Genomic DNA, 57,671 nt, shown 5'->3' on the forward strand with positions numbered 1-57,671 from the left:
CCCCCCCCGCGCCCGCCCCCCGCGCCCCCCCACCGCGGGGCCGGGCCCCCGCGGCGCGGCCCCCCCCCCCGCCCCCCCCCGCCCGCCCACATCACCGGCGGGCGGGCCGGCGGCTACGGCTTGCGGAGCACCCGCAGCAGCCAGACGGTCCGCGACGGGAGCTCGATCGGGCCCGGGGCCACGACGGCCGGGGCCGGCGTCGCGCCCGTCGGGTACTCGGTGGAGACGACGAACTCGTAGCCGTCGCTCCACGGTGCCCCCGGCAGGTGCACCGTCCGCGGCTCGGGACCGGCGTTGAGCCACACGAGGTAGGACTCGTCCTGCACCGGCCGGCCGTGGTCGTCGCGGTGGCGGATGCCGCGCCCGTCGAGGTACATGCCGATGGTCTGCAGGCCGGTGTCGAACCAGTCGGCGGTGGTCAGCTGGCCGCCGTCGGGGGCGAACCAGGCCAGGTCGCGGGTGCCGCCGGTGCCGGGGATCTCGTGCCCGTCGAAGAACGCCTCCTGGCGCAGCACCGGCGACGCGCGCCGCACCGCGACCAGCCGCGAGACGAACTCCCGCAGGTCGCCGTCGACGTCGGACCAGTCCAGCCAGGAGAGCTCGTTGTCCTGGCAGTAGGCGTTGTTGTTGCCCCGCTGGGTGCGGCCCAGCTCGTCGCCGGCGGTGATCATCGGCACGCCCGTGGACAGCAGCAGCGTCGCCAGCAGGTTGCGCACCTGGCGCCCGCGCAGCCCGGTGACCGCCGGGTCGTCGGTGGGTCCCTCGACGCCGCAGTTCCAGTTCCGGTTGTGGCCCTCGCCGTCCCGGTTGTCCTCGCCGTTGGCCTCGTTGCGCTTGTGCTCGTAGGTGACCAGGTCGCGCAGGGTGTAGCCGTCGTGGGCGGTGACGAAGTTGACGCTGGCGAACGGCCGGCGCCCGTCGGAGCGGTACAGGTCCGAGGAGCCGGTCAGCCGGTAGGCCAGGTCCCGGACGCCGACCTGCGCGCCGGACCAGACGTCGCGCACGGTGTCGCGGTAGAGCCCGTTCCACTCGGTCCACAGCGGCGGGAAGTTCCCCACCTGGTAGCCGCCCTCGCCGACGTCCCACGGCTCGGCGATCAGCTTGACCGAGCTGACCACCGGGTCCTGGTGGACGACGTCGAAGAACGCCGACAGCCGGTCGACGTCGTGCATCGAGCGGGCCAGCGCCGCGGCGAGGTCGAAGCGGAACCCGTCGACGTGCATCTCGGTCACCCAGTAGCGCAGCGAGTCCATGAGCAGCGCCAGCACCTGCGGCCGCCGCACGTCCAAGGTGTTCCCGCAGCCGGTGTAGTCGGTGTACCGGGCGGGGTTGGCCCCGTCGAGCCGGTAGTAGCCGCGGTTGTCGATGCCCTTGAACGACAGCGTGGGCCCGGCGTGGTCGCCCTCGGCGGTGTGGTTGTAGACGACGTCGAGGACCACCTCGATGCCGGCGGCGTGCAGAGCCTTGACCATCGCCTTGAACTCGGTGACCTGCCCGCCGCCGGACCCGGTGGAGCTGTAGGCGGCGTGCGGGGCGAAGTAGCCCAGCGTGTTGTAGCCCCAGTAGTTGGTCAGTCCGCGCCGCAGCAGGTGCGGCTCGCTGACGAAGTGGTGCACCGGCAGCAGCTCGACGGCGGTGACGCCGAGGGACTGCAGGTGCTCGACGAACGCCGGGTGGGCCAGCCCCGCGTAGGTGCCGCGCAGCGCCGGGGGGACGTCGGGGTGGCGCATCGTCGCCCCCCGCACGTGCACCTCGTAGATGACGGTGTCCGACCAGCGGGTGCCCGGCCGCCGGTCGCCGTCCCACGGGAACGGGTCGTGGACGACGACGCCGCGCGGCACGAAGGGCGCCGAGTCGGTGGTGTCGGGGACGGGGGAGTCGACGGCGTCCCCGGGGTAGCCGAACAGCGCCGGGTCCAGGGTCAGCTCGCCGTCCACGGCGCGGGCGTAGGGGTCCAGCAGCAGCTTCGCCGGGTCGTGCCGCAGACCGGAACCCGGGTCGTAGGCGCCGTGCACCCGGAAGCCGTAGCGCTGGCCCGGGCCGACGCCGGCCACCCGGCCGTGCCAGACCTGGTGGGTGGTCTCCGCCAGGCGGTGGCGGTGCTCGGTGCCGTCGGGGTCGAACAGGCACAGGTCCACCGCCTGCGCCCCGGCCGACCAGAGCGCGAAGTTGGTCCCGGTGCCGTCCCAGTGCGCCCCGAGGGGGGCGGGGGACCCCGGCCACACCTCGAGGTCGTCGCCTGCGGTGCGCCTGCCGTCGTCCGCCACAGGTCGATCCTGCCAACCCCGGCCACCGGAGGGGTTGGTTGGATGGGGTCGTGTCGAGTCCCGCCCCGTCCGAGCCGGTCGTCGAGATCCGCGGGGTCGACGTGGTGCGGGGGCAGGCGCACCTGCTGCGCGGCGTCGACTGGACCGTCCGGTCCGACGAGCGCTGGGTGCTGCTGGGCCCCAACGGCGCCGGCAAGACGACCCTGCTGCAGTTGGTGTCCGCGCACATGCACCCCACCCGCGGGGAGGTGCGGCTGCTGGGGGAGACCCTCGGCGCCGTCGACGTCTTCGAGCTGCGGCCGCGGATCGGGCTGACCAGCGCCGCGCTCGCGCAGCGGATCGGGCACGCCGAGCGGACCGGGGACGTCGTCGTCTCCGCCGGCTACGCCGTGGTCGGCCGCTGGCGGGAGCGCTACGACATCGCCGACCTGACCCGCGCCGCGGTGCTCATGCGCCAGTGGGGCGTGGAGGGCCTGGCGACACGCCCGTTCGGCACCCTCAGCGAGGGCGAGCGCAAGCGGGTGCAGATCGCCCGCGCGCTGATGCCCGACCCGGAGCTGCTGCTGCTCGACGAGCCGGGGGCCGGGCTCGACCTCGCCGGCCGGGAGGACCTGGTCGCCCGCCTGTCGGACCTCGCCGGCTACCTCTACGCGCCGGCGCAGGTGCTGGTCACCCACCACGTCGAGGAGATCCCGCCGAACTACACCCACGGGCTGCTGCTGCGCGGCGGCGAGGTCGTCGACGCCGGGCCGCTGGAGCAGGTGGTGACCGCGGCCGGGCTGTCGGAGACCTTCGGCGTGCCGTTGCGGCTGGACCGCGCCGACGGCCGCTTCGCCGCCCGCCGCGCCTGAACCCGCTCCCGGCCGGGCCCGCCGCCGCGGCGCCGAGGCCGGGAACGGGCGCCGTTAGGGTTCGGGGGACGACGTCGTCCACCCCCGCGAGAGGTCCCGCATGAGCGAGCCGGAGTTCGTGACGCTGCAGGTCGAGGACGGGGTGGGCACGATCCGCCTCGACCGGCCGAAGATGAACGCGATCAACGAGCAGGTGCACCGCGAGGTGCGGATCGCGGCGATGGAGGCCGCCGCCCGTGAGGACGTGCGCGCCGTCGTCGTCTACGGCGGCGAGCGGGTCTTCGCCGCCGGCGCGGACATCGCGGCGATGGCCGACCTCGACGCCCGCGGGATGACCGCCTGGGGCCGGGAGCTGACCGAGTCCTTCACCGCGGTCCAGCGCATCCCGAAGCCGGTGATCGCCGCGGTCACCGGCTACGCCCTGGGCGGTGGCTACGAGCTCGCCCTGTGCGCCGACTTCCGGGTGATGGGGGCGAGCGCCAAGGTCGGGCTGCCCGAGATCACCCTCGGGATCATCCCGGGCGCCGGCGGCACCCAGCGGCTGGCGCGGCTGGTCGGGCCGGCCCGGGCCAAGGACCTGGTGTTCACCGGCCGGCACGTCGGCGCCGAGGAGGCCCTCGAGATCGGCCTGGCCGACGCGGTCGTGCCCGACGACGAGGTGTACGCGACCGCGCTGGCGATGGCCCGCCGGTTCGCGGCCGGCCCGACGCTGGCGCTCGCGGCCGCCAAGCAGGCGATCGAGGAGGGCCTGGACATGGCGCTGCCGCAGGGGCTGGCCCTGGAGACCCGGGTCTTCGCCGCGCTGTTCGGCACCGAGGACCAGCGTGCCGGCATGCGCTCGTTCCTCGAGAAGGGGCCCGGCAAGGCCACCTTCACCGGCCGGTAGTTCTCCGGCTGTTCGCCGGGTCGTCGCCGTTCCGGGTCTCGGGACGACCCGGCGTCTGCCACCATCCCGGAGGCCCACGGCCGCGCATCCCGCGGGCCGTCCGGCGCCCCAGACCTGGAGGAGAACCAGTGCGACGCAGCACCTCGACGACCGTGGCCCTGCTCACGGCCGGCCTCACCCTCGCCGCCTGCGGCGGTGGGGACGACGGGGGAGGCAACGGGGGGAGCGGTGGCAGCGACGCGGCCGAGGCGACCTCGCTGTCGGACTTCGGCTCGATGGACGACCTCGTCGCGGCGGCGCAGGAGGAGGGCGAGCTCAACGTCATCGCCCTGCCGCCGGACTGGGCCAACTACGGCGAGATCATCTCGACGTTCGAGGAGAAGTACGGCATCACCGTCAACAGCGCGTCGCCCGACGGGTCCAGCCAGGACGAGATCAACGCCGTCGACAGCCAGCGCGGCCAGGACCGGGCCCCCGACGTCCTCGACCTCGGCACCGCCTTCGCCCGGCAGGCGCAGGCCCAGGACCTGCTGGCCCCCTACCAGGTGCAGACCTGGGTCGACATCCCCGAGGGCCAGAAGGACCCGGAGGGGCACTGGTACAACGACTACGGCGGCTACATCTCGATCGGCTGCAACGCCTCGATCGTGACCGAGTGCCCGCAGACGATGCAGGACCTGCTCGACCCCCGGTACGCCGGGCAGGTCGCGCTCAACGGCAACCCGACCCAGGCCGCCGCGGCCTTCGGCGGGGTCTGGGCGGCGGCCCTGGCCTCCGGCGGCGACCTGGACGACATCGGCCCGGGCATCGACTTCTTCGGTGAGCTCAAGGACGCCGGGAACTTCAACCCGGTCGAGAGCACCCCGGCCACCATCGAGAGCGGCGAGACGCCCATCGTCCTGGACTGGGACTACCTCAACGCCTCCTACACCGAGCACCTGGCCGAGATCGGCACCGAGTGGCAGGTGGCGGTCCCCTCCGACGGCCTGTTCGGCGGGTACTACAGCCAGGCCGTGAGCGCCTACGCCCCGCACCCGGCGGCGGCCCGCCTCTGGCAGGAGTTCCTCTTCAGCGACGAGGGCCAGAACCTGTACCTGGCCGGCGGCGCCCGCCCGGCCCGGATGGCGGCGATGGAGGAGGCCGGGACGATCGACCCCGACGGGCTCGCCGCGCTCCCGCCGGTGCAGGGGGACGCCGAGTTCCCCAGCCAGGAGCAGGAGAGCGCGGCCAAGGAGGTCGTGACCACCCGCTGGAACGAGGAGATCTCGGGCTGAGCACCACCCTCGACACCCCCGCCGCGCCGGCCCCCCGCACCCGTGGGGGCCGGCGCGCCGGCGTCCTCAGCGCGCTCGGCACGCTGCCGTTCTTCCTCTACGTGGCGGTGTTCCTGCTGCTGCCCTTCGGCGTGCTCGCCGTCGAGGCCTTCCGGGTCACCGACCCGGTGACCTTCGACGAGAGCTGGTCGACCGACAACCTCGGCCGGATCACCGAGGGCGCCTACGGCCGCTCCTACCTCGGCAGCCTGCAGCTGTCGGCGGTCACCGCCGTGCTGGGCGCCGTCCTCGGCCTCGCGCTCGCCATGGCGATCCTGCGCTCCCGCCGCGCCCGGTTCCTGCGCCGCCTCGTGCTGACCGCCTCCGGGGTGCTGGCCAACTTCGGCGGCGTCCCGCTCGCCTTCGCCTTCCTGGCCACGATCGGCAACGCGGGCGTGGTGACGCCGCTGATCACCGACGTCCTCGGCTTCGACGACTTCAGCCTGACCTCCATGGCCGGGCTCGGGGTCGTCTACCTCTACTTCCTCATCCCGCTGATGGTGCTGACCATCGTCCCGGCGGTCGAGGCCCTGCGCCCGCAGTGGCGGGAGGCGGCCGACAACCTCGGCGCCAGCGGCTGGCAGTACTGGCGGCACGTCGGCGGACCGGTGCTGGCCCCGCCGGTGCTGGGCGCCACGATGCTGCTGTTCGCGTCGGCGTTCTCCGCGTACGCGACCGCCAAGGCGCTGGTCGGCAGCAGCGTCCCGCTGGTCACCCTGCAGATCGCCGACTCGCTGTCCAGCAACGTCGTCGTCGGCGCGGAGAACCTCGGCAAGGCCCTGGCGCTGGGCATGGTCGTGCTCATCGGCCTGGTGATGGTCTTCTACGCGTGGGTCCAGCGCCGTGCGCAGCGGTGGCTGGGATGACGGCGATGACGACCGGGATCACCGGGTCCGGCGGGGTGGCCCCCGAGACGCCGGTCCGCCGGGACCGCCGGCGGGGGAGCGGCTGGGTGCGCCGGCTGGTCCTCGCGCTGCTGGGCCTCTACTTCGTCGTCCCCCTGGGCGCCTCGATCTGGTACACGATCCGGGACCGCCGCGAGGGCGGGGTCACGCTCGAGCCGTACACGCGGATCCCCGGCGCGGAGGGCTTCGCCGAGACCTTCGGCCGCTCGCTGGTGCTCGCGGCGCTGACGGTGCTCGTCGTGCTCGTGCTGGTCGTGCCGCTGGTCGTCCTGGTGGACCTGCGGCTGCCCCGGCTGCGGACGACGGTCGAGGTCATCACGCTGCTGCCGCTGGTGCTGCCGCCGATCGCGCTCGTCGTCGGCGTCCGCAGCGTGCTGGCCTGGGCTCCCGACTACTTCCTGGGCACCCCGCTGGCCGAGTTCGTGTTCGCGCTCCAGGAGCCCGAGCTGCCCTGGATCCTCGTCCTCGTCTACGTGGTGCTGGCCCTGCCGTTCGTCTACCGGGCGCTCGACGCCGGTGTCCGCGGGGCGGGGCTGCGCACGCTGACCGAGGCCGCCCGCAACCTCGGCGCGTCCTGGCCGCGGGTGATGCTGTGGGTGGTGCTGCCCGCGCTGCGCACCTCGCTGCTCAACGCCGCCTTCCTCGCCGTGGCCCTCGTGCTCGGCGAGTTCACCGTCGCCAACATCCTGGGCTTCGAGACCTTCCCGACGTGGATCGTCAAGGCCTCCGGGGCGGAGCCGCAGCTGTCGGTCGCCGTCTCGGTGCTCTCGCTGCTGCTCACCTGGGCGCTGCTGCTGCTGATCTCCGCGCTGGACCGCCGGCGCCGGGGGGAGGACCCCGCATGACCGCCGTCCCGTCCACCCCGCCGTCCACCCCGCCGGCCCCCGATGCCGAGGCCCCGCCCGCGCCCGGTGCGGCCGCGGAGCTGCGGCAGCGGCCCGGCGTCGCCGTCCGCCTGGAGGGCCTGACCCGCCGCTACGGCTCCGTGCTGGCCCTCGACGGGCTCGACCTCGACATCGCCGGCGGCGAGTTCCTCGCCCTGCTGGGCCCCTCCGGCTGCGGCAAGACGACGGCGCTGCGCGCGATCGCCGGCTTCGAGCGGCCCGACACCGGCCGGGTGCTGCTCGGCGGCGAGGACGTCACCGCCGTCCCGGCCAGCAAGCGGGACATGGGCATGGTCTTCCAGGCCTACAGCCTCTTCCCGACCATGACCGCCGCCGACAACGTCGCCTTCGGGCTGCGGGTGCGCGGGCGCGGCAGCAAGGCCGAGCGGCGGCGGCGCGCGGAGGAGCTGCTGGAGCTGGTCGGTCTCGCCGACCGCGCCGGCCGCTACGCCCACCAGCTGTCCGGCGGCCAGCAGCAGCGCGTCGCGCTGGCCCGCGCGCTCGCCGTCGAGCCGCGGGTGCTCCTGCTGGACGAGCCGCTGTCGGCGCTGGACGCCCAGGTGCGCGTGCAGCTGCGGGAGGAGATCCGCCGGCTCCAGCTGGAGCTGGGCATCACGACCGTGTTCGTCACCCACGACCAGGCGGAGGCCCTGTCGGTGGCCGACCGGGTCGGCGTCATGCGGGCCGGCCGGCTGGAGCAGGTCGCCTCGCCCGACGAGCTCTACGAGCGGCCGGCGACCGCGTTCGTCGCCCAGTTCGTCGGCACGATGAACCGCATCCCGGCGGTGCTCGGCGACGGCGACGTCGAGTTCCTCGGGGTCCGCCGCGAGATCCTCGGCGCCGCCCCCGAGCCCGGGCCGGCCGTCGCCCTCGTCCGGCCGGAGGGCCTGTTGGTGGAGGCGGACCCCCGCGGGGTGGGCCGCGTGGTCACCCGCACCTTCTCCGGCGCGACGACCCGCCTGGCCGTCGCGCTGCCCGACGGGCTCGAGGTCCAGGTCGACGTCGCCAGCGCCGACAGCCAGCAGCTGACGCCCGGGACGCCGGTGACCGTCGTGCCCGCGGAGCGCCCGGCGCTGGTCGCCGCCGCCGAACCCGGCACCCAGCCGGTGGGGCCGTGAGCGCCGTCCTCAGGCGGTGAGGGCGAACACGCGGACGGTGGCCGTCGCCAGGTCGGTGACGTAGGCCCGGCTGCCGTCGGGGGAGACGCCGACGCTGGTCGGGTCCTCCCCGGCCTGCAGGGTCGCCGTCACGGCCAGGGTGTCGGCGGTGACCACGGACACCGTGTTGCCGTCGACGTTCGCCGTGTAGAACCGGCGGCCGTCCGGCGCCCACGTGACGTCCTGCGGTCGCAGGCCGACCGGCCCGGTGGCCACCACCTGGGCGGTGGCCGTGTCCACGACCCGGACGTCACTGCTGTCGTAGGAGACGACCGCGACGCGGGTGCCGTCCGGCGACAGCGCGACGCTGTGCGGGGAGTCGCCGGCCGGGAGGCTGGTCAGCACTCGGCCGCCGTCGGTGAGGTCCAGGACGGCCAGGACGTCGGACTCGTGATCGGCCGTGTACGCGCGGGTGCCGTCCTCGCTGACGGCGATCCAGTGCGGGTTCGCCGGCACCTCGTACGAGTCGACCTCCGTGGCGGTCGCGGTGTCCAGGACCTCGACCCGCCCCTCGTTGTGCAGCGGGATGTAGAGCAGGCTCCCGTCGGGCGAGGTCGCCGGTGCGAACGGACGCTCTCCGACCGCGGCCTGGCCGACGACCTCGTTGCTGGCCGTGTCGACGAACACCACCTGGTTGGTCGTGTAGTCGTCGTTATAGACGGTGATGTAGGCGCGGTCGCCGCTCGGCGAGAAGGTGACGTACCGCGGGGGACCGGCCGCGATCGGGATCACCGAGCTCACCTGCAGAGACGTCAGGTCGAGCACCGAGACCACGCCCTCGGTGCCGTGGGCGATGTAGGCGTACCGCCCGTTGGGGGCCACCGCGAGGTACCCGGGCCGGGGTGGGACCGAGACGGGTGCACCCACGGCGGTGGGCACGGCGATGCTGGCCAGCGGGGCGGGTGGCGGTGGCGCCGACGGGGTCGGGGTCGGTTCGCCTGCCTGCGCGGTGGGGGACTCGTCGTCGCGCGGCCACAGCCACACCGTGAGCAGCGCGGCGACCAGCAGGAGGACACCGAGGGCCGCGCCGACGACGCGCCGCCGACCGCGCCGGCGCGGCGTCCTCGACGGGTGCAGGACCGCCGCGGGGGTGGGTGGTAGGGCGGCCGCAGGACGGGGGAGAGGTCCGGCCGCGGGCGACCGGGACAGAGCGGCCGCCGGCGTCGGCGGCAGGGACGCGGCGGCCGTCGGCGGCACGGGCAGGGGATCGACGGAACGGTGCCCGCCGTCGTGGGAGGTCAGACCCAGCCGGAAGGGCATTCCCGCCGGTGTCGGCGGAGGCGTCGGGCCGGGCGCCGTCACCGGCGCCCGCGGTGCCGGGGGTGCGTCGTCCAGCGCGGCGCGGGCCGCGGCGATGAGCTGACCGGGAGTGGCGTAGCGGTCGTCGGGGCGCTTGGCCATGCCGCGCGCCACGACCTCGTCGAGGGCGGCCGGCAACCCGCGGCCCAGTTCGCTGGGCCGCGGCGGGTCGGTGTAGAGGTGCGCGTAGAGCAGTGCCGGGAGGTCCTCGCCGCGGAAGGGGCGCTGGGCGGTGAGGGACTCGGCGAGCACGCAGGCGAGGGAGTACACGTCCACCCGGCCGTCCAGCGGCTGGTTGGTGAAGCGTTCCGGCGCCATGTAGTCCAGCGTCCCGACGGTCGCACCGGTCACGGTCAGGGACGTGCTGGTGCTGCCGACCGAGCGGGCGATGCCGAAGTCCACGACGTAGACGAAGTCGCTCACGGTGACCAGGACGTTGCTCGGCTTGATGTCACGGTGCACCAGGCCGTCGTCGTGGGCGGCCTGCAGGGCGTCGGCGACCTGCGCCAGCAGGGACACGGCCCTGGGCGCGGGCAGCGCGCCCTCCTCCTTGAGGATCTGACCCAGGTCGCGACCGTCGACCAGGCGCATGTCGATGAACAGGTGGCCGTCGATCTCGCCGTAGTCGTGGATCGGGATGACGTGCGGCTCGCGGAGGCGGGCGGCGACGTGGGACTCGCGGCGGAACCGGCCGACGAAGTCCCGGTCGCCCTCGAGCATCTCCGGGAGGACCTTCAGGGCGACCCACCGGTCGCGGCGGGTGTCGCGGGCGCGCCAGACCTCGCCCATGCCGCCCACGCCCAGGAGTTCCTCGAGCTCGTACGGTCCGAACTGACGCGAGGTCATCGGCACTCCCCCGTCCGGGCCGGCGGCGGCCCGCGTGGGGCGCACTGTAGGACCGCTCACCGTCGGGGGGAAGGCGCTCCGACCCGCGGTGGCGCGTGGGCGACGATGGGGTGGTGAGCGCCGTCCTCCCCGACCTCGACCGTTCCGACCCCGCCGGCCGGGCGTGGGTGGACCGGGCCGTCGCCGCGGTCGAGGCCGACGCCCACCGCAGCGCCGACACCCACCTGTTGACCTACCCGCTGCCGGCGGAGTGGGGCATCGACCTGTACCTCAAGGACGAGTCGACGCACCCGACCGGCAGCCTCAAGCACCGGCTGGCGCGGTCGCTGTTCCTGTACGGCCTGTGCTCGGGGCAGATCACCGAGGGGACGCCGGTGGTGGAGGCCTCCAGCGGCTCGACCGCGGTCAGCGAGGCGTGGTTCGCCCGCATGCTGGGCCTGCCGTTCACCGCCGTCATGCCCGCCTCCACCAGCGCGGAGAAGGTGGCGCTCATCGAGTTCCACGGCGGCCGCTGCCACTTCGTGGAGCACGCCCGGGACATGTACGACGAGGCCCGCCGGCTGGCAGCCGAGTGCGGCGGGCACTACCTGGACCAGTTCACCTTCGCCGAGCGGGCCACCGACTGGCGGGGCAACAACAACATCGCCGAGTCGGTGTTCGAGCAACTGGCGCTGGAGCGACACCCCGTGCCCGAGTGGGTGGTCGTCGGCGCCGGCACCGGCGGCACCAGCGCGACCATCGGCCGGTACCTGCGCTACCGGCGCCACCGGACCCGGCTGGCCGTCGTGGACCCGGAGAACTCGGCGTTCCTGCCCGGCTGGGTCGCCGGCGACCCCGGGACGACGACCGGTGCGCCGTCACGCATCGAGGGCATCGGGCGGCCGCGCGTCGAGCCGTCGTTCGTCCCCACGATCGTCGACCGGATGATCGGCGTCCCCGACGCGGCCTCGCTGGCGGCGATGCGGCACCTGGCCGAGGCGACCGGCCGCCGGGCCGGCGGCTCCACCGGCACCAACCTCTGGGGCGCGTTCACGCTCGTCGCCGAGATGCTCCGGCAGGGCGTGCGCGGCAGCGTCGTGACGCTGCTGTGCGACGGCGGGGAGCGCTACGCGCACACCTACTACTCGGACGACTGGGTGGCCGCGCAGGGGCTGGACCTGCGTCCGCACGCCGCGAGGCTGCGCCGTTTCGCCGAGACGGGGGAGTGGGAGTAGGTCAGGTGACCGGGTTCACCGGCACCGCCGTCCCCGCCTCCCGGACGTCGAAGTAACCTCCAGAGTCGGAGCCAGGCGGGCCGTCGGGCTCGCGTCCCCTGACGTTCTCGGAGGTAGGTCTGGCGATGAACATCGTCGTTCTGGTCAAGCAGGTCCCCGACTCCGGCACCCAGCGCTCGCTGGACCCGTCGGACAACACCGTCGCGCGTGCCGGTGCGGACAACGTCGTCAACGAGATCGACGAGTACGCCATCGAGGAGGCGCTGACGGTCAAGGAGGCGCAGGGCGGCGAGGTCACGGTGCTCACCGTCGGCCCGGCCAGCGCCACCGACGCCATCCGCAAGGCGCTGTCCATGGGCGCCGACAAGGCGGTGCACGTCGTCGACGACGCCATCCACGGCTCCTGCGCCATCCAGACCTCGGCGATCCTCGCCGCGGCGCTGCAGCAGATGGAGTACGACCTCGTCCTCACCGGCGCCACCTCGACCGACGGCCAGGTGGCGGTCATGCCGGCCCTGCTCGCCGAGCGCCTCGGCATCCCGCAGGTGTCGGGCGCCCAGAAGCTCACGGTCGAGGGCTCGACGGTCAAGGTGAACCGGCAGACCGACGGCGGCTACTGGGCCCTGGAGGCCCAGCTGCCGGCGATCGTGTCCACCTGGGACACCATCAACGAGCCGCGCTACCCCTCGTTCAAGGGGATCATGGCCGCGAAGAAGAAGCCGGTCGAGACCAAGTCGCTGGCCGACCTCGGCATCGACCCCTCGACGGTCGGTCTGGCCAGCGCCACCAGCGAGGTCGTCGACTTCGCCGGCCGCCCGCCCAAGGGCGTGGGCGTGAAGGTCAACGACGAAGGCGACGGCGCCCAGAAGTTCGTCGACTACCTCGCCAGCCAGAAGATCGTCTGACCCGGATCGACGCGGAAGAGGAGACAGAGCAGACATGGCAGAGGTCCTGGTCCTTGCCGAGCTCAACCCCACCGGTGACGGTGTGCGGAAGACGACCCTGGAGGCGCTGACCGCCGCCCGCCCGCTGGGCGAGGTGTCGGCCGTCGTCATCGGCGCCCCCGGCGTCGCCGCCGCCGTCCGCGACCGGCTCGCCGAGTACGGCGCGGCCACGGTCTACGTCGCCGAGAGCCCCGAGGTCGACGAGTACCTCGTCGCCCCCAAGGCCGAGGTGCTGGCCCAGCTGGTGAGCGAGAAGTCGCCCGCCGCCGTGGTCATCCCGTCCTCCCCGGAGGGCCGGGAGATCGCCGCCCGCGTGGCCCTCAAGACGGGCAGCGGCTTCCTGACCGACGTCACGGAGATCACCGCCGACGGCACGGCGACCCAGCTGGCCTTCGCCGGCCAGGTCATCGTCCACTCGCGGGTCAAGGTCGGCACCCCGATCTACACCCTGCGCGGCAACTCCGTCGCCCCCGAGCCGGCCCCGGCCGCGGGCACGGAGCAGCAGGTCACCGTCGCGGTGTCCGACGCCGCCAAGCAGACCCGGGTGCTCGACCGCGTGGTCGAGCAGAAGTCCTCCCGTCCCGAGCTCACCGAGGCCGCGATCGTGGTCTCCGGTGGCCGCGGCGTCGCCTCGGCGGAGAACTTCTCGATCATCGAGGCCCTGGCCGACTCCCTCGGTGCCGCCGTCGGTGCCTCCCGCGCCGCGGTGGACTCGGGCTTCTACCCGCACAGCTTCCAGGTCGGTCAGACCGGCAAGACGGTGTCGCCGCAGCTCTACGTCGCGGTCGGCATCTCCGGCGCCATCCAGCACCGGGCCGGCATGCAGACCTCGAAGAACATCGTGGCCATCAACAAGGACCCCGAGGCCCCGATCTTCGAGCTGGCGGACTTCGGCGTGGTCGGCGACCTGAACGTCGTCGTGCCGCAGGCCACCGAGCAGATCACCGCGCGCAAGTAGCGCGAGGGCGCGGCCCGGCGGACAGCCGGGCCGCGCCGTGCACGTCGCCGACCGGGCGCCGGTCCCCGCACGGGGGGCCGGCGCCCGCGGCGTGTCCGGGCAGGACGGTCGGATCGGGAAGCGGGAGCGGGGGAGCGGGGTTGGCCCAGGACGTGGACGGCGGCGGCATCTTCGGGCGGCAGCACCGCCTGCACACCACGGGCCTGCTCCTGCTGGTCACCCTCGTCGCCTTCGAGGCGATCGCCGTGGGGACGGCGATGCCCACCGCCGTCGCCGAGCTCGACGGGCTCGCCTGGTACGGGTGGCCGTTCTCCGCCTTCCTCGTGGCCTCGGTGGTCGGCATGGTCCTCGGCGGCGACGCGGGGGACCGCCGCGGCCCGCGCACCCCGCTGCTGTGCGGTGTGCTGCTGTTCGCCGGCGGCCTGCTCCTCGCCGGTCTCGCCGGGTCGATGGCCGCCCTGGTCGCCGGCCGGCTCGTGCAGGGCCTCGGGTCCGGGCTCATCACGGTCTCGCTGTACGTCGTCGCCGGCCAGGCCTATCCCGCGCCCCTGCGGCCGGCCCTGTTCGGCGCCTTCGCCACCGCCTGGGTGGTCCCCGCGCTGGTCGGCCCGCTCGTCGCGGGCCTGGCCACCGAGCACGTGTCCTGGCGGCTGGCCTTCCTCGGCCTGCTGCCGCTGCTGTTCGTCGGGCTGCTGCTGATGCTGCCGGTGCTGCGGGCGCTGCCGGTGGCCGCCGGCGCCGCCGTCGACCGCTCGCGCCGCTGGTGGGCGGCCCTGGCCGGGGTCGGCATCGCCGCCCTGCAGTACGCCGGGCAGCGGATGGACGCCGTCGCCGTCCCCGTCGCGGTGGCCGGGGCGGCGGCCCTCGTGCTGGGGCTGCGCCCGCTGCTGCCGCCGGGCACGGCCCGCGCCGGCCGCGGGCTGCCCACCGTCGTCGCCTCCCGCGGGCTGCTGGCCGGGGCGTTCTTCGGCGTCGACGCGCTGCTGCCGCTCGCCCTCACCCAGCTGCACGGGTACTCCCCGGCGGCGGCCGGCATCCCGCTCACCGCCGGCAGCCTGGGCTGGGCGCTCGCCTCCTTCCTGCAGGGCCGCGCGCCCGGCCTGTCCCGCACCCGGCTGCTGCGGGCCGGCTTCCTGCTGCTGGCGCTCGGCGTCGCCGGGACCGTGCTGGTCGCCGTCCCCTCCGTCGCCGGCTGGGCGGTCTACGTGACCTGGTCGGTCGCCGGGTTCGGCATGGGCCTGGGCATGCCCAGCCTCGGGGTCCTGCTGTTCGAGCAGTCGCCCGAGCACCGGCGGGGCTCGGACTCCGCCGCCCTGCAGATCTCCGACGTCACGGCCTCGGCGCTGAGCGTGGGCGTGGTCGGGGTCCTCGTCGCGGCCGCCACGGCCGGCACGCTGCCCCTGGCGGGCGCGGTGGCGACGGCGGTGGCGCTGCTGACCCTGGTCGCGGCCACCGGTGCGCTCGTCGCCCCGCGCGCGGGCGGGGACCCGGGCCGCCCGGCGGCCCCGGCCGCCGCGACTACCCTGAGGCCGTCATGACGTACATGGACCACGCGGCGACCACCCCGGTGCACCCCGAGGTCCTGGCTGCGATGACCGAGCAGCTGGGCAGGGTGGGCAACGCCTCGTCGCTGCACGCGAGCGGCCGCGCGGCCCGGCGCACCGCCGAGCAGGCCCGCGAGCGGCTGGCCGCGGCCCTGGGCGCGCGGCCCTCGGAGGTCCTGTTCACCGGCGGCGGCACCGAGAGCGACAACCTCGCCGTGAAGGGCCTGTACTGGGCCCGCCACGAGGCCGACCCGCAGCGCCGCCGCATCGTCACCAGCCCGATCGAGCACCACGCCGTGCTCGACAGCGTCGAGTGGCTCGCCAAGCACGAGGGCGCGGAGATCACCTGGCTGTCGGTGGAGCCCACCGGCCGGGTGACCCCCGAGGCGCTGCGCGCGGCGCTGGGGGACGGCGCCGACGTCGCGCTGGCCAGCGTGATGTGGGCCAACAACGAGATCGGCACGGTGAGCGACCTGACCGCGCTGGCCGCCGTCGCGCACGAGGTCGGCGTCCCGCTGCACACCGACGCCGTCCAGGCCGTGGGGCAGGTGCCGGTCGACTTCGGGGCCAGCGGCGTGGACGCGCTCACCATGACCGGGCACAAGCTCGGCGGCCCGATGGGCGCGGGCGCGCTGGTGCTGCGCCGCGACGCCTCCTGCATGCCGCTGCTGCACGGCGGCGGGCAGGAGCGCGACGTGCGCTCGGGCACCCTCGACGTCGCCGCCATCGTCGGTCTCGCCACGGCGGCCGAGCTCGCCGTCGGCGGCCGCGAGGAGCGCGCCGAGCGGCTCGCCGCGCTGCGCGACCGGCTGGTCGCGGGCGTCGTCCGCCAGGTGCCCGACGCGCAGCTCAACGGCGCCCCGCTGGACGACGAACTGGCCGGCGGCCCCGGCCGGCTGCCCGGCAACGCGCACCTGTCCTTCCCCGGCGCCGAGGGCGACGCGCTGCTGATGCTGCTCGACGCCCGCGGGGTGGAGTGCTCCACCGGCTCGGCGTGCAGCGCCGGGGTGGCGCGGCCCAGCCACGTGCTGCTGGGCGTCGGCGCGGAGCCGGACCGGGCCCGCAGCTCGCTGCGCTTCTCGCTGGGCACGACGTCCTCCGACGCCGACGTCGACGCGGTCCTCGAGGTCATCGCGCCGGTCGTGGAGCGGGCCCGCCGGGCGGGCCTGAGCCGCCCGTGAGGGTGCTCGCCGCGATGAGCGGTGGCGTGGACTCCGCGGTCGCCGCGGCCCTGGCGGTCGACGCCGGCCACGACGTCACCGGCGTCCACCTCGCGCTCTCGCCGGACCGGCAGACCCTGCGCAGCGGCGCCCGCGGCTGCTGCAGCGTCGAGGACGCCCACGACGCCCGCCGGGTGGCCGACGAGCTGGGCATCCCGTTCTACGTGTGGGACCTCGCCGAGCGCTTCACCGCCGACGTCGTCGAGGACTTCGTCGCCGAGTACGCCGCCGGGCGCACCCCGAACCCCTGCCTGCGCTGCAACGAGCGCATCAAGTTCAGCGCCGTGCTCGACCGCGCCCGCGCCCTCGGCTTCGACGCGGTGGTGACCGGTCACCACGCCCGGCTCGACGGCGGGCAGCTGCGCCGGTCGGTCGACGCCGCCAAGGACCAGTCCTACGTGCTCGCCGTGCTCACCGCCGACCAGCTGGCCGGCGCGGTGTTCCCGCTCGGCGCGATGACCAAGGACCGCGTGCGGGAGATCGCCGCCGAGCGCGGGTTCGCCGTCGCCACCAAGGCCGACTCGCACGACATCTGCTTCATCCCCGACGGCGACACCCGGGGCTTCCTGGCCCGGCGGCTGGGGGAACAGCCCGGCCCGCTGGTGGACGCGGCCACCGGCGCGGTCGTCGGCGAGCACACCGGCGCGTACGGCTTCACCGTCGGGCAGCGCCGTGGCCTCGGGGTCAGCGTCGGCGACCAGCGGCCCCGGTACGTGCTCGGCATCGAGCCGGTCAGCCGCACGGTCACGATCGGCACCGCCGACCTCGCCGGGGTCACCGAGGTCCGCACCGGCCCGCCGACCTGGACCGCCGCGGCGCCGGCGCTGCCGCTGCGCGCCCAGGTGCAGCTGCGCGCCCACGGCGCGCCGGTCGGGTGCACCGTCTCCGGTGCCGGGGACGGCGGCCTGGTGATCGCCCTGGACGACGAGCAGCGGGGCGTGGCGCCCGGGCAGTCGGCGGTCCTGTACCGGCCCGACCCCGACCGCGGGGACCTCGTGCTCGGGCAGGCGACGGTCGGCGGCTGACCGGCGGCGACCGGCCTCCCCGCGGGTCCCGGGACACCGCCGAGACGCCGGTCAGGGGCGGACTACCGTCGCCGGCGTGGCCTCCCCGACCGATCCGCAGCAGGACGTGCCGGCCCCCCTCCCCGCGTGGGGCGGCGCGACCGGCGTCGGGTCGCTGCCGGGCAGCGACCCGGTCGAGGCACTGCGCGTGGTGCTCGGCGAGCTGCCCGAGCTGCCGCACCTGCCCGAGCTGCCCGGCCGCGGCGCGGGCGCGGACCTGCTGGGCCGCAGCGCCGCGCTGCTGGTGGACCTGGCGGTCGACCTGACCCCGGCCGGCTGGCGGCTGGTGCCCCGCGGCGGGATCGACCAGCGCCGGGCCCGCGAGTTCCTCGCCCGCGACCTGGACGCGCTGCACGAGGTGGCCGCTGGCCACACCGGGGCGTTCAAGGTGCAGGCGGCCGGCCCGTGGACGCTCGCCGCCGGCCTGGAGCGGACGCGCGGTGACCGGGCCGTCGTCGACGCCGGCGCCCGGCGGGACCTCGGCCAGTCGCTGGCCGAGGGCGTCGCCGCGCACGTCGCCGAGGTGTCCGCGCGGGTGCCGGGGGCGCGCGTCGTCGTCCAGCTCGACGAGCCGGGTGTGCCCGCCGTCCTGCAGGGGGCGCTGCCGACGGCGAGCGGTTTCGGCAAGCTGCCTGCGGTCGAGGCGAGCGTCGTCGAGCAGGAGCTCGCCGCCGTCGTGGCCGCGCTGCCGGGGCCGGTCGTCGTGCACTGCTGCGCCGACCGGGCGCCGCTGCAGCTGTTCCGCGCGGCCGGGGCCGCCGCGGTCTCCCTCGACTCCGGGCTGGTGCCGGACCTCGACGCCGTCGGCACGGCCGTCGACGCCGGGCTGCACCTGGTCCTCGGGGTGGTCCCGGGCACCGACGCCGTCCTGCCCACCCCGAAGGCGACGGCGTCCCGGCTGCGGGCGTGGTGGAACGAGCTCGGCTTCGCCCCCGACGACCTGGCGGCGGCGGTCACGCTGTCGCCGTCCTGCGGGCTTGCGGGCGCCTCGCCGGCCTACGCGCGGGCGGCGATGACCCACGTGCGCGAGGCGTCCCGGTACCTGCAGCCGGAGTGACCCGCCCGCGGTCGTCCTCGCCGCGGGCCCCCGGTGGTCGCCCGCCCGTCAGCCGGCCCGCTCACCCCGCCGGCCCGTCGGCCCGCCCGGAAGCGCATCAGGGCGGCTTCCGGTCCTGCGATGACCGCCGCGATGCGCATCCGGGCGCGCTCGGTGCGGCGAGTGCCCCGCTTGCCATCCCGCCCGCCCGCCCGCCCGCCCGCCCGCTCGCCCGCTCGCCCGCTCGCCGCTCGCCCCGCCGGCCCGTCAGCCCGCCCGGATGCGTATCGGGGTTGCTTCCCGACCTGCGATGACCGCCGCGATGCGCATGCGGGTGCACGCGGTGCTCGTGGCGGGTGGAGCGTCGTACCCGGCGGTTACCGTTCGAGGGTGAGCACGGACGCCGAGGCCGACGCCCCCCAGGACAGCGCCCTCCAGGACAGCGCCCTCCAGGACACCGCCCCGCAGGTCGCCGCCACCGTCGACCGTGAGGACCTCACCGAGGTCCCCGACGAGGCGCGCACGCGTCACCGGGACCTCGCCGAGGAGCTCGACCGCTACGCGTTCGCCTACTACGTGCAGGACGCGCCGCTGGTCAGCGACGGCCAGTACGACGAGCTGATGGGGGAGCTCAGGGGCATCGAGGCGGCGCACCCGGCGCTCGTCACCCCCGAGTCGCCCAGCCAGAAGGTCAACGGCGGGTTCACGGCCACGTTCGCGCCGGTGCAGCACCTGGAGCGGATGCAGAGCCTGGACAACGTGTTCAGCAGCGACGAGCTGTCGGCGTGGGCGGCACGGGTGGAGCGCGACGCCGGCAGCGGCGTGAGCTGGCTGTGCGAGCTGAAGATCGACGGCCTGGCGGTCGCGCTGCTGTACGAGCAGGGGCGGCTGGTCCGGGCGGCCACCCGCGGCGACGGCACCACCGGCGAGGACGTCACGGCCAACGTGCGCACGATGCCCGACGTCCCCCAGCAGCTGACCGGCGACGACGTCCCCGACCGGCTCGAGGTGCGCGGCGAGATCTACTTCCCCGTCGCCGGCTTCGCCGAGGTCAACGCCGGGCTGGTGGAGGCGGGGAAGGCCCCGTTCGCCAACCCGCGCAACGCGGCGGCGGGCTCGCTGCGGCAGAAGGACCCGCGGGTCACCGCGTCCCGGCCGCTGCGGCTGATCGTGCACGGCCTCGGCGCGCACGAGGGCTGGCAGCCCGAGCGCCAGTCGCAGGCCTACGTGCGGCTGCGCGAGCTGGGCCTGCCCACCAGCGAGCGGTTCGAGGTGGTGGACGACCTCGAGGGGGTGTGGGCCTACGTCGAGCGGTACCGCGAGCAGCGGCACTCCGTCGAGCACGAGATCGACGGCGTGGTGGTCAAGGTCGACCAGGTGGCGCTGCAGCGCCGGCTGGGCTCGACCTCCCGCGCGCCGCGGTGGGCGATCGCGTTCAAGTACCCGCCCGAGGAGGCCACCACCAGGCTCCTCGACATCCGGGTGAACGTGGGTCGCACCGGCCGGGTGACGCCGTTCGCGTACATGGAGCCGGTGAAGGTCGCCGGGTCCACCGTGCAGCTGGCGACGCTGCACAACGCCGCCGAGGTCGTGCGCAAGGGCGTGCTGATCGGGGACACTGTCGTGATCCGCAAGGCCGGCGACGTCATCCCCGAGGTGCTCGGCCCGGTCGTGGCGGCGCGCACCGGCGAGGAGCGCGCGTTCGAGATGCCGACGCACTGTCCCGAGTGCGGCACCGAGCTGCGGCCGGAGAAGGAGGGCGACGCCGACATCCGCTGCCCGAACGCCCGCTCCTGCCCGGCGCAGCTGCGCGAGCGCGTCTTCCACGTCGCCGGCCGCGGCGCGTTCGACATCGAGAACCTCGGCTACGAGGCGTCGGTCTCGCTGCTGCAGAGCGGACTACTCACCGACGAGGGTGACCTGTTCTCCCTCGACGAGGAGCGGCTGCAGCGGTCGGAGTTCTACACCCGCAAGGACGGCACCCTCTCGGCCAACGGGCGCAAGCTCCTGGCGAACCTGCAGACGCGCAGGGACGTGCCGCTGTGGCGGGTGCTCGTGGCGCTGTCGATCCGGCACGTCGGCCCGACCGCCGCCCAGGCGCTGGCGCGCGACTTCCGTTCCCTGGACCGCATCGCCGAGGCCTCGGAGGAGGAGCTCGCCGCAGCCGACGGCGTGGGCCCGACGATCGCCCGGTCGGTGCGCGACTGGTTCGGCGTCGACTGGCACCGCGGGGTGGTCGAGAAGTGGCGCGCCGCCGGGGTGCGGATGGCCGACGAGGGGGAGGACGCCGGCCCGGGCCCGCTGACCGGCGTGACCGTGGTGGTCACCGGCTCGCTGCGTGACCTCAGCCGGGACCAGGCGATCGCCGCGATCCAGGAGCGCGGCGGCAAGGTCACCGGCTCGGTCAGCAAGAAGACCGGCTTCGTCGTGGTCGGCGCCGACCCCGGGAGCAAGTACGACAAGGCAGTGCAGGTCAAGGCGCCGATCCTGGACGACGACGGGTTCCGGGTGCTGCTCGACGAGGGGCCCGACGCCGCCCGGGCGGTGGCCACGATCGGTGACGGGAGCGAGCCCGCCGAGCAGCCCGCTGCCGGGGAGCCTGCTGCCGGAGAGCCCGCTGCCGAGGAGCCTGCTGCCGGGGAGGACGCCGCCGAGCAGCCCCCCGCCGAGCAGCCCCCCGCCGGGGAGCAGCCCGCGGGGGAGCCGCCGTCGGCCTGAGCGGGGGACTCCGGCGGTCAGCAGTCGAACACCGACCAGCACAGGTCGTTGCGCAGCCGCTGGTCGTCCAGCACGAGTGCGCGGATCGGCGCGGGCAGCCGGTCGCGCTGCCAGCGGCACTCGGCCCGCCCCGCGGCCTCCGCCTCCTCGCGCGGCGCCGCCGCCCGCACGGCCTTGATGGCGTAGGCGGCCGCACCCAGCTCGTGCGCGGCCACGTGCGCCACCACGGCCGCCTGTCCCGCCGCGTAGGCGGCGTGCCGCGCCGCTCCCCGCAGGTCCCGGGCCGCGCCCATCGCGTGGCCCCCGGCGGCGCGGGTCCGCATCATCCCGAGCTCACCGCGCACCCACGCCCGGACGCTCTCCAGGGCCTCCCGCGGCCGCGCGTCCCCGGGACGGGCGGCCTCGAACAGCCCGAGGACGTGCTCGGCGCACTCCGCGGCCCACAGCGCCAGCAGGTGGTGGTCGGGGTCGGTGAGCGTGCCGCCGCGGCGCACCGTCACGAACCGCGGGTCGCGCACCGGCGGCAGGATCACGGCCGGCCCGCGACGGCGCCCGGTCGCCCGGCTACGGCTGGACCGGCGGCAGGTGGGCCACCGTCGCGGCGATGCCGGCCAGGTGCACCAGGCGCAGCAGCTCCGACCGGCGGAAGGCCGGCCCGCCCGACCGCCCGATGACGACCGCGGTCCGCGGCGAGCCGAACGGGGTGGCCATCATCTCGATGGCCATCTCCCGCCACCGCTCGGGCAGCCAGTCGTCCTCGCTGGGCAGCAGCCGCGGCGCCTCGAGCGGCAGCCACGGCGGCGCCATCCCCTCGAAGCCCGGTGCCGCGTCGGAGGCGGCCGCCACCTCGCAGGCGCCGTCCCCGGCGACGAGCACCGCGGCCCACCCGCTGGTGAACACGCGCGGCAGCTCGGCGGCCAGCAGCTTGACCGCGGTGCCCTCCGCGGCCCGCGACAACGCCTCCAGCAGCTCCAGCTCCCGGTGGGTGTCCAGCGCGCCGGGATAGGGGCGCAGCGACTCGACCTGCACGCCCTCGACGGAGCGGGCGGCGGTGATGAGGCTGTCGGGCAGCCGGTCGGGCGGGAGGTCGACGATGATGTCGTCGACGGCGACCCCGCCGCCGCGCTCCAGGACGTCGAGCGACACGATGTCGATCCCGGCGGTGCCGAGCGCGGTGGCGACGGCGCCGAGGGTGCCGGGCCGGTCGGGGACGACCAGCCGCAGGAGATAGGACACGGGTGCCTCCGCGGGCGATCAACGGGCGCGGGTCGATCGTCGTCGATCGGCGGACGCCGGTCAGCTTCCCCCATCGCCCCCCGGCCGGTCGAGCGTCGCGTCCGCGGCGTCCGCCACGCCGGAGCCCCCGCAGGTCGGCACGTACAGTGGCGGGGTTGGTACCCCGGTCCCGCACGTCCCCGCACCGCACCGGTCGGGCCGGCGGCGGGACGGCGCAGGAGTGGAGTCCCGCCACAGCATGAGCACGCCGTCACCGCACGAGGCCCTCGGGCGCGAGGACATCGCGCACCTGGCCCGGCTGTCCCGCCTCGCCCTGACCGAGGAGGAGCTGGACCGCTTCGCCGGCCAGCTCGGCGCGGTCCTCGACGCGGTCGCCCAGGTCGGCCGCGCCGACGTGGCCGACGTCGACCCGACCACGCACGCCGTGCCGCTGACCAACGTGCTCCGGGCGGACGCCGCCACCCCGAGCCTGCCGCGTGACGTCGTCCTCGCCGCCGCCCCCGCGGCGGAGGACGACCGCTTCCGGGTGCCCCGCATCCTGGGTGAGGAGTGACCATGGCCGAGCTGACCGACCTCGACGCCGCCGAGCTCGGCCGCCGGCTGGGCGCCGGTGAGGTGTCCTCGGTCGAGGTGACCCGTGCCTACCTCGACCGGATCGCCGCCGAGGACGGCGCCGTGGGCGCCTACCTGCACGTCGAGGGGGAGGCCGCGCTGCAGCGGGCCGCCGCCCTCGACGCCGCCCGCGCCGCCGGCGAGGACCTGGGGCCGCTGGCCGGCCTGCCGGTCGCGCTCAAGGACGTGTTCGTCACCGAGGGCGTGCCGACCACCAGCGGCTCGAAGATCCTCGAGGGCTGGCGGCCGCCGTACGACGCCACGGTCACCCAGCGCCTCAAGGACGCCGGCACGGTGCTGCTGGGCAAGACCAACATGGACGAGTTCGCCATGGGCAGCTCGACCGAGAACTCCGCCTACCGCGTGACCCGCAACCCGTGGGACCTCGCCCGCATCCCCGGCGGGTCCTCCGGCGGGTCGTCGGCGGCCGTCGCCGGCGGGCTCGCCCCGTGGGCGCTGGGCACCGACACCGGCGGCTCGATCCGCCAGCCGGCCGCCGTCACCGGCCTGGTCGGGCACAAGCCCACCTACGGCTCGGTGTCGCGCTTCGGCCTCATCGCCTTCTCCTCCAGCCTGGACCAGGCCGGCCCGATGGCCCGCACGGTGCTGGACGCCGCGGTGCTGCACGAGGCGATCGGCGGCCACGACCCGCGCGACTCCACGAGCATCGACGCCCCGCTGCCGCCGCTGGCCGAGTGCGCCCGCCGCGGCGCCGCCGGCGACCTGAAGGGCCTGCGGGTCGGCGTCGTCCGGGAGCTGGGCGGCGAGGGCCACACCGACGGCTACGAGGAGGGCGTCCTCGCCCGCGTGGCCGAGGCGGTGCAGCTGATCGAGGGGATGGGCGCGGAGGTCCGCGAGGTCTCCTGCCCGAGCTTCGACCTGGCGCTGCCGGCGTACTACCTGATCGCCCCCAGCGAGGCGTCGTCCAACCTGGCCCGGTTCGAGGGCATGCGCTTCGGCATCCGGGTGGCCGACGACGGCGAGCACGACCTCGACGAGGTCATGTCGCTGACCCGCGAGCAGGGCTTCGGCCCCGAGGTGAAGCGGCGCATCATCCTCGGCACCTACGCGCTGTCGGCCGGCTACTACGACGCCTACTACGGGCAGGCGCAGAAGGTCCGCACGCTCATCTCGCGCGACTTCAGCGCCGCCTTCGACGACGTCGACGTGCTGGTCAGCCCGACGACGCCGAGCGTGGCCTTCCCGCTGGGCAGCCGCGTGGAGGACCCGCTGGCCATGTACGCCGCCGACCTGTGCACGCTGCCGGCCAGCCTCGCCGGTCTGCCGGCCACCTCGGTGCCGTGCGGGCTGTCCGACGGGCTGCCGGTCGGCCTGCAGATCATGGCGCCGGCGCTGGCCGACGACCGCTGCTACGCGCTGGCCGCGGCCGTGGAGGCCGCTCTCGACGGCGCCCGCGGGCACCGGCTGCTCGCCGAGCTCCCGACCGCGGGCGGTGCGGCGTGAACGGCCCGCTCAAGGCGGCCTGGGCGCTGACCGCCTTCGTCGTCCTCGCCGGGGCCGTGCTGTGGCTGGTCACCGGCAAGGCCGTCTTCGCCGTCTTCATCGTCCTGGGCCTGCTCACCGGGATCGGCGCCTGGGTCACCGGCCGGTCCCTGCCGAAGGAGGACACGACCTCGTGACCACCACCCCCGACCGCCTCGTCGAGTTCGACGAGGTGCTGACCCGGTACGAGCCGGTCATCGGCCTGGAGACCCACGTCGAGCTGGGCACCGAGTCGAAGATGTTCTGCGGCTGCGCGACCACCTTCGGCGCCGAGCCCAACACCCAGACCTGCCCCGTCTGCCTGGGCCTGCCCGGCTCGCTGCCGGTGGCCAACGCCGCGGCGGTCGAGCACACCATCCGCATCGGCCTCGCGCTGGGCTGCCGGATCGCCGGCTGGTCGCGGTTCGCCCGGAAGAACTACTTCTACCCGGACATCCCCAAGGGCTTCCAGACCAGCCAGTACGACGAGCCGCTGTGCACCGCCGGCCACCTCGACGTCGAGGTGGACGGGCAGACGTACCGCGTCGAGATCGAGCGGGTGCACCTGGAGGAGGACACCGGCAAGAACCTGCACGTCGGTGGCGCCACCGGGCGCATCCACGGCGCCGACCACTCGCTGGTCGACTTCAACCGCGCCGGCATCCCGCTCGTGGAGATCGTCACCCGCCCCATCCCCGGTGCCGGCGCGAAGGCGCCCGAGGTCGCGCGCGCCTACGTCACCGAGCTGCGCGAGATCGTCCAGGCGCTGGGCGCCTCCGACGTCCGGATGGAGCAGGGCAGCCTGCGCTGCGACGTGAACACCTCGCTGGCGCCGATCGGCAGCCTGGAGTGGGGCACGCGCACCGAGACCAAGAACGTCAACTCGCTGCGCTCGGTGGAGCGGGCCGTGCGGTTCGAGATGCGCCGGCAGGCCGCGGTGCTCGACGACGGCGGCCGCGTGCTGCAGGAGACCCGGCACTTCCACGAGGACACCGGCAGCACCTCGCCGGGCCGGAGCAAGGAGGAGGCCACCGACTACCGGTACTTCCCCGAGCCCGACCTCGTGCCCCTGGCCCCCGACGCCGAGTGGGTGGAGAAGCTGGCCGCCGAGCTGCCCGAGCTCCCGGCCGCCCGGCGCGCCCGCCTCCAGGAGGAGTGGGGCCTGTCGGCCACCGAGATGGCCTGGCTGGTCAACGCGGACGCGCTGGGCCTGGTCGCCGACACCGTCGCCGCGGGCGCCACGCCGGCCGACGCCCGCAAGTGGTGGCTCGGCGAGCTCGCCCGCCGCGCCAACGACGCCGGCGTGGAGCTGACCGGGCTCGCGGTCACCCCGCAGCAGGTCGCGGAGCTGACCACGCTGGTCGCCGAGGGCACGATCAACGACCAGCTGGCGCGGCAGACCCTCGACGGGGTGCTCGCCGGCGAGGGCGACCCGCGGCAGGTCGTCGAGGCCCGCGGGCTGGCCGTGATGGGGGAGTCCGACGAGCTGGTCGCGGCCGTGGAGGCGGCGATCGCCGGGGCGCCCGACGTGGTGGAGAAGGTCCGCGGCGGCAAGGTGGCGGCCCTGGGGGCGCTGGTCGGTGCGGTCATGAAGGCCACCCGCGGCAAGGCCGACGCCGCCACCGTGCGCCGCATGCTCGAGGAGCGCGTCGTCGGCAGCTGAACGCCGGCACCGCGGTCCGCCCGGACCGCGGTGTCAGAGCGGGGAGTCCTCGCCGCCGGCGCCCGGCGGCAGTACGCGCAGCACCTTGTCGTCGCCGTCGCCGGGGGTGCCGATGCCGTCCCGGTTGGACGTCGTGATCCACAGGGCGCCGGTCTGCGGCTCCAGGACGACGGTCCGCAGCCGGCCGTACCGGTCCAGGAGCAGCTCCTCCGGGTCGTCCACCGGCGCCCCGGTGCCGTCGAGGGTGACGGAGTAGACCCGCCGGCCCTCCAGGGCGCCCAGGTGCACGGTCGGCCCGGCGACCGCGCACCCGGCGAGGCCGCCCGCGGCGCCGTCGACCTCCTGCACCGGCGGCGTGGCCCCCGCGCCGGGGGTCGGGAAGCCGGCGTCGCCACCGGCCACCACCTCGGTGAGCTCGTCGGCCCGGTCACCGGCGTCGTCGGTGGCGTAGAGGGTCTCGTCGCCGGACAGGCACAGGGCGGTCACGTCGCTGAAGCCGCTGCTGAACACGGGGCCGCCGTCGACCGGCTGGCCGAACACGTCCACCCGCAGCACCTTGCCGGCCAGCGAGGCCGGGTCCTGGGCCAGCGCCGGGTTCCCGGTGTCGCCGGTGCCCACGTACAGCGAGCCGTCGACGCCGAACAGCAGCGCCCCGCCGTTGTGCACCTCGCCCCGCGGGATGCCGGTGAGCACCGGGTTCGGCGTGCCGCCGAGCGGGAAGCGCACGACCCGGTTGTCGGTGGCGGTGGACAGGTAGGCGTAGACCAGCCCGTCCTCGTCGTAGGTCGGGGAGAGCGCCAGGCCGTACAGCCCGCCGTCGCCGGCGGTGTCGACGCCGGGCACGACCATCACCTCGCGGGCCGGGGACCGGTCGGCGAACACCTGCAGGACGCGGCCGGTCTCCCGCTCGGCGACCAGCGCCGACCCGTCGGGCAGCAGGACCAGGCCGGTGGGCACCGTCAGGCCGGAGGCCACCACGTTCGGGTCGTCGGCCGGGTCGCCGGGCTCACCGGAGGGCGGGGCGGGCGGCGGCGCCGGTGCCTGCCCCTCGGTGGGCGGGGCGACCTGCGGCGGCGCCCCCTCGGGCAGCGGCCGCCACTCGCCGGTGGGCTCGTAGCCCCCGCCGTCGTCCGAGCAGCCGGCGACGACCGCGGTCAGCAGCAGCGCGCACGCCAGCCGGGACGCCCGTCGCCCGCGCTCCCGCCTCACCCTGCCGACAGTACGTGCGCCGGCCCCGGGAGCGGGGGGGACGCGGGGTGGCGTGCGGGTCAGCGGCGCGGCGGGGCCGGGACGTCCAGGCGCCCGCCGGACAGGGCGGCCAGCCGCGGGAGGTCGCGCGCCCGCAGGACCGGCAGCCGCACCTCCGTGCCGTGGGTCGTGACCAGCGACAGGGCGCCGCGGTCGCCGACGCGGATGCCGGCCAGCTCGGTCCACGGCACGTGCCGGGAGCCGACGAGGGAGCGGACGGTCACGCCGTCGTCGCCGACGTCGACCCCGACCCGCAGCACCCACGCGGCGGCGGCCAGCGGGATGAGCAGCACGAACACGCCCCACCAGGCGGCGGCGGCCAGGGGCAGCGCGCAGACGAACAGCACGAGGACGGGGAGCAGCGCGGTGCGGCTCATGCGCATGCGGGCGGGGGCGGCCACGCCCGCCATGGTCCCAGATCCGCTCAGGCGGCCAGCCGGCGCAGCCGCTCCCCGGTCCCGCTGCCGGGCACGGCGGTGTAGACGACCAGCTGCACGCCGGGGGCGTCGGCCGGGGTGAGCTGGTGGTGCTCCAGCAGCAGGCTGCCGACGACGGGGTGCTCGAAGCGCCGCTCGCCCGCGCTGAACCGGTCGACGTCGCGGCTGGCCCAACCGGTGCGGAAGTGCTCGCTGGCCTGCTCCAGGCGGGCGACCAGCGCGACGACCTCCGGGTCGCTGAGCCGGGCCCCGGCCTCGGCGCGGAACTGGGTGAGGAAGCGGCGGCTGTCGGTCTCCCAGTCCCCGAGCAGGGCGCGGACCGCCGGGTCGGTGAACACCAGCCACAGCAGGTTGCGGTCGGCCGGGTCCGCGGTGGCGACGCCGGGGTAGAGGCGGGCGTAGGCGGCGTTCCAGCCGACGATCGCCCAGCTGGCGGTGATCGCGTAGGCGGGGGAGGGGTCGAGGGCGTCCAGCAGCCGCTGCAGGTGGGCGGGCAGCCCGCCGGGCTGCGACGACGGGGCCGGCGTGCCGTGGCCGGTCAGCCGCAGCACGTACTCGTGCTCGGCCGCCGACAGCCGCAGCGTGCGGGCCAGCGCGTCGACCACCTGCCGGGAGGGGTTGATGTCGCGGCCCTGCTCCAGCCACGTGTACCAGGTGTGGCTGACCCCCGACAGCAGCGCGACCTCCTCGCGGCGCAGCCCGGGCCGGCGGCGGGTGCCCCCGGGAGGCAGGCCCGCGGTCGTCGGGTCCACCTGCTGCCGGCGGGAGCGGAGGAACGCGCCGAGCTCGCGGCGGGCGGGGCTGGGCACGGACGTCCTCGCAGGGCCTCGGGTGGTGGTGTCAGTACCAGTATCACCGCTGTCTCGGCAGGTCCCGGACGGGCGCCTACCCTCTCCCCGTGACCACGGTCGAGGAACCCTCTGCAGCCACCGTCGACGTCAAGCCCCGCAGCCGCGAGGTGACCGACGGCATCACCAAGGCGCCGGCCCGCGCCATGCTGCGCGCCGTCGGCATGGGCGACGACGACTGGGACAAGCCGCAGATCGGCGTCGCCTCGTCCTGGAACGAGATCACCCCCTGCAACCTCTCGCTGGACCGGCTGGCCAAGCGGGCCAAGGAGGGCGTGCACGCCGCCGGCGGTTACCCGCTGGAGTTCGGCACCATCTCCGTCTCCGACGGCATCTCCATGGGCCACGAGGGCATGCGCGCCTCGCTGGTCTCCCGCGAGGTCATCGCCGACTCGGTCGAGACCGTCATGTTCGCCGAGCGCCTCGACGGCTCGGTGCTGCTGGCCGGCTGCGACAAGTCGCTGCCCGGGATGCTCATGGCCGCCGCCCGGCTGGACCTGGCCGCCGTGTTCCTCTACTCGGGCTCGACGCTGCCCGGGAAGCTCGGGGACAAGGACCTCACGCTCATCGACGTCTTCGAAGGCGTCGGCGCCTGCGCCGCGGGCAGGATCAGCCGCGACGAGCTCACCGCCATCGAGAAGGCCGCCTGCCCGGGCATGGGCTCCTGCGGCGGCATGTACACCGCCAACACCATGGCCAGCGTCGCCGAGGCGCTGGGCATGAGCCTGCCCGGCAGCGCCGCCCCGCCGGCCCCCGACAGCCGCCGCGACGCGTTCGCGGTCGCCTCCGGCGAGGCCGTGGTCAACCTGCTCCGCAAGGGCATCACCGCCCGGCAGATCATGACCCGCGAGGCGTTCGAGAACGCCATCACCGTGGTCATGGCGCTGGGCGGGTCCACCAACGCCGTCCTGCACCTGCTGGCGATGGCGCACGAGGCACAGGTCGAGCTGACCCTCGAGGACTTCAACCGGATCGGCGACCGCACCCCGCACCTGGCCGACGTGAAGCCCTTCGGCCGGTTCGTGATGACCGACATCGACCGGGTCGGCGGCGTGCCCGTCGTGCTGCGGGCGCTGCTGGACGCCGGCCTGCTGCACGGCGACGCGCTCACCGTGACCGGGAAGACCATGGCCGAGAACCTGGCCGACATCGCCCCGCCGGACCTCGACGGCACGATCATCCACGCGATGAACAACCCGATCCACAAGACCGGCGGCCTCACCATCCTGCGCGGCTCGCTGTCCCCGGAGGGCGCGGTCGTGAAGTCCGCGGGCTTCGACGCCGAGGTCTTCGAGGGCACCGCGCGGGTGTTCGACGGCGAGCAGGGCGCGATGGACGCCGTCACCGAGGGCACGCTGCAGCCCGACGACGTCGTCGTCATCCGCTACGAGGGCCCCCGCGGCGGCCCGGGCATGCGCGAGATGCTCGCGGTCACCGGCGCCATCAAGGGCGCGGGCCTGGGCAAGGACGTCCTGCTGCTCACCGACGGGCGCTTCTCCGGCGGCACCACCGGCCTGTGCGTCGGGCACATCGCGCCGGAGGCCACCGACGGCGGCCCGATCGCGTTCGTGCAGGACGGCGACCGGATCCGTCTGGACCTCACCACCCGCACCCTCGACCTGCTCGTGGACGACGAGGAGCTGGCCCGCCGCAAGGCGGGCTGGGAGCCGCTGCCCCCGCGCTACACCACCGGGGTGCTGGGCAAGTACGCCAAGCTGGTCGGCTCCGCGGCCACCGGCGCCATCTGCGGCTGAGGTGAACCGCGCGGGCGGGCGCACCCCCAAGGGGTGAGCCCGCCCGCCCCCGGCTCCAGCCCGGCGCCCGCAGCGCCGAGGTCTGCGGTGTGGACAGGCAGAGGTGGGCGGTGCTCGCGGGCACCGGGGCGGCGCTGGCCGTCTGCGTGGTGGCCCTCGTCGTCCCCTCCGCCCTGTGGCTCGCCGAGGTCGTCCTGGCCGCCACGTCGGCCGGCGCCACGGCCTGCGTCGTCCGCTGCGGCTGGCGCCGCCAGCGCGGCGCGCGTGGCTGGCGGCTGCTCGCCGGCTCCACCCTGTCGACGGCCGTGGCCATCGCGGCCTACCTCGTGGTCGCGCCCACCGACGACCTGGACGTCGTCCTGGTCCGCTGGGTGCCGGCGGTGCCGGGCTGCGTGCTGGCCGTCGCCGGCCTGCTGACCCTCGCCCCGCGGGAACGCTTCCGCACCGGCCGCCGGGCCGTCGTGGAGGCGGTGCTGTTCGGCGCCGCCTGCCTCACCGGCATGCAGCTGCTCGTCTTCGGCCCCGCCGGCACCTGGGCCGCCGCGTCCCCGGCCGGCCGGGCGGTGCTCGTCGCCGCCGTGCTGACGACGGCGAGCCTGCTCGTCGCCGCCCTCGTGCTCCTGGCCGCGGTCGAGAGCCACCGCCAGCCCATGGCGCTGGTGCTCCTGGCCGCGGTGCTCCTGCTCGCCGCGGGCCGCGGCCTGGGCACCTCGACGATGCTCCTCGGCCTCCACCAGGCGGCCACCGCCAGCCTCATGCTCCTCGTCGCCGGCCTGGGGCTGCTCGCCCTCGCCGTGACCCTCGACCCGGGCCCCGGGGAGGGAGGGGCCCGCCGCCCCCGCTCCGGGCGCTCCGTGCGCCTGGGCGAGGTGCTGCCGCACCTGGCGATGCTGGGGACGCTGCTGGCCGTCGCCGTCACCCACCTCGCCGGCCAGCGCGCCTCGGTGGCGACCGTCGTCGGCAGCGTCGCCTGCGTCGCGCTCGTCGGCGTCCACCGCTGGGTGGCGGCGCTGGACGAGGCCCGCCAGAGCACCCGGATCCTGCGCAGCGAGGCGTGGTTCCGCGAGGTCGTGCGCTCCGGCGGCGACGGCGTCCTCGTGCTCGACCCCGACCTGCGCATCACATGGACCTCGCCGGCCGTGGCGCGGATGCTGGGCGCCGGCACCGACCTGACCGGCCGCGACCTGCTCACCGTCACCCACCCCGCCGACGTGCTGCCCGCCGCCCACGCGCTGCACCCCGACGGCGCCGGGCCGGGGGAGTCCCCGTGCGGCCGGGTCGTGCTGCGCCTGCCGCACACCGACGGCAGCTGGCGCCACGTCGAGGCCGACGTCGCCGACCTGCGGGCCCGTCCCGAGGTGGGCGCCCTCGTCCTGCACTGCCGGGACGTCACCGAGCGCCACGCCCGCGAGCAGGCGCTCGAGGACGTCGCGTTCACCGACCCGACGACGGGGCTGCCCAACCGGGCCGGGTTCGACCGGGTCCTGGAGCAGCGGCTGGTTGACCCCGCCGCACCGCCGGCCACCCTGCTGCTCGTCGAGCTCGACGGGCTGGCCGAGGTCCGCGAGGACGCCGGCCGCGACATGGCCTCCTCGGTGCTGGTTGAGCTGGGCCGCCGGCTGCGGACCACCGTGCGCGGGGACGAGCCCGTCGCCCGGCTGGGCGGGGACGCCTTCGCCGTCCTGGCCGAGGGCGACCCGCGCACCGGGGACCTGCTGGCCGACCGCTGCCTGTCGGCGGTCGAGCAGCCGCTCACCACCGCCGCCGGGGTCTACGACCTGACCGCCGACATCGGGCTGGTCCCGCTGGAGGCCGGCACCGCCCTCGGCGAGGTCTGGACCCGCGCCGAGATCGCCGTCCGCGCCGCCCGCCGGGCCGGTCGCGGCAGCGCCCGCCGCTTCGACCCCGCCCTGGGGGCCGCCGCCGAGCGCCGGGCCCGCCTGCGCGAGGACCTGCCGGGCGCCTGTGCCCGCGGCGAGCTGTCGGTGGCGTTCCAGCCGGTCGTCTCGCTGGCCGAGCAGCGCATCGTCGGCGTCGAGGCCCTGCTGCGCTGGCGCCACCCCGAGCTGGGCGACGTCCCGCCGCGGGAGTTCGTGCCGATCGCCGAGCGCGCCGGCGTGATCGGCGACGTGCAGCGCTGGGCGCTGGAGCAGGCCGCCCGCGCGGCCGTCGCCCTGCCGGTGGTGCACGCGCCGCTGCGGCTGGGCGTCAACATCTCCGCCTCGCACGTCGCCGCCCGCACCCTCGTGGGCGACGTCGCGGCCGCCCTGCAGTGCACCGGGCTGCCTCCCGAGCGGCTGATCCTGGAGATCACCGAGGCGACGCTGCTGGCCGACACCGAGGCCATCGCCGTCGACGTCGAGGCGCTGCGGCTCATGGGCGTGCACGTGGCGCTGGACGACTTCGGCACCGGGCACTCCACGCTCGCCCACCTCAGCGCCCTGCCCATCGACGTGCTCAAGCTGGACCGGGACTTCGTCTCCCGCGTCGACCGGCACCCGCCCAGCCGCGCGCTGTGCGAGTCCGTCATCGCCATCGGCCGCGCCCTCGGGGTCGACGTCGTCGCCGAGGGGGTGGAGACCCCGGCCCAGCTGGGCGTGCTGCGCGGCCTCGGCTGCGGCTTCGCGCAGGGCTTCCTGCTCTCCCGGCCGCTGCCCCTGTCCGAGCTCACCGCCCTGCTGCAGACCGGGGCGGGTGTGCTGTGGCCCGGTCTGGTGGGCACCCGGTGACCGCCACCGGCCGGACCCGGGGACCGGCCCGCGCGGTGGTGCTGGTGCAGGTGCTGCTCGCGCTGCTGGGCGGGGCCTGCGCCTGGCTGCAGCTCAGCGGCTCCCCGCTCGCGCTGCGGCTGGTGCCGCTCGCGCTCGCGATCGCCTCCGGGGCGGGCGCGGCGCTGCTGCTGGCCCTCGGCGCGCGGCTGCCCGGCCGGTCCGGGCGCCCCTGGCGGACGCTCGCCGTGGCCGGCGCCCTGCTCGCCGTCGGCCAGGTCGTGGCCACGGTGCGCGCCGGGTCCGGTCAGCCGTCGACCGGCGGCGCCGAGGACCTGCCGATGCTCGCCGCCGTCCCGGTCGCGATCGCCGGTGCGGTCTGGCTGCTGCCGCCCCGCGCCGGACGGCGGGTCGGCTCGCGCGTCCTGCTCGACGGCCTGATCGTCACCGTCTCCCTCGCCGTCCTGTGCCACCTCGTGCTCGGGCACCTGCTGCCGCAGGGCCTGTTGGGCCCGGGTGGGGCGGCCGGGGACCTCATCTCCTTCGGCTACCCGCTGGTCGGCGCGGTCCTGTGCGGCGTCGGGCTGGTCCCGGTCACCGCGGTCGCCGAGCCGCGCCGGGCGGCCGCCACCTGGCTGCTGTGCGCCTTCCTGGCCATGTCGGTCGTGGCGGTCGGCGGCGCGCTGGGCCGCACCAACGGCACCGTCGCGCCGACGGTCCTGGCGGTCCTGGCGTGGCTGGCCATGCTCGCCGCCGCCGTCCGGGGCGCGGCGCTCGACCCGGGGGAGCCCCCGGCCGGCACCCCGGTGCACCGCACGCTGCCGCTGCGCGGCGGTCTGGCGGCGCTGGCCGCCGCGGGCGTCGTGCTCGCCGCGCTGACCGGTGGCGCCGCCGTCGGCGGCAGGGTCACCGACGAGGAGGGCGCGGGCGGCCTGCTCGTCGTCGGCCTGATGTCGGTGCGCACCCTGCTCTGGGCGCTGGACGCGCACGTGCTGACCCGCCGGCTGCAGCGCGCCGAGCGCCGCTTCCGCGCGCTCGTGCACAGCGGCGACGGCGTGACCGTCGTCCTCGACGCGACCGGCCGGGTCTCCTGGGCCTCGGGCCCGGTGGCCGAGCAGCTCGGCTGGGACGACGAGGAGCTGACCGGCCGGACGCTGGCCCTGCTCCTGCACCCGCCGCACCGGGCGACGTTCGCCGGGGTCGTGGCCGCCGTCCGCGCGGGCACGGCCGTGGAGCTCCCGGTCACCGTGCGCCTGCAGGGCCGCGCCGGCGCCTGGCACGACGTCGAGGTGCTCGGCGCCGCCCCCGACGGCGACCCCGACCGCGGCCTGGTGCTGCACCTGCGCGACGTCACCGAGCGCAGCACCACCCAGCGCGAGCTCGAGCGCATGGCCTACACCGACTTCCTCACCGGCCTGCCCAACCGGGCCCGGCTGATGGCCACGCTGGACGCCGCCCTCGCGCGCGCCGGCACCGGCTCCCGCGCCTGCCTGCTCCTGCTGGACCTCGACGGCTTCAAGTCGGTCAACGACGTCGCGGGGCACGAGGCCGGCGACCAGCTGCTGCGGGAGGTGGCCGCCCACCTGTCCGGCGCCGCGCGCGAGGGCGACCTGGTGGCCCGGCTGGGCGGCGACGAGTTCGCCGTGGTCGTGGACTCCGGCCCCGACGAGGCCCTCGCGCTGGCCGAGCGGCTGGTCGCCGGGCTGGACCGCACGCACCGCTTCCCCACGGCCGCCGGCGCCGCCGGGGACGCACCGGTGGCCGGACCGCCGCTGCACGTGTCGGCGAGCATCGGCGTCGCCGAGATCGGCCCGCACGGCGACGCCTCGGCGACCATGCGCGAGGCCGACCTCGCGCTGCGCACCGCCAAGGCCGACGGCAAGAACGGCGTCCGCGCCACCGGCCAGGCCATCGTGGAGGAGACCGGACGGCGCAGCCGGCTGGCCCGCGACCTGCCGCTGGCTCTCGAGCGGGGGGAGCTGCGGGTCGTCTACCAGCCCGTCGTCGGCCTCGTCGAGCGCCGGGTCCTCGGCCTGGAGGCGCTGGTCCGCTGGGAGCACCCCGAGCTCGGCTCCGTCTCGCCGGAGGAGTTCGTCACCCTCGCCGAGGAGGACGGGCTGATCGTGCCGCTGCAGCGGTGGGTGATCCGCACCGCGACCGCCCAGCACGCGCGGCTGGTCGCCGGCGGCCGCGACCTGCGGCTCGGCGTCAACGTGTCGGCGCTGCACGTGCAGGCCCGCTGCCTGGTCGAGGACGTGACCGACGCGCTGGAAGCCGCCGGGCTGGCCGCCGACCGGCTGATGATCGAGCTGACGGAGTCGGTGTTCACCGACGACGCGGAGCTGCTGCGCAGCACCCTGGCGGAGCTGTCCGACCTCGGCTGCGTCATCTCCCTCGACGACTTCGGCCGCGGGGCGTCGTCGCTCACGCAGCTGGCCGGCCTGCCGGTCGAGGTGCTGAAGATGGACCGCGGCTTCGTCACCGGCATCGAGTCCGACGCCCGGCGGGCGGCGCTCGTGGCGGCGGTGGTCGACCTCGGCCGCACGCTGGGCATGGACATCGTCGCCGAGGGCGTCGAGACCCCGGGCCAGCTGGCCGCGCTCGGGGCGCTCGGCTGCCGGTTCGTCCAGGGCTGGCTGCTCGGCCGGCCGGTGCCGGCCGACGCGCTCGCCGAGGTGGTCGACGGGTTCGACGCCGCCGTCGTCGACGTGGCGACGGCTGCCGACGTGTCCCACGACACGCACGACACCGTCCACCTCGTGGGACGGCACGGTTGACGCGGAGGGTGCCCCGGGAGCACAGTGGCTCCGTGCCCTCCGCCTGCACCCTGCTCGTAGTCGCCTAGCGCGTCGGTCGCCGACCGACGCGCTGACCCCTCCGTGCCCGCGGCACGAGGGGTTTTTTTGCGCCCGGAGCCGGCGGCGCCCGCTCCGGCCCCTCCACCCCGATCCCCAGCCGCTGTCACCAGGCCCCGCCAGGAGAACGCCGACATGAGCACCACCACCCCGAGCGAGCAACCGACCCGCGACGCCGCCGCCGCGCTGGCCGGCGTGGAGACCGGCGCCCGCTCGGTCGCCGAGGCCGCGCACGCGCCCCAGCAGGGCATCACCGGCGCCCAGAGCCTGGTGCGCTCCCTCGAGGCGGTCGGCGTCGAGGTCGTCTTCGGCATCCCCGGCGGCGCGATCCTGCCGCTCTACGACCCGCTGTTCGACTCGCAGGTGCGCCACGTCCTGGTCCGCCACGAGCAGGGCGCCGGGCACGCGGCCACCGGGTACGCGCAGGCCACCGGCCGGGTCGGCGTCTGCATGGCCACCTCCGGTCCCGGCGCCACCAACCTGGTGACGCCGCTGGCCGACGCCTACATGGACTCGGTCCCGATCGTGGCGATCACCGGGCAGGTGCCCAGCGGCGCGATCGGCACCGACGCCTTCCAGGAGGCGGACATCCGCGGCATCACGATGCCGATTACCAAGCACAACTTCCTGGTCACCGACGCCGCGGAGATCCCGCAGCGCATCGCCGAGGCCTTCCACCTGGCCAGCACCGGGCGCCCCGGACCGGTCCTGGTCGACGTCCCCAAGGACGTGCTGCAGGCCACCACCGACTTCTCCTGGCCGCCGCGGCTGGACCTGCCCGGCTACAAGCCGACGACGCGCCCGCACGGCAAGCAGGTCCGCGAGGCCGCCGCGATGATCACCGCCGCCCGGCGACCGGTGCTCTACGTGGGCGGGGGCGTCATCAAGGCGGGCGCGACCGCGGAGCTGGCGGAGCTGGCGCACCTGACGGGCGCGCCCGTGGTCACCACGCTGATGGCCCGCGGCGCCTTCCCCGACAGCGACCGCCAGCACCTGGGCATGCCCGGCATGCACGGCACCGTCGCGGCGGTCACCTCGCTGCAGAAGGCCGACCTGATCGTCGCCCTCGGCGCCCGCTTCGACGACCGGGTGACCGGCAACCTCGCCTCCTTCGCCCCCGAGGCCCGGGTCGTGCACGCCGACATCGACCCCGCCGAGATCGGCAAGAACCGCAAGGCCGACGTGCCGATCGTCGGGGACGCCAAGGAGACGATCGGCGACCTGGTCGCCGCCGTCCGCGCCGAGCACGAGGCCGGGCGCACGCCGGACCTGGCGGACTGGTGGGCCCAGCTGGACGACTGGCGCACCCGCTACCCGCTGGGCTACGACGAGCCCGAGGACGGCTCGCTGTCCCCGCAGTACGTCATCGAGCGGCTGGGCGCGATCGCCGGCCCGGACGCGATCTACACCTCCGGCGTCGGCCAGCACCAGATGTGGGCCGCGCAGTTCATCCGCTACGAGAAGCCGGGCACCTGGCTCAACAGCGGCGGCGCCGGGACGATGGGCTACGCCGTGCCGGCCGCGATGGGTGCCAAGTACGGCTGCCCGGACACCACCGTGTGGGCCATCGACGGCGACGGCTGCTTCCAGATGACCAACCAGGAGCTGGCCACCTGCGCCATCGAGGGCATCCCGGTCAAGGTCGCGGTCATCAACAACGGCAACCTGGGCATGGTCCGGCAGTGGCAGACCCTCTTCTACGAGGGCCGGTACTCCAACACCAAGCTGCACCCCGTCGACGAGAAGGGGGAGCGCAAGCCGATCCGCATCCCCGACTTCGTCGCGCTCGCCGAGGCGCTGGGCTGCGTGGGGCTGCGCTGCGAGTCCAAGGACGACGTGGACGCCGTGATCGAGAAGGCCATGGCGATCACCGACGCCCCGGTCGTCATCGACTTCGTGGTCGGTGCCGACGCGCAGGTGTGGCCGATGGTCGCCGCCGGCGCCAGCAACGACGACATCCTGGCCGCGCGCGACCTGCGCCCGGTCTTCGGCGACGACCAGGTGTAAGGACCCCCTCCCTCCCCACCACCTCGCTGCGCTCGGCGGCGGGCCCCTGGGAGGGGGCCGCCGCTGGTGCCGCCGCGAACCGAAAGGAACGTTGGGTAGATGACCCGCCACACGCTGTCGGTCCTCGTCGAGAACAAGTCCGGCGTCCTGGCCCGCGTCTCGGCGCTGTTCAGCCGCCGCGGCTTCAACATCGAGTCCCTCGCCGTCGGCCCGACCGAGAACCCCGACCTCTCCCGGATGACGATCGTCGTGGACGCCGAGTCCGCGCCGCTGGAGCAGATCACCAAGCAGCTCAACAAGCTCATCGAGGTCATCAAGATCGTCGAGCTCGAGAGCGGGGCCGCCGTCCAGCGCGAGCTGCTCCTGGTCAAGGTGCGCGCGCCCATGGCCGACCGCACCCAGGTGCTGCAGACCGCCGATCTCTTCCGGGCCCGGGTGATCGACGTCAACACCGACACCGTCACCCTCGAGGCGACGGGCACGCCCGACAAGCTGCAGGCGCTGCTCGCCGTGCTGTCCCCGCTGGGCATCAAGGAGATGGCCCAGTCGGGCACGGTCGCCCTGGGCCGGGGTCCGCGGTCGATGTCCGGCGCCGGTACCTTGCGCCCGGTGGACCGCACCGCCTGAGGAAGGACCCCCGTGCCCCGCCACCGCTCGCCAGCTCGCGGCGGGCGCCTGCACGGGGGCCATCACGACTCGTCCACGCAGAGAACCCACTGAAGGAGTACGTACCGCATGGCCGCCGAGATCTTCTACGACGACGACGCCGACCTGTCGATCATCCAGGGGCGCACCGTCGCCGTCCTCGGGTACGGCAGCCAGGGTCACGCCCACGCGCTGTCGCTGCGCGACTCCGGGGTCGACGTGCGCGTCGGTCTCCCCGAGGGCAGCAAGAGCCGCGCCAAGGCCGAGGCCGAGGGCCTGCGGGTCGTCACGCCGGCCGAGGCGGCCGCCGAGGCGGACCTGATCATGATCCTGGCGCCGGACCACGTGCAGCGGCACCTGTACACCGAGTCGGTCGAGCCCAACCTGCAGGACGGCGACGCGCTGTTCTTCGGGCACGGCTTCAACATCCGCTTCGGCTACATCAAGCCCCCGGCCGGCGTCGACGTCGCCATGGTCGCCCCCAAGGGCCCCGGCCACCTGGTCCGCCGCGAGTTCGAGAACGGCAAGGGCGTGCCCTGCCTCGTCGCCGTCGAGCAGGACGCCAGCGGCAGCGCGCTGCAGCTCGCGCTCTCCTACGCCAAGGCCATCGGCGGCGCCCGCGCCGGCGTCATCAAGACGACCTTCGCCGAGGAGACCGAGACCGACCTGTTCGGTGAGCAGGCCGTCCTCTGCGGTGGCGCCAGCGCGCTCATCACCGCCGGGTTCGAGACCCTGACCGAGGCCGGCTACCAGCCCGAGGTGGCCTACTTCGAGTGCCTGCACGAGCTGAAGCTGATCGTCGACCTCATGTACGAGGGCGGCATCGCCAAGCAGCGCTGGTCGGTCTCCGACACCGCCGAGTACGGCGACTACACCTCCGGCCCCAAGGTCATCGACGCCCGCGTCAAGGAGTCGATGGGCGAGGTCCTCGCGGCGATCAAGGACGGCTCGTGGGCCGCGGCCTTCATCGCCGACCAGGACGCCGGCGCCCCGGACTTCAAGCGCCGCCGCGCCGAGGCCGAGGCGCACCCGATCGAGGAGACCGGGCGCAAGCTGCGTGGCCTCATGAGCTGGGTGTCGGCCTCCGACGACTACACCGGCACCGCCGCCCGCGACTGACCGAGGTCCCCGGCCTGCCGCACCCCGGTGCGGGGGGCCGGGACACGACGAGGCCCCCCGCTGCAGCGCAGCGGGGGGCCTCGTCGTGTGCGGGGGAGCGGCTCAGTAGGCCATGCCCCGGGACGCGTAGTACTGCTTGGCCTGCGGCTGCAGCAGGAAGAACACGATGAGCCCGGGCAGCACGAAGCCCAGCAGGCCGAAGAACAGGAAGCCGTACCCGCTGACCAGGCCCCAGATCAGCGTGAGCAGCTGGACGCCGATGGAGCCGTAGCTGCCCAGCAGGAGCAGGCGCGGCGACTTCCCCTGCACGGCCAGGATGCCGCCGGCGAGCAGCACCGCGGCCGCGGCCACCGACAGCAGGTTCAGCAGGCCGAGGAAGGCGTCGAAGCTGAACAGGATGCCGAGGCTGAACAGGGCCAGCAGGCCCAGGGCGCCGATGACGATGCCGATGACCGCCGCCGCCGTCACCTGCCCCGGCCGCTGGCCGGCCGGCCCGCCGTAGCCGTAGCCGGGCTGCGGGGCGCCGTAGCCCGGCTGGGGGGCGCCGTAGCCGGGCTGGGGGGCGCCGTAGCCCGGCTGCGGGGCGCCGTAGGGGTTGTTCGGGTCGGGACTGGTCATGCGCTGGTTCCTCCTGGGGATGGGTCCGGGTGCCGTGGGTCGGCGAGTCGCCGGGTCGGCGGCGCAGCCTAGGGCCCGGGGGCCCTCGGCGGCGGCAACGAGTGCGTCAGTGCGGGCGGCGGGCCCGCTGCGCGGCGAACCAGCCGGAGGCCTGCCGGTTGGACAGCAGGACGACGATCAGGATCGACACGACGAGCCCGACGAGCCCGACCACGAGGCCGCCGGGCCCCTCGTCCTCGACCGAGCCGATCCCGCCGAGGAACGTCAGGCCGGTGCCGGCGATCGCGATCGAGCCGCCCACGATGAGCAGCACCCGGCTGCGGCCGGTCAGCGCCCACACCGAGCCCCAGATCGTCACCACGGTCCAGGCCAGCGCCAGGACGCCGAAGAACAGCAGGATGCCGCCGGCGGCGCCGATCGCGTCGCCGAGGAAGCCGGGGGCGTCGCCCAGGCTGGTGGCCGCCGCCCCGTAGACGAGCAGCGCCACCGTGACCAGCACGCCGAGGGCGCCCCAGACGAAGCCGAGGACGGCGGCCGCCGCCACGCCCCCCGGGCGGGCCGGCGCTCCCGCGTGCCCGCCGTAGGGGCCGGGCGCGTACGGGCCGGGTGCGTACCCGGCCGGCTGGTACGGGGCCTGCGGCCCGGCGGCCACCTGGCCCGGGGCAGACCAGTACGGGGCGGGTGCGGCCGGCGGCTGGTGCGGCTGGCCGTACGGGTCGCCGGTGGACGGCTCGGTGCCGTAGCTGCTCATGGGGTCCCTCCTGGGTGCCGGTCTGCCCGGCTGACGGCGGCCAGGATGGGGGGCCGGCCCGTCCCCGGCAAGGACACCCGGCCCGCGCCGCGCTGGTCGGCGCGACGGGAGTGGTCGCCTGCGACACGGGGGGCGGGCGGGACCGCGGAGAGGGCCGCTCTAGGCTGTGGCCCCGTGACTGCCTCGCTGCCCGGCGCCGCGCCCGTCGTCCTGATCGCCGAAGAGCTCGCCCCGAGCGTCCTGGAGGTCCTCGGCGCCGACGTCGAGATCCGCCACGTCGACGGGGCCGACCGGGCCGCGCTGCTGCCCGCCCTCGCCGACGCCGCCGCGGTGATGATCCGCAGCGCCACCCAGATCGACGCCGAGGCGCTCGCCGCCGCCCCGAACCTGAAGGTCGTCGCCCGCGCCGGCATCGGCCTGGACAACGTCGACGTCGCCGCCGCCACCGAGCGGGGCGTCATGGTGGTCAACGCGCCCACCTCCAACATCACCAGCGCCGCCGAGCACGCGGTGGCGCTGCTGCTCGCCGCCGCCCGGCAGATCCCGGCCGCGGACGCCTCGCTGCGCGAGGGTGCCTGGAAGCGCTCGAAGTTCATGGGCGTCGAGGTCACCGACAAGACCGTCGGCGTCGTCGGCCTCGGCCGGATCGGCGTGCTGGTCGCCCAGCGGCTCGCGGCCTTCGGCACGACGCTCATCGCCTACGACCCCTACATCCAGCCCGGCCGCGCCGCGCAGCTCGGCGTCCGGCTGGTCTCGCTGGAGGAGCTGCTCCGCGAGTCGGACTTCATCACCATCCACCTGCCCAAGACGCCCGAGACGCTGGGGCTGATCGGCGCCGAGCAGCTGGCCACCACCAAGAAGGGCGTCATCATCGTCAACGCCGCCCGCGGTGGGCTGGTCGACGAGGCGGCGCTGGCCGACGCGCTGCGCTCCGGGCAGGTCGGGGCCGCCGGTCTCGACGTGTACGCCAAGGAGCCGTGCACCGACAGCCCGCTGTTCGGGCTGCCCAACACCGTCGTCACCCCGCACCTGGGCGCCTCCACGACCGAGGCGCAGGACAAGGCCGGCACCGCCGTCGCCCACTCGGTGCGGCTGGCCCTGCAGGGCGAGTTCGTGCCGGACGCGGTGAACGTCCAGGCCGGCGGCGTCGTCGCCGAGGACGTGCGGCCCGGCCTGCCCCTGGCCGAGAAGCTCGGCACCGTCTTCACCGCGGTCGCCGGCGGGCTGGCCCAGTCGCTGACCGTCGACGTGCGCGGCAAGCTCGCCGAGTTCGACGTCTCGGTGCTGCAGCTCGCCGTCCTCAAGGGCGTGTTCGCCGACGTGGTCGAGGACCAGGTCACCTACGTCAACGCCCCGCTGTTCGCCGAGCAGCGCGGCCTCGAGGTCGCCCTCACCAGCGACCTGGAGAGCCCGGACTACCGCAACCTCGTCCGGATCCGCGGCGCGATGGCCGACGGCACCGAGGTCACGGTGTCGGGGACGCTGTTCGGCAAGAACCAGCTGCCCAAGCTCACCGAGATCGACGGGTTCGACATGGACCTCGACCTCAGCGGCCACCTGCTCTTCTTCGTGTACACCGACCGGCCCGGCGTCGTCGGCACCGTCGGCGCGGCCCTGGGCGAGGCGGGCGTGAACATCGCCGGTGCCCAGGTCAGCCGCACCACCAAGGGCGGCGAGGCGCTGATGGCGGTCGCCGTCGACAGCCTCGTGCCGGCCGAGCTGCTCGCCGACATCGCGGGCCGGATCGGCGCCCGCGAGGCGCGCGCCGCCGACCTGTGAGCGCCCCGACCACCCCGGAGGACGCGGCGGGGGCCCGGCTAGGGTCGGGCCCCATGCGCCTGGCAGTCATCGCGGGAGACGGGATCGGTCCGGAGGTCGTCGCCGAGGGGTTGAAGGTCCTGGGCGGGGTCGCCCCGGACCTGGAGACCACCTCCTACGACCTGGGGGCGGCCCGCTGGCAGCGGACCGGCGAGCTGCTGCCCGACTCGGTCCTCGACGAGCTGCGCCAGCACGACGCGATCCTGCTCGGCGCCATCGGCGACCCGAGCGTGCCGCCGGGCATCCTGGAGCGCGGTCTGCTGCTGCGCCTGCGCTTCGAGCTCGACCACCACGTCAACCTGCGCCCGGCGCGGCTGTTCGACGGCGTGCGCAGCCCGCTCGCGGCGCCCGGCGCCATCGACATGCTGTGCATCCGCGAGGGCACCGAGGGCCCCTACGTCGGCAACGGCGGCGTCCTGCGGCGCGACACCCCGCAGGAGATCGCGACCGAGGTCAGCCTCAACACCGCCTTCGGCGTCGAGCGCGTCGTCCGGTACGCCTTCGAGCGCGCCGTCGCCCGCCCGCGCAAGCACCTCACGCTGATCCACAAGACCAACGTGCTCACCCACGCCGGGTCGCTGTGGTCGCGGACGGTGGAGGAGGTCTCCGCCGAGTTCCCCGAGGTCACGGTGGCCTACCAGCACGTGGACGCGGCGACGATGTTCTTCGTGACCGACCCGGGCCGGTTCGACGTCATCGTCACCGACAACCTGTTCGGCGACATCGTCACCGACCTGGCCGCGGCCGTCACCGGCGGCATCGGCCTGGCGGCCAGCGGCAACCTCGACGCCTCGGGAACCAACCCGAGCATGTTCGAGCCGGTGCACGGCTCGGCGCCCGACATCGCGGGCACCGGCGTCGCCGACCCGACGGCGACCGTGCTGTCGGTCGGCCTGCTGCTGGAGCACCTGGGCCGGCTCGACCAGGCCAAGAAGGTGACCGCGGCGGTCGCGTTCGACGTGTCCACGCGGGACCCGCAGGCGACGATCCGCACGCAGGAGGTCGGCGACCGCCTCGCGGCGCTCGCCTCCGGCTGAGGCCCCCGGCGTCCCGGCGCCCGCTGCCCTCCGGGGCGGCGGGCGCCGTGTGCTTTACTCCCCGGTGATGTCCCGCACCGTCACCGCGATTATCAGCTAGCGCGCAGTCCCCGCCCCGACTGCGCGCAGACCTCCCGTTCCCGGGGGGTCTTTTTCGTGTCCGGACCGATTCCCCCCGGAGCCCCGATGACCACCCCCAGCACCCCCGCCACGGACTTCCACGTCTTCGACACCACCCTGCGCGACGGTGCGCAGCGCGAGGGCGTCAGCTACTCCGTGGCCGACAAGCTCGCCGTCGCGCGGCTGCTCGACGAGATCGGGGTCGGCTACATCGAGGGCGGCTGGCCGGGCGCGCTGCCCAAGGACACCGAGTTCTTCGCCCGCGCCCGCACGGAGCTGCAGCTGCGGCACGCGGTGCTGGTCGCCTTCGGCAGCACCCGCCGCGCCGGCGTCCGCGTCGAGGACGACCCGCAGGTGGCCGCCCTGCTGGCCGCCGGGACGCCGGTGGTCTGCCTGGTCGCCAAGTCCGACGTCCGGCACGTGCGCGAGGCGCTGCGCACGACGCTGGAGGAGAACCTGGCGATGGTGACCGACACGGTCGCCCACCTCGTCGCCCACGGCCGGCGGGTGTTCGTGGACTGCGAGCACTTCTTCGACGGATACGCCGCCGACCCCGACTACGGCGTCCGGGTGCTGGAGGCGGCCTTCGCCGCCGGCGCGGAGGTCGGGGTCCTCTGCGACACCAACGGCGGCATGCTGCCGACCGCGCTGGGGCGGGTGGTCGCCGACGTGCGGGCCCGGACGGCCGGGAAGCTCGGCATCCACTGCCAGGACGACACCGGCTGCGCCGTCGCCAACACGCTGGCCGCCGTCGAGGCCGGGGTCACCCACGTGCAGGGCACGGCCAACGGCTACGGGGAGCGGGCCGGCAACGCCGACACCTTCCAGCTGATCGCCAACCTGGTCACCAAGATGGGCATGCCGGTCGTGCCCGCCGAGTGCCTGCCCGAGCTGCAGCGGGTGAGCCACGCGATCGCCGAGCTGGCCAACATCGCCCCCGACGACCACCAGCCCTTCGTCGGTGCCTCGGCGTTCGCGCACAAGGCCGGCCTGCACGCCAGCGCGATCAAGGTCAGCCCGGAGCTCTACAACCACCTGGACCCGGCGGTCGTCGGCAACGACATGCGCATCCTGGTCACCGAGATGGCCGGGCGCGCCTCGGTCGAGCTCAAGGGCCGCGAGCTGGGGGTGGACCTCACCGGGCAGGCCGACGCCATCGGCCGGGTCGTGGACCAGGTCAAGGTGCTCGAGGCCGACGGCTGGTCGTTCGAGGCCGCCGACGCGAGCTTCGAGCTGCTGCTGCGCGCCGAGCTGCCCGACGCCCCGCCGCCGCTGTTCGAGCTGGAGAGCTACCGGGCCACCGTCGAGCACTGGGGCAACGGCCTGGTCGTCGGCGAGGCGACGGTCAAGGTGCACGTCCCCGACGAGGACGGGACGACGCGGCGGATCATCTCGACCGCCGAGGGCAACGGCCCGGTCAACGCGCTGGACACGGCGCTGCGCCAGGCGCTGGTCGGCCGCTACCCGCAGCTGGCCGGGGTCGAGCTCGCCGACTACAAGGTCCGCATCCTCGGCTGGAAGGGCGGCACCAGCGCCCGCACCCGCGTCCTCATCGACACCACCGACGGGGTGGGGGAGTGGACGACGGTCGGCGTGCACGACAACGTCGTCGAGGCCAGCTGGCACGCGCTGGTCGACGCGCTGACCTACGCCGTCCGCCACCGCTGACCGCCCGGCGCCGCCCCTTCGCGCCGGGCCGGCCCGGGCCGTGCCGGGCCGGGTGATGTGCGCCCAGGGCGTGTTCTCGGGCTCAGAACACGCCCTGGGTGCACATCACCCCGGGCTGCACGTCACCGCGTCGTAGCTCCCGGCGGTCAGGACTCGTCGAGGCGGGCGCGGAGCAGGCAGAACACGTTGCCCTCCGGATCGGCCAGCACGTGCCAGCTCTCCGCACCCGTCTGGCCGACGTCGGCCGGTACCGCGCCGAGGGCCAGGAGGCGCTGCAGCTCCGCCTCCTGGTCGCGGTCGGTCGGGTTGACGTCGACGTGCAGCCGCGACCTGGCGCGCGGCGGGTCGGCGACCGGGCCGAAGACGAGCGTGGGGGCCGGGCCCCCGAACCCCGCCTCGGGGCCGATCTCGACCGAGCCGTCCTCCTCGCGGCCCAGCACCCGGTACCCCAGGACCTCCGCCCACCAGGCGGCCAGCGCCTCGGGGTCCCGGCTGTCGACGACGATCTCGGAGAGACGGCAGGCCACGTCGCCCGACCGTAGGCGCCGGACGGCTGCGGCGCCGCCCGGTGCGGGGGTCAGTAGCCTCGACCCGTGCGCATCGTCCGTTTCGCCTCGCCCTCCGGCATGTCCTTCGGTGTCCTCGACGGCGACGGACAGGTCGCCCAGATCGAGGGCCACCCGTTCGGCACCATCTCCTTCACCGGGCAGCGGTTCCCGCAGGCCGACGTCCGCCTGCTCTCGCCGATCCTGCCGAGCAAGGTCGTCTGCGTCGGGAAGAACTACGCCGACCACGTGAAGGAGATGAACACCGGCGACGCGCCGAAGGAGCCGCTGCTGTTCCTCAAGCCCTCGACCTCGGTGATCGGCCCGGGCGACGCGATCCGCATCCCGCCGGGCAGCACCAACGTGCACCACGAGGCCGAGCTCGCCGTCGTCATCGGCGCCCGCGGTGCCCGCAACGTCAGCCCCGAGCAGGTCGCCGGCAGCGTCTTCGGTTACACGATCGGCAACGACGTGACCGAGCGCGACATGCAGCGCAGCGACGGGCAGTGGACCCGCGCCAAGGGCTTCGACTCGTTCTGCCCGCTCGGCCCCTGGATCGAGACCGACCTGCCCGGCATCGGCAAGGACCCGGCGGACCTGCAGGTCACCTGCACCGTCGACGGCGAGCTCCGCCAGGACGGGCGCACCAGCCAGCTGCTGTTCGACGTCCCGACGCTGATCTCCTACATCTCGAAGGTCATGACGCTGCTGCCCGGCGACGTCGTCCTCACCGGGACGCCGTCCGGCGTCGGTCCCATCGCCCCCGGCCAGCGCGTCGACGTCACGATCGAGGGCCTGGGGACGCTGACCAGCACCGTCTCCGGCGCCGACACCGTCTCCACCGCCGGGGGCGCGCGATGACGACCCCCACCGCCCCGGCCGGCGTGCGCACGCGCTTCTGCCCGTCGCCCACCGGCATGGTGCACGTCGGCCTGCTGCGCACGGCGCTGTTCAACTGGGCGCACGCGCGGCACAACGGCGGCACGTTCGTGTTCCGGATCGAGGACACCGACGCCGCCCGCGACTCCGAGGAGTCCTACCGGCACCTGCTCGACTGCCTGCGCTGGCTCGGGCTCGACTGGGACGAGGGCCCCGAGGTCGGCGGCCCGCACGGGCCCTACCGGCAGTCGGAGCGGTCCGAGGTCTACCGCGAGGTCGCCGCGAAGCTGCTCGCCTCCGGCCACGCCTACGAGTCGTTCTCCACCAACGAGGAGGTCGACGCGCGGCGCCTGGCCGCGGGCCAGGACCCCAAGCTCGGCTACGACAACGCCGACCGGTTCCTCACCGACGCGCAGAAGCAGGCGTTCCGCGACGAGGGCCGCTCCCCGGTGCTGCGGCTGCGGATGCCCGACACCGACCTGGCCTGGACCGACCTGGTGCGCGGCGAGGTCCGCTTCGCCGCGGGCTCGGTGCCCGACTTCGTCCTCGTCCGGGGCAACGGCGCGCCGCTGTACCCGTTCGTCAACCCGGTGGACGACGCCCTGATGGGCATCACCGACGTGCTGCGCGGCGAGGACCTGCTGCCCTCCACCCCACGCCAGATCGCGCTCTACCAGGCGCTGACCGACATCGGCGTCGCGCAGGGCACCCCCCGCTTCGGGCACCTGCCCTACGTCACCGGCGAGGGCAGCAAGAAGCTGTCCAAGCGCGACCCGCAGTCCAACGTCGACGTCTACCGCGAGCGCGGCTTCCTGCCCGAGGGCTTCGCCAACTACCTGGCGCTGCTCGGCTGGGCGATCGCCGACGACCGCGACGTCTTCTCCGTGGCCGAGATGGTCGAGGCCTTCGACGTCACCCGGGTCAGCGCCAACCCCGCGCGCTTCGACCTCAAGAAGGCCGAGGCGATCAACGCCACCCACCTGCGCGCGCTGCCGGCGGAGGAGTTCCTCGCCCGGGTCACGCCCTTCCTGGCCGGCGCCGGGCTGGTCGCCGACCCGCCGACGCCCGAGCAGGACCGGGTGCTGCGCGCGATCGCGCCGCTGGCGCAGGAGCGGATGATCGTGCTGTCCGACGCGGTCGGGCTGCTGGGCTTCCTGTTCACCGACGAGGTGGCGATCGACCCGGCGGCCGCGGCCAAGCAGCTGGCCGGGGACGACGCGGCGGAGGTGCTGGACGCCGCCACCGCGGCGCTGAGCGGCCTGTCCGACTGGTCGACGGCGGCCGTCGAGGAGGCGCTGCGGACGGCGCTGGTCGACGGGCTCGGGCGCAAGCCCCGGCAGGCGTTCGGCCCGGTGCGCGTCGCCGTCAGCGGCCGCACGGTGTCCCCGCCGCTGTACGAGTCCATCGAGCTGCTCGGCCGCGAGCGCACGCTGGCCCGGCTCGCGGCGGCACGGGCGCACGGGGGATGAGACCGGCCGGCGGGCCCGCGGAGGGGGACGAGCCCTACACGGGCCCGCCGCCCACCGGGCCCTACGGCGCCGCCCCGTTCGTGCCCGGCGCCCGGCCGACCGCGCACCTGCCGCCCGGTGCGCCGGGACCGGTGCCCTGGCCGCTGGGGCCGGTGCCGATGCCGCCCGGCCCGCACACGCACCTGCCGGGCGGACCCGGGCTCCCCGCCGCGGGGACGCCGGCGGGGAGCTCCCCGCCGTGGGGTGCCCCGCCGCCCTGGGGTGTCCCGCCGCCCTGGGGTGCCCCGCCCCCGTGGGGTGCGCCGCCGTGGGCCGCGCCGCCGTGGCCCGATCCGCCGCCGCACGACGTGCCCACGCCGTACGCGCTGATGATGAGGTCCCGGACGTGGCGTTGGTGGACGCCGCTGCTGGGTCTGCTGGTGCTGGCCGGCACCTACCTGGTGGCCGCCACCGCCGTCGTCTTCCTCGGCGCGGTCGGGCTGGTCGCCGGCGGCTCGTTCGACCCCGCGTTCGACGACCTCACCGACCCCTGGGTCCTGCTGGTCACCAACCTCGGCCTGGCCGTCGCGATCCCGGTGGTGTGGCTGAGCTGGGTCGCGGTGCACTCGATGCCGAAGGGGTCCTCCTCCTCGGTGCGGAGCAGGTTGCGTTGGGACCTGCTGCTGCGCTGGGTGCCCCCGGCGCTGCTGGTCCTGGGTGTCGCGCTGGCGCTGCAGGTGGCCCTCGGGCTCGCCTGGGACGGGCCGGTGGAGGTGCCCGGGCCGGCCGGCTCCGCGCTGCCGCTCATGGTCGTCGTGCTGCTCACCACCCCGCTGCAGTCGGCCGCCGAGGAGTACGTCTTCCGGGGCTACCTGAGCCAGGCGATCGCGGCCTGGGTGGGGCGCGAGCGCGCGGGGGAACTCGCGGCTGCCCTCCTGACGGCCACGCTGTTCTCGCTGGCCCACCTCCCGGGCGACGTCCTGCTGTTCCTCGACCGGTTCGCCTTCGGGCTGGCCGCCTCGGCGGTGGTGCGGCTCACCGGCGGTCTCGAGGCGGCGATCGTCCTGCACGCGGTGAACAACGTCCTGGTCTTCGCCCTCGCCGGCGTGCTGGGGGAGGGCGTGCCGGCCGACTCGGTCGTCACCGGTTGGGGCGGGCTGCTGACCGTCGTCCTCGACGTGCTCGCCCTGGTGGCCTACGTCGCGCTGGTGCACCGCCTGGCCGCCCGGCGGCCGCCGGACCTGCGGACCCCGGCGCTGGACCTCCGGCCCCCACCCGCCGCGGCACACCGCTGAGGAGGGGGGGTGCGTCGACCCGTCACCGGCGTCGGGTATGGTCGTACCTGCGCCGCGAGGCGTGCACGACCCTTGGGGTATGGGGTAATTGGCAGCCCGACGGTTTCTGGTTCCGTTAGTCTAGGTTCGAGTCCTGGTACCCCAGCGAGGACGCCGCTCTCCGGAGCGGCGCACTCACGCACCACTGCACGGCCCCGTCGTCTAGCGGCCCAGGACGCCGCCCTCTCACGGCGGTAGCGAGGGTTCGAATCCCTTCGGGGCTACGCACGCGAGAGCCCCCGGCCCCCGGCCGGGGGCTCTCGCCGTTCCCGGGGGTGGACCCCCGCCCGCCGGTGCCGGCCGGGGGCGTGGCAGGATGGGGAACGCACGGCCCCGTCGTCTAGCGGCCCAGGACGCCGCCCTCTCACGGCGGTAGCGAGGGTTCGAATCCCTTCGGGGCTACGCGTACGAGAGCCCCCGGCCCCCCGGCCGGGGGCTCTCGCCGTCCCCGGGGCCGGCCCGTTCGCGGCCGCCGCTGCTCGCCAGGCGGCTGACCTGCAGCGGGACTAGCGTTCCTGGACGGCGCGGCCCCGCCCGGGGGCGGCAGGGATGCGGGGTGGACGGTGATCCGGACCAGTCGCGTGCTGGCCGACGGGCGCGAGATCGTCTACTACGACGCCGATGGTTCGACCGCGACCCACGACGCCCCCGACCGGCGCGACCTCCCGCCGGTCGGCACGCGCTCGCGGCTGCGCTGGGACGCGCTGCTGGGGGAGTGGGTGGCCTACGCGGCGCACCGCCAGACCCGCACCTTCCTGCCGCCGGCCGACGAGTGCCCGCTGTGCCCCACCCGGCCCGGCCGCCCGCCGACCGAGGTGCCCGACGCCGACTACCAGGTCGTCGTCTTCGAGAACCGGTTCCCGTCGCTGGCCACCGGCGTCGACCGCGACGTGCCACCGGCCGCACCGGGCGCCCCGCACGCGGCCCAGCGGCCGGGGCTCGGGCGCTGCGAGGTCGTCGTCTTCACCAGCGACCACGACCGGGCCCCCGCCGACCTGTCGCCCGAGCGGCTGCGGCTGCTGGTCGACGTCTGGGCCGACCGCACCGAGGCGCTGTCGGCCCTCGAGGGCGTCGAGTACGTCTTCCCGTTCGAGAACCACGGCGAGGAGATCGGGGTGACCCTGTCCCACCCCCACGGCCAGGTGTACGGCTACTCCTACCTCCCGGCCCGTGCCGAGCGGGTGCTCGCCTCGGTCGAGCGGCACCGGGCCGCCGGCGGGGACCTGTTCGCCGAGGTGGTCGCGGCCGAGCGCGGCGGCCCGCGCGTCGTGACCGCCGGCGAGCACTGGACGGCGTTCGTCCCCGCCGCCGCCCGCTGGCCCTACGAGCTCCAGCTGTTCCCGCACCGGCGGGTCCCGGACCTGCCCGCGCTGACCGCGGCCGAACGCGACTCCCTGGCCGAGGTGCTGCGCGACGCGCTGGGCCGCTTCGCCCACCGCTTCGACGAGCCGATGAACTACATCGCCGCCTGGAACCAGGCCCCGGTGCGCCGCGGCCGCGAGGACTGGTGGCTGCACCTGCAGCTGTTCAGCCTCCGCCGGGCGCCGGGGAAGCTGAAGTACCTGGCCGGCTCGGAGTCGGGCATGGGCGCCTTCATCAGCGACACCGATCCCGAGGACGTCGCCGAGCAGCTGCGGGCGGTGGTCCTGCCGTGAGCGACGCCGAGCTGGGCGCCGCCGCCCGGGCCGCGTTCGTCGCCGCCTTCGACGCCGAGCCCGAGGGCGTGTGGGCCGCGCCGGGCCGGGTGAACGTGATCGGCGAGCACACCGACTACAACGAGGGCCTCGTGCTGCCCGTGGCGCTGCAGCAGACGACCCGCGCCGCGGTGGGCCGCCGCGACGACGGCCGGCTCGCGCTGGTCTCGGTGCAGCACCCGGACCAGCGGGCGGAGCTCGCCCTGGCCGACCTCGCGCCGGGCAACCCGCCCGGCTGGGCCGGCTACCCGGCCGGGGTGGTGCAGGTCCTGCGCGAGCGGGTGCCGGGCGGGGTGAGCGTGCTGGTCGACGGCGACGTCCCGGCCGGCATGGGCCTGTCGTCGTCGGCGGCGCTGTCGTGCTCGGTGGCGCTGGCGCTGCGGGACCTGGCCGCGCCGGAGCTGGCCCGCGCCGACCTGGTGGACGTCGCCCGCTCGGCCGAGAACGACTTCGTCGGGGCCCCGACCGGCATCCTCGACCAGTCGGCGTCGCTGCTGTGCACCGCCGGGCACGCGCTGTTCCTCGACACCCGCGACCGCAGCAGCGAGCAGGTCCCGCTGGACCTCGAGGCGGCCGGGCTGGTGCTGCTCGTCGTCGACACCGGGACGACGCACAGCCACGCCACCGGCGGCTACGGGGACCGCCGGCGCGAGTGCGCCCGGGCGGCCGAGCGGCTGGGCGTGCCGGCGCTGCGCGACGTCCCGGACGTCGCCGCCCTGGCGCCGCTGGACGACGGGACCGACGACGGCGCGGTCCTGCTCCGCCGCGCGCGGCACGTCGTCACCGAGGACGCCCGCGTGCTCCGGGTCGTCGAGGTGCTGCGCGGCACCGGGGACCCGCGGGCCGTCGGCGCCGTCCTCACCGCCGGTCACGCCTCGCTGCGCGAGGACTTCCAGATCTCCACGCCGGAGCTCGACACGGCCGTGGCCGCCGCCGTGGACGCCGGGGCCGCCGGGGCCCGCATGGTCGGCGGCGGATTCGGCGGCAGCGCGATCGTGCTGGCCGAGGCGGGGTCCGTCGATCGGGTGACCGAGGTGATCACGCGTCGATTCCGGGAAGAGGGGTACCCGCCGCCCCGCACCTCCCTCGTCGCGCCGGGACCGGGGGCCCGCCGGCTCACCTGAACACCGCACCAGGACTAGGAGGTCCGCGTGGACGAACTGCGCCTCGACGCCGAGCCGGTCGACTACCTGCTCGTCGTCGTCTACTTCGCCGTCGTGCTGATGATCGGTTTCGCCGCTCGCCGCCGGGTGTCCGACAGCCTGGACTTCTTCCTCTCGGGCCGCTCGCTGCCGGCCTGGGTCACCGGCCTGGCCTTCATCTCGGCCAACCTCGGCGCCGTCGAGATCGTCGGCATGTCGGCCAACGGCGCCCAGTACGGCATGCCGACCATGCACTACTTCTGGATCGGCGCCGTCCCGGCGATGCTGTTCCTCGGCGTCGTGATGATGCCCTTCTACTACGGGTCGAAGGTCCGCAGCGTGCCGGAGTTCATGCGCCGGCGCTTCGGCACCGGTGCCCACCTGGTGAACGCGATCAGCTTCGCCGTCGCCCAGGTGCTCATCGCCGGCATCAACCTGTACCTGCTGGCCAGCATCGTCGAGGCGCTGCTGGGCTGGCCGCTGTGGCTGTCGCTGGTGGTCGCGGCGGCGATCGTGCTCAGCTACATCACCCTCGGCGGCCTCTCCGCGGCGATCTACAACGAGGTGCTGCAGTTCTTCGTGATCGTCGCGGCGCTCACCCCGCTGACCCTCATCGGGCTGCACCGGGTCGGCGGCGTCGGCGGCCTCGTCGACGAGATCACCGACGCGGGCAACGAGAGCGACCTCAGCTCCTGGCCGGGCACCGACCTGACCGGCTTCACCAGTTCCTTCTGGTCGGTCATCGGCATCGTGTTCGGCCTCGGGTTCGTGCTCTCGTTCGGCTACTGGACGACGAACTTCGTCGAGGTCCAGCGGGCGATGGCGACCAAGTCGATGTCCGCGGCGCGCAGCACCCCGATCATCGGGTCGTTCCCGAAGATGTTCATCCCGTTCGTCGTGGTGATCCCGGGCATGATCGCCGCCGTCCTCGTGCCGGGCATCGAGCAGCTCAAGGCCGGCCAGGAGAGCAACCTCGACTACAACGACTCGATCCTCGCGCTGATCGCGAGCGTGCTGCCCAACGGGCTGCTCGGGGTCGCGATCGCCGGTCTGCTGGCGGCCTTCATGGCCGGCATGGCGGCCAACATCTCGGCCTTCAACACGGTGTTCAGCTACGACATCTGGCAGCAGTACGTGAAGAAGGACCGGCCCGACGGCTACTACCTGAACATCGGCCGCTGGGCGACCGTCGGGGCCACGGTCATCGCCATCGGGACGGCGCTCATCGCGTCGGGCTACAGCAACCTGATGGACTACCTGCAGACGCTGTTCGGCTTCTTCAACGCGCCGCTGTTCGCCACGTTCATCCTCGGCATGTTCTGGAAGCGGATGACGGCGACCGCCGGGTGGACCGGCCTGGTGTCGGGCACCCTGGCCGCCGTGGTCGTCGCCATCCTCAGCGAGGACGCGCTGGGCTCGCTGTCGACGGGCGCGCTCCCGCTCAGCGGGCAGGGCGCCAGCTTCGTGGCCGCCGGCGCGGCGTTCGCCGTCGACATCCTGGTCAGCGTCGCGGTCACCCAGGTGACGGCGCCCAAGCCGGTGGAGGCGCTCGTCGGCCTCGTCTACTCCGAGACCCCCAAGGAGCAGCGCACCGACCCGGACGCGCACCGGCTGCCCTGGTACCAGTCGCCGACCAAGCTGGCGGGCATCTCGCTGGTCATGGTCATCGCCCTGAACCTGATCTTCCGCTGAGGAGCCCTCGATGAGCAGCACGCCCGTGGAGCAGTCCTCCGGCCGCAAGCACGCCGCCGGGGCGTTCGACGTCCGCAACGTGATCGCCGCGCTGATCGGCTTCTACGGCGTCGTCCTGGTGGTCGTCGGCCTGTTCGGCGAGACCGCCGCCGACCGGGAGAAGACCGGCGGGGTGAACGCCAACCTCTGGGCCGGGCTCGCGATGGTGGTCGTCGCCCTGGGCTTCTTCCTCTGGACGAGGTGGCGGCCGATCGTGGTCGAGCCGACCCACGCCCCGGGGGAGGGCACCGACGACGGCACGGGCGCGGCACCGGGGCACGCCCCGCACTGACGGCGCGCGAGGCGGGTCCCGGGGGGCCGCGGCGGGCGTAGCCTCCCCACCGTGGCCAGCCGGCTGTTCGCGGCGGTGTACGACCGCTTCATGCAGGGCACCGAGGACGCGGGTCTGCGGGAGATGCGAGCGGAGCTCCTCACCCGGGCGCGCGGCGAGGTGCTCGAGGTCGGCGCGGGCACGGGGCGCAACGTCGTCCTGTACCCGGACGCGGTGACCCGCCTGGTGCTGACCGAGCCGAGCCCGTACATGGCCCGGCGGCTGCGCGAGCGGCTCGCCGCGGAGACGCCGGGACGTTCGGCGGAGGTGGTCGAGGCCCCGGCCGAGTCGCTGCCGTTCCCCGACGCGTCCTTCGACACGGTGGTCTCCACGCTCGTCCTGTGCAGCGTCGCCGACCCCCCGCGGGCCGTCGCCGAGATCCACCGCGTGCTGCGCCCCGGCGGGACGCTGCTCTACCTCGAGCACGTCCGGGGCGACGGCGGGCGGCTCGTCCGCTGGCAGGACCGCCTGGAGCGCCCGTGGGGGTGGGTCGCCGACGGCTGCCACCCCAACCGCGACACCACGGCCGCCCTCCGGCGGGCCGGCTTCACCGTCGACGACGTCGTCCGGTCGCGGCTGCCGCAGGCGCCGGCGCTGGTGCGCCCGCTGGACGTGGCGGCCGCCCGCCGCGACTAGCTCCCGGCCACCGTCACCGGCACCCGCTGCACCAGGTTGTTCGCCATGCCCTGGCGGTTCCACTCCTGCTCCAGCGGCTGGGCGCCCTCGGCGTCGGCGGCCCGGACGACCAGCTCGTGCCGGCCGGGGACCGCCGTCCACGGGCACGACCAGGCCCGCCAGGCGGCGGGGTGCGCCGGGTCGACGGGGGCCAGCTCCGCGGCGGTCCAGGTGTCACCGCCGTCGCTGCTGACCTCGACCGAGACGACCGGTGCCCGCCCCGACCAGGCGCGGCCGGTCAGCACCACCGGGCCCGGCCGCAGGAACCGCTCGCGGGTCATGAAGTCCGGCCAGCCGGGCGGGGCCATCAGCGCGCGCGGGCGGATCCGGTCCACCGGGACGCCGGGGTCGTCGCGGTCGACCGCCAGCCGGTAGGCCGTCGCGTTCTGGAAGCCCTCGAAGGGCCGCTCCAGGACCTCGATGCGGGTCAGCCACTTCACGTGTGCCATGCCGTACCAGCCGGGGACGACGAGCCGCAGGGGCGCCCCGTGCTGCGGCGGGAGGTCCGCGCCGTCCATCCCCCAGGCCAGCAGGACGTCGGGGCGCAGCGCCTCGGCCACCGGCAGCGCCCGCGCGTAGTCCTGCTCCACGCCGCGCTCGACGCCGTGGTCGGCGCCGGTGAGGACGACGTCGACCGCTCGGGGCGAGACCCCGGCCTCGGTCAGCAGCCCGGCCAGGGAGGTGCCGGTCCACGCGGCGGTGCCCACCGCCTCGAGCAGCCACGGCTGGCTGACCGGCCGCGGCGCGAACCGGGCCCGCCCGTTGCCGGCACACTCCAGGGTCACCCGCGAGGTCAGCGCGGGCCGGGCCCGCAGCGCGGTCAGGTCCAGGGTGAGCGGCCGGTCGACGGCGCCGGTGACCTGCAGCCGCCAGGTGCGCGGGTCGACCGCGGGGATGTCGTAGTGGGTCAGGACGTAGTGCAGGCCGGGCGGGGTGACGTCGTAGCGCAACGCCTCCAGGGGCAGGCCGTGGTTGCGGGTGGCCAGGGCCAGCTCGTCGAGCCCGATGCCCTCGCCGGGCGCGGCGATCCGGGCGCGGCCCGTGGCCGCGGTGTCGGTGACGGTCATGCCGGGGTGTGTACGCCGGGGGCGCCCGCGAGGGAAGGGTCCTTCCTCAGCGGGCGGCGCGGCCGATCGCGCCGGCGGCCTCGAGCACCGCGGTGACGACCTCCGGGGACGGGCGCCGGCCGAGCCGCTCGACGGGGCCGCTGATCGACACCGCGCCGAGGACCCCGCCGGTGGCGTCGCGCACCGGCGCGGACAGGGACGCCACGCCGGGCTCGCGCTCGGCGATGCTGTGCGCCCAGCCGCGCCGGCGGACGTCGAGCAGCGTGCGGGCGGTGAAGCTCGCGGCGGGCAGCAGCGGCGTCACCTCGTCGGCGGGGGCGAAGGCCAGCAGCGCGTGCGCGGCCGACCCCGCCGTCATCGGCAGCCGGGCGCCGACCGGCACGGTGTCGCGCAGCCCGGAGGTGCGCTCGGCCGCGGCGATGCAGACGCGCGCCGCGCCGTCGCGCACGTAGAACTGGGCGCTCTCCCCGCTGCTGTCGCGCAGGGTCACCAGGTGCCGCCCGGCCAGCTCGCCCAGGTCGGCGCCGCCGCGGTTGAGCTCGGCCAGCCCCGGCCCGGGCGCCCACGCCCCGGCGTCGGTGCGCCGCACGAGCCGGTGGCCCTCGAGCGCGACCGCCAGCCGGTGCGCGGTCGCCCGCGGCAGGCCGGTGCGGGCGACGAGCTCGGCGAGCGTGGCCGGTTCCTCGGCGACGGCGCGGAGGATGGCCACGGCTTTGTCGAGAACGGCAACGGGGTTAGGCTGTCCCACACAGCAATACTCGCATCCCACTGCGTGAGAAACCAGGGGGACGTGCTCACCGAGAGGGACACCACCGTGCCGAAGACCCTGGCCGAGAAGGTCTACGACGCCCACGTCGTGCGCAGCACCGAGGGCGAGCCCGACCTGCTCTACATCGACCTGCACCTCGTGCACGAGGTGACCAGCCCCCAGGCCTTCGACGGTCTCCGGGCCGCCGGGCGCCGGGTGCGCCGGCCCGACCTCACGATGGCGACCGAGGACCACAACGTCCCCACCCTCGACATCCTCGCGCCGATCGCCGACCCGGTGAGCCGCGCGCAGGTCGAGGCGCTGCGCCGCAACGCCGCGGAGTTC

The 57,671-nt window shown here is 75.3% G+C and carries 48 protein-coding genes and 3 tRNA genes (1 of these 51 running past the window's edge); 39 read left to right on the top strand and 12 right to left on the bottom strand.

All coding sequences use genetic code 11. The features are described 5' to 3' along the window. Positions 1-113: 113 nt before the first annotated feature. The gene (glgX, locus tag ACI781_RS14145) at positions 114-2,267 is read right to left on the bottom strand and encodes a glycogen debranching protein GlgX (protein WP_456566748.1); all 2,154 of its coding nucleotides are present in this window, start codon (positions 2,265-2,267) and stop codon (positions 114-116) included. A gap of 50 nt (positions 2,268-2,317) precedes the next feature. Between glgX and ACI781_RS14150 the strand changes: the two genes are divergently transcribed. The 6 genes from ACI781_RS14150 to ACI781_RS14175 all read left to right on the top strand — a co-directional run bounded on the left by ACI781_RS14150 (position 2,318) and on the right by ACI781_RS14175 (position 8,224). Further along, positions 2,318-3,118 (top strand): ABC transporter ATP-binding protein, encoded by an 801-nt coding sequence (locus tag ACI781_RS14150; protein WP_456566749.1) that lies wholly within the window; start codon positions 2,318-2,320, stop codon positions 3,116-3,118. 100 nt (positions 3,119-3,218) lie between these two features. Continuing rightward, positions 3,219-4,004 (top strand): enoyl-CoA hydratase/isomerase family protein, encoded by a 786-nt coding sequence (locus ACI781_RS14155; protein WP_456566750.1) that lies wholly within the window; start codon positions 3,219-3,221, stop codon positions 4,002-4,004. A gap of 128 nt (positions 4,005-4,132) precedes the next feature. Next, complete coding sequence (locus ACI781_RS14160; protein ID WP_456566751.1) at positions 4,133-5,278, top strand: ABC transporter substrate-binding protein; 1,146 nt, start codon at positions 4,133-4,135, stop codon at positions 5,276-5,278. Positions 5,279-5,379: 101 nt separating this feature from the next. Next, positions 5,380-6,183 carry an ABC transporter permease gene (locus ACI781_RS14165; protein WP_456566752.1) on the top strand — a complete coding sequence of 268 codons (804 nt, stop codon included), beginning with the start codon at positions 5,380-5,382 and terminating at the stop codon, positions 6,181-6,183. Further along, positions 6,180-7,067 (top strand): ABC transporter permease, encoded by an 888-nt coding sequence (locus ACI781_RS14170; RefSeq protein WP_456566753.1) that lies wholly within the window; start codon positions 6,180-6,182, stop codon positions 7,065-7,067. Before ACI781_RS14165 ends, ACI781_RS14170 begins: the two co-directional genes overlap by 4 nt. After that, the gene (locus ACI781_RS14175) at positions 7,064-8,224 is read left to right on the top strand and encodes an ABC transporter ATP-binding protein (RefSeq protein WP_456566754.1); all 1,161 of its coding nucleotides are present in this window, start codon (positions 7,064-7,066) and stop codon (positions 8,222-8,224) included. The genes ACI781_RS14170 and ACI781_RS14175 overlap by 4 nt, the downstream gene beginning before the upstream one ends. A 9-nt stretch (positions 8,225-8,233) precedes the next feature. On the opposite strand, the gene ACI781_RS14180 is transcribed toward ACI781_RS14175, so the two are convergent. Beyond that, entirely contained in the window at positions 8,234-10,408 is a 2,175-nt protein-coding gene (locus ACI781_RS14180) for a serine/threonine-protein kinase (protein WP_456566755.1), read from the bottom strand. 113 nt (positions 10,409-10,521) lie between these two features. Here ACI781_RS14180 and cds1 point away from each other — a divergent pair, with 113 nt between their 5' ends. The 8 genes from cds1 to ligA all read left to right on the top strand — a co-directional run bounded on the left by cds1 (position 10,522) and on the right by ligA (position 21,106). After that, positions 10,522-11,622: an L-cysteine desulfhydrase Cds1 gene (gene cds1 / locus ACI781_RS14185; protein WP_456566756.1), complete on the top strand. Its 1,101-nt coding sequence runs from the start codon at positions 10,522-10,524 to the stop codon at positions 11,620-11,622. Between the two features lie 125 nt (positions 11,623-11,747). Then, complete coding sequence (locus ACI781_RS14190) at positions 11,748-12,527, top strand: electron transfer flavoprotein subunit beta/FixA family protein (RefSeq protein WP_456566757.1); 780 nt, start codon at positions 11,748-11,750, stop codon at positions 12,525-12,527. Between the two features lie 34 nt (positions 12,528-12,561). Further along, entirely contained in the window at positions 12,562-13,524 is a 963-nt protein-coding gene (locus ACI781_RS14195) for an electron transfer flavoprotein subunit alpha/FixB family protein (protein WP_456566758.1), read from the top strand. Between the two features lie 140 nt (positions 13,525-13,664). Further along, positions 13,665-15,062, top strand: a complete 1,398-nt coding sequence (locus ACI781_RS14200) for an MFS transporter (RefSeq protein ID WP_456566759.1) — start codon at positions 13,665-13,667, stop codon at positions 15,060-15,062. Continuing rightward, entirely contained in the window at positions 15,059-16,249 is a 1,191-nt protein-coding gene (locus tag ACI781_RS14205; RefSeq protein ID WP_456566760.1) for a cysteine desulfurase family protein, read from the top strand. Before ACI781_RS14200 ends, ACI781_RS14205 begins: the two co-directional genes overlap by 4 nt. After that, complete coding sequence (gene mnmA / locus ACI781_RS14210) at positions 16,246-17,313, top strand: tRNA 2-thiouridine(34) synthase MnmA (protein ID WP_456566761.1); 1,068 nt, start codon at positions 16,246-16,248, stop codon at positions 17,311-17,313. Before ACI781_RS14205 ends, mnmA begins: the two co-directional genes overlap by 4 nt. Positions 17,314-17,389: 76 nt before the next feature. Further along, positions 17,390-18,409, top strand: a complete 1,020-nt coding sequence (locus tag ACI781_RS14215; protein WP_456566762.1) for a methionine synthase — start codon at positions 17,390-17,392, stop codon at positions 18,407-18,409. 369 nt (positions 18,410-18,778) lie between these two features. After that, positions 18,779-21,106, top strand: coding sequence for an NAD-dependent DNA ligase LigA (gene ligA / locus ACI781_RS14220; RefSeq protein ID WP_456566763.1), 2,328 nt, complete (start codon positions 18,779-18,781; stop codon positions 21,104-21,106). A gap of 17 nt (positions 21,107-21,123) precedes the next feature. Here ligA and ACI781_RS14225 read toward each other — a convergent pair whose 3' ends face one another. Together ACI781_RS14225 and ACI781_RS14230 are read right to left on the bottom strand one after the other, a co-directional pair. Next, entirely contained in the window at positions 21,124-21,624 is a 501-nt protein-coding gene (locus ACI781_RS14225; RefSeq protein WP_456566764.1) for a putative immunity protein, read from the bottom strand. 46 nt (positions 21,625-21,670) lie between these two features. After that, positions 21,671-22,342, bottom strand: a complete 672-nt coding sequence (locus ACI781_RS14230; RefSeq protein WP_456566765.1) for an ACT domain-containing protein — start codon at positions 22,340-22,342, stop codon at positions 21,671-21,673. A gap of 238 nt (positions 22,343-22,580) precedes the next feature. Here ACI781_RS14230 and gatC point away from each other — a divergent pair, with 238 nt between their 5' ends. From gatC to gatB, 4 genes are read left to right on the top strand one after another with little or no spacing between them, the layout of a single operon-like run. Beyond that, positions 22,581-22,895, top strand: a complete 315-nt coding sequence (gatC, locus tag ACI781_RS14235; RefSeq protein WP_456566766.1) for an Asp-tRNA(Asn)/Glu-tRNA(Gln) amidotransferase subunit GatC — start codon at positions 22,581-22,583, stop codon at positions 22,893-22,895. A gap of 2 nt (positions 22,896-22,897) precedes the next feature. After that, positions 22,898-24,418, top strand: coding sequence for an Asp-tRNA(Asn)/Glu-tRNA(Gln) amidotransferase subunit GatA (gene gatA / locus ACI781_RS14240; protein ID WP_456566767.1), 1,521 nt, complete (start codon positions 22,898-22,900; stop codon positions 24,416-24,418). After that, on the top strand, positions 24,415-24,594 hold the full coding sequence (locus tag ACI781_RS14245) for a hypothetical protein (protein WP_456566768.1): 180 nt from the start codon (positions 24,415-24,417) through the stop codon (positions 24,592-24,594). Before gatA ends, ACI781_RS14245 begins: the two co-directional genes overlap by 4 nt. Further along, positions 24,591-26,099: an Asp-tRNA(Asn)/Glu-tRNA(Gln) amidotransferase subunit GatB gene (gene gatB, locus ACI781_RS14250; protein ID WP_456566769.1), complete on the top strand. Its 1,509-nt coding sequence runs from the start codon at positions 24,591-24,593 to the stop codon at positions 26,097-26,099. Before ACI781_RS14245 ends, gatB begins: the two co-directional genes overlap by 4 nt. Positions 26,100-26,132: 33 nt before the next feature. Here the strand turns inward: gatB and ACI781_RS14255 are convergent, their stop codons facing one another. Genes ACI781_RS14255 through ACI781_RS14265 form a run of 3 tightly spaced genes read right to left on the bottom strand, consistent with a single transcriptional unit; the run spans position 26,133 to position 28,593 of the window. Next, complete coding sequence (locus ACI781_RS14255; protein WP_456566770.1) at positions 26,133-27,308, bottom strand: PQQ-dependent sugar dehydrogenase; 1,176 nt, start codon at positions 27,306-27,308, stop codon at positions 26,133-26,135. Between the two features lie 59 nt (positions 27,309-27,367). Further along, positions 27,368-27,748 carry a PH domain-containing protein gene (locus tag ACI781_RS14260; protein WP_456566771.1) on the bottom strand — a complete coding sequence of 127 codons (381 nt, stop codon included), beginning with the start codon at positions 27,746-27,748 and terminating at the stop codon, positions 27,368-27,370. 23 nt (positions 27,749-27,771) lie between these two features. Beyond that, entirely contained in the window at positions 27,772-28,593 is an 822-nt protein-coding gene (locus ACI781_RS14265; protein WP_456566772.1) for a helix-turn-helix transcriptional regulator, read from the bottom strand. An 89-nt stretch (positions 28,594-28,682) separates the two neighbouring features. On the opposite strand from ACI781_RS14265, the gene ilvD reads away from it, so the two are divergent. The 6 genes from ilvD (at position 28,683) to ilvC (ending at position 39,720) form a co-directional block, all read left to right on the top strand. Continuing rightward, positions 28,683-30,386, top strand: coding sequence for a dihydroxy-acid dehydratase (gene ilvD, locus ACI781_RS14270; RefSeq protein WP_456566773.1), 1,704 nt, complete (start codon positions 28,683-28,685; stop codon positions 30,384-30,386). 89 nt (positions 30,387-30,475) lie between these two features. Next, entirely contained in the window at positions 30,476-33,115 is a 2,640-nt protein-coding gene (locus tag ACI781_RS14275) for a putative bifunctional diguanylate cyclase/phosphodiesterase (RefSeq protein ID WP_456566774.1), read from the top strand. After that, a complete protein-coding gene (locus ACI781_RS14280; RefSeq protein WP_456566775.1) occupies positions 33,112-35,871 on the top strand; it encodes a putative bifunctional diguanylate cyclase/phosphodiesterase in 2,760 nt (919 codons plus the stop codon). The genes ACI781_RS14275 and ACI781_RS14280 overlap by 4 nt, the downstream gene beginning before the upstream one ends. 213 nt (positions 35,872-36,084) lie before the next feature. Beyond that, a complete protein-coding gene (locus ACI781_RS14285) occupies positions 36,085-37,956 on the top strand; it encodes an acetolactate synthase large subunit (RefSeq protein WP_456566776.1) in 1,872 nt (623 codons plus the stop codon). Between the two features lie 99 nt (positions 37,957-38,055). After that, on the top strand, positions 38,056-38,583 hold the full coding sequence (ilvN, locus tag ACI781_RS14290) for an acetolactate synthase small subunit (RefSeq protein WP_456566777.1): 528 nt from the start codon (positions 38,056-38,058) through the stop codon (positions 38,581-38,583). 108 nt (positions 38,584-38,691) lie between these two features. Continuing rightward, entirely contained in the window at positions 38,692-39,720 is a 1,029-nt protein-coding gene (gene ilvC / locus ACI781_RS14295) for a ketol-acid reductoisomerase (protein WP_456566778.1), read from the top strand. A 102-nt stretch (positions 39,721-39,822) separates the two neighbouring features. Here ilvC and ACI781_RS14300 read toward each other — a convergent pair whose 3' ends face one another. Beyond that, positions 39,823-40,338 carry a hypothetical protein gene (locus tag ACI781_RS14300; protein WP_456566779.1) on the bottom strand — a complete coding sequence of 172 codons (516 nt, stop codon included), beginning with the start codon at positions 40,336-40,338 and terminating at the stop codon, positions 39,823-39,825. A 106-nt stretch (positions 40,339-40,444) separates the two neighbouring features. Beyond that, positions 40,445-41,089: a hypothetical protein gene (locus ACI781_RS14305; RefSeq protein WP_456566780.1), complete on the bottom strand. Its 645-nt coding sequence runs from the start codon at positions 41,087-41,089 to the stop codon at positions 40,445-40,447. A 174-nt stretch (positions 41,090-41,263) separates the two neighbouring features. On the opposite strand from ACI781_RS14305, the gene serA reads away from it, so the two are divergent. The 3 genes from serA (at position 41,264) to cimA (ending at position 45,732) form a co-directional block, all read left to right on the top strand. Next, the gene (serA, locus tag ACI781_RS14310; RefSeq protein WP_456566781.1) at positions 41,264-42,868 is read left to right on the top strand and encodes a phosphoglycerate dehydrogenase; all 1,605 of its coding nucleotides are present in this window, start codon (positions 41,264-41,266) and stop codon (positions 42,866-42,868) included. 53 nt (positions 42,869-42,921) lie between these two features. Then, complete coding sequence (locus ACI781_RS14315; RefSeq protein WP_456566782.1) at positions 42,922-43,944, top strand: 3-isopropylmalate dehydrogenase; 1,023 nt, start codon at positions 42,922-42,924, stop codon at positions 43,942-43,944. 186 nt (positions 43,945-44,130) lie between these two features. Continuing rightward, entirely contained in the window at positions 44,131-45,732 is a 1,602-nt protein-coding gene (gene cimA / locus ACI781_RS14320; RefSeq protein ID WP_456566783.1) for a citramalate synthase, read from the top strand. A gap of 146 nt (positions 45,733-45,878) precedes the next feature. Here the strand turns inward: cimA and ACI781_RS14325 are convergent, their stop codons facing one another. After that, the gene (locus tag ACI781_RS14325; protein WP_456566784.1) at positions 45,879-46,259 is read right to left on the bottom strand and encodes a VOC family protein; all 381 of its coding nucleotides are present in this window, start codon (positions 46,257-46,259) and stop codon (positions 45,879-45,881) included. A gap of 66 nt (positions 46,260-46,325) precedes the next feature. On the opposite strand from ACI781_RS14325, the gene ACI781_RS14330 reads away from it, so the two are divergent. From ACI781_RS14330 to ACI781_RS14380, 11 genes are all read left to right on the top strand, one after another. Further along, a complete protein-coding gene (locus tag ACI781_RS14330; protein WP_456566785.1) occupies positions 46,326-47,138 on the top strand; it encodes a fumarylacetoacetate hydrolase family protein in 813 nt (270 codons plus the stop codon). Continuing rightward, positions 47,135-48,625, top strand: coding sequence for a glutamate--tRNA ligase (gltX, locus tag ACI781_RS14335; protein ID WP_456566786.1), 1,491 nt, complete (start codon positions 47,135-47,137; stop codon positions 48,623-48,625). Before ACI781_RS14330 ends, gltX begins: the two co-directional genes overlap by 4 nt. Positions 48,626-48,996: 371 nt before the next feature. Continuing rightward, positions 48,997-49,899, top strand: a complete 903-nt coding sequence (locus ACI781_RS14340) for a CPBP family intramembrane glutamic endopeptidase (protein ID WP_456566787.1) — start codon at positions 48,997-48,999, stop codon at positions 49,897-49,899. A 73-nt stretch (positions 49,900-49,972) separates the two neighbouring features. Continuing rightward, positions 49,973-50,044 (top strand) — tRNA-Gln (locus ACI781_RS14345). A gap of 45 nt (positions 50,045-50,089) precedes the next feature. Continuing rightward, a tRNA-Glu gene (locus ACI781_RS14350) sits at positions 50,090-50,162 on the top strand. A gap of 105 nt (positions 50,163-50,267) precedes the next feature. After that, positions 50,268-50,340 (top strand) — tRNA-Glu (locus ACI781_RS14355). Positions 50,341-50,501: 161 nt separating this feature from the next. Continuing rightward, on the top strand, positions 50,502-51,593 hold the full coding sequence (gene galT / locus ACI781_RS14360) for a galactose-1-phosphate uridylyltransferase (RefSeq protein ID WP_456566788.1): 1,092 nt from the start codon (positions 50,502-50,504) through the stop codon (positions 51,591-51,593). Then, entirely contained in the window at positions 51,590-52,756 is a 1,167-nt protein-coding gene (galK, locus tag ACI781_RS14365) for a galactokinase (protein ID WP_456566789.1), read from the top strand. The genes galT and galK overlap by 4 nt, the downstream gene beginning before the upstream one ends. 27 nt (positions 52,757-52,783) lie before the next feature. Then, complete coding sequence (locus ACI781_RS14370) at positions 52,784-54,466, top strand: sodium:solute symporter family protein (protein ID WP_456566790.1); 1,683 nt, start codon at positions 52,784-52,786, stop codon at positions 54,464-54,466. Positions 54,467-54,476: 10 nt separating this feature from the next. Further along, entirely contained in the window at positions 54,477-54,797 is a 321-nt protein-coding gene (locus ACI781_RS14375; RefSeq protein WP_456566791.1) for a hypothetical protein, read from the top strand. A 51-nt stretch (positions 54,798-54,848) separates the two neighbouring features. Then, positions 54,849-55,472 carry a class I SAM-dependent methyltransferase gene (locus tag ACI781_RS14380; protein WP_456566792.1) on the top strand — a complete coding sequence of 208 codons (624 nt, stop codon included), beginning with the start codon at positions 54,849-54,851 and terminating at the stop codon, positions 55,470-55,472. On the opposite strand, the gene ACI781_RS14385 is transcribed toward ACI781_RS14380, so the two are convergent. Further along, positions 55,469-56,578, bottom strand: coding sequence for a sulfite oxidase (locus tag ACI781_RS14385; RefSeq protein WP_456566793.1), 1,110 nt, complete (start codon positions 56,576-56,578; stop codon positions 55,469-55,471). The genes ACI781_RS14380 and ACI781_RS14385 overlap by 4 nt on opposite strands. Positions 56,579-56,624: 46 nt before the next feature. Further along, a complete protein-coding gene (locus tag ACI781_RS14390) occupies positions 56,625-57,287 on the bottom strand; it encodes an IclR family transcriptional regulator (RefSeq protein WP_456566794.1) in 663 nt (220 codons plus the stop codon). 81 nt (positions 57,288-57,368) lie between these two features. Between ACI781_RS14390 and leuC the strand changes: the two genes are divergently transcribed. After that, positions 57,369-57,671: the 5' portion of a 3-isopropylmalate dehydratase large subunit gene (gene leuC / locus ACI781_RS14395; RefSeq protein WP_456566795.1), read on the top strand. Its footprint extends 1,134 nt past the window's final position; 303 of the gene's 1,437 nt are visible here — the first part of the coding sequence; it begins with the start codon at positions 57,369-57,371; its stop codon lies off the right edge, out of view.

It is taken from the genome of Blastococcus sp. SYSU D00695 (assembly GCF_054050555.1).

Bases quoted from the DNA above. Each gene is read 5' to 3' on its own strand.
- ACI781_RS14155 (WP_456566750.1), top strand. From the start codon at position 3,219: ATGAGCGAGCCGGAGTTCGTGACGCTGCAGGTCGAGGACGGGGTGGGC.
- ACI781_RS14170 (WP_456566753.1), top strand. From the start codon at position 6,180: ATGACGGCGATGACGACCGGGATCACCGGGTCCGGCGGGGTGGCCCCC.
- ACI781_RS14175 (WP_456566754.1), top strand. From the start codon at position 7,064: ATGACCGCCGTCCCGTCCACCCCGCCGTCCACCCCGCCGGCCCCCGAT.
- ACI781_RS14180 (WP_456566755.1), bottom strand. From the start codon at position 10,408: ATGACCTCGCGTCAGTTCGGACCGTACGAGCTCGAGGAACTCCTGGGC.
- ACI781_RS14190 (WP_456566757.1), top strand. From the start codon at position 11,748: ATGAACATCGTCGTTCTGGTCAAGCAGGTCCCCGACTCCGGCACCCAG.
- ACI781_RS14195 (WP_456566758.1), top strand. From the start codon at position 12,562: ATGGCAGAGGTCCTGGTCCTTGCCGAGCTCAACCCCACCGGTGACGGT.
- ACI781_RS14205 (WP_456566760.1), top strand. From the start codon at position 15,059: ATGACGTACATGGACCACGCGGCGACCACCCCGGTGCACCCCGAGGTC.
- gatC (WP_456566766.1), top strand. From the start codon at position 22,581: ATGAGCACGCCGTCACCGCACGAGGCCCTCGGGCGCGAGGACATCGCG.
- gatA (WP_456566767.1), top strand. From the start codon at position 22,898: ATGGCCGAGCTGACCGACCTCGACGCCGCCGAGCTCGGCCGCCGGCTG.
- ACI781_RS14285 (WP_456566776.1), top strand. From the start codon at position 36,085: ATGAGCACCACCACCCCGAGCGAGCAACCGACCCGCGACGCCGCCGCC.
- ilvN (WP_456566777.1), top strand. From the start codon at position 38,056: ATGACCCGCCACACGCTGTCGGTCCTCGTCGAGAACAAGTCCGGCGTC.
- ilvC (WP_456566778.1), top strand. From the start codon at position 38,692: ATGGCCGCCGAGATCTTCTACGACGACGACGCCGACCTGTCGATCATC.
- ACI781_RS14300 (WP_456566779.1), bottom strand. From the start codon at position 40,338: ATGACCAGTCCCGACCCGAACAACCCCTACGGCGCCCCGCAGCCGGGC.
- ACI781_RS14305 (WP_456566780.1), bottom strand. From the start codon at position 41,089: ATGAGCAGCTACGGCACCGAGCCGTCCACCGGCGACCCGTACGGCCAG.
- ACI781_RS14315 (WP_456566782.1), top strand. From the start codon at position 42,922: ATGCGCCTGGCAGTCATCGCGGGAGACGGGATCGGTCCGGAGGTCGTC.
- cimA (WP_456566783.1), top strand. From the start codon at position 44,131: ATGACCACCCCCAGCACCCCCGCCACGGACTTCCACGTCTTCGACACC.
- gltX (WP_456566786.1), top strand. From the start codon at position 47,135: ATGACGACCCCCACCGCCCCGGCCGGCGTGCGCACGCGCTTCTGCCCG.
- ACI781_RS14340 (WP_456566787.1), top strand. From the start codon at position 48,997: ATGAGGTCCCGGACGTGGCGTTGGTGGACGCCGCTGCTGGGTCTGCTG.
- ACI781_RS14375 (WP_456566791.1), top strand. From the start codon at position 54,477: ATGAGCAGCACGCCCGTGGAGCAGTCCTCCGGCCGCAAGCACGCCGCC.
- ACI781_RS14385 (WP_456566793.1), bottom strand. From the start codon at position 56,578: ATGACCGTCACCGACACCGCGGCCACGGGCCGCGCCCGGATCGCCGCG.